Source organism: Bradyrhizobium sp. USDA 4451 (assembly GCF_054822585.1).
Genome location: NZ_JBTRCH010000001.1, coordinates 797,717 through 853,119 on the forward strand (window position 1 = coordinate 797,717; position 55,403 = coordinate 853,119).

Below are 55,403 nucleotides of genomic sequence, written 5' to 3' on the forward strand. Positions count from 1 at the left end.
CGTCCGCGACATCCTGCGCTCGGTCGACGAGCTCGGCGACTTCGCGCGCGCCTCGCGCGACAAGCTCGCAGGCCGCCTGCGTGTCGGCATGATCCCGACGATCGCGCCATATCTGCTGCCGAAGGTGATCGAGACCCTGGCGCGGCTGCATCCCGAGCTCGACATCCACGTCCGCGAGACGCTGACGCCGAAGCTGATCAAAGAAGTCGCCGAGGGCCGGCTCGACACCGCGATCGTGGCGCTGCCGGTGTCGGAACCGTCGCTGACCGAGGTCGCGCTGTTCTCGGAGAATTTCCTGCTGGTGCGGCCGGGCGAGGACGCCAAGACCCCCGTGCCGAGCGCCGAGATGCTGCGCGAGATGCGGCTGTTGCTGCTCGAGGAGGGCCACTGCTTCCGCGACCAGGCGCTGTCGTTCTGCAATATGCAATCCTCGCCGCCGCGCGAGGTGCTGGATGCGAGCTCACTGTCGACGCTGGTGCAGATGGTCGGCGCCGGCATCGGCGTCACCCTGATCCCGGAGATGGCGGTGACGGTGGAGACGCGCTCGGCGCCGGTCACGGTCTCGCGCTTCAAGCACCCGCAGCCCTCGCGCACCATCGGCATGGTCTGGCGCAAGACCTCCCCGCTCGCCGCGCAGCTCCAGCAGATCGCCGAAGTGGTGAGCCTCGCCGCCCGCGAACTGCGCGCGCCGAAGGCGGATGGCGGCAAGGACGCGAAGCGCGCGGGGCGACGGAAGGTCGCGTGATTGGTGCAGTGGCGCGTAGAGGCAGCGTTCTGAGTTTGACGCGGGCCTCGCGCCACATTCACCACCGTCGTCCCTCCGAAAGCAGGGACCCATACGCCGCGGCCCGAGTTGTGTGACCTCGACTCGTCGTTCCAGCATTGTGCAACGACGAACATCGGTGGTTATGGGTCCCTGCTTTCGCAGGGACGCTAAATTTGTTGCACGGGCGGAGAGTCATACAGCCGCATTCTCGCGACAGGATCGCCTGAGCTTTGCTCTCGGTTTCGCCGCGGCAGTGGCCCTACTTCTCCAGATACTTCTTCATCTCGGCGATCAGGCCGTCGCGCAGTTCGGGGCGCTTGAGGCCGAACGCGATGTTGGCGCGGAGGAAGCCGGGCTTGGAGCCGCAATCGTGGCGCTCGCCCTCGAACTCGACGCCGTAGAATTTCTGCGTCTTGGCGAGCCCGATCATCGCGTCGGTGAGCTGGATCTCGCCGCCGGCGCCGCGCTGCTGGGTGGCGAGGATGTCGAAGATCTCCGGCTGCAGGATGTAGCGGCCGGTGATCGACAGATTCGACGGCGCGGTGCCCTGCGGCGGCTTCTCGACCATGCGGTCGACCTCGAAGATGTTGCCGGTGCGCTTCCCCACGCTGCAGATGCCGTATTGATGGGTGAGCTCGTCGGGGACGGCCTCGACCGCGATCACGTTCGACTTGTCGCCGAGCTTGTTGGCCGCGTCGATCATCTGCTTCAGGCACCCCGGCGTGTTCAGCACCAGCTCGTCGGGCAGCACCACCGCGAACGGCTCGTTGCCGACAATGTCGCGCGCGCACCACACCGCATGGCCGAGCCCGAGCGGCGATTGCTGCCGGGTGAAGCTCATCGCGCCGGCTTCGGGCTGATTCTGCGCCAGAATTTCCTGCTCGGTCTTCTTGCCGCGCTGCGCCAGCGTGGTGTCGAGCTCGAACATGCGGTCGAAATGATCCTCGATGACGCCCTTGTTGCGGCCGGTGACGAACACGAAGTGCTCGATGCCGGCTTCCCGCGCCTCGTCGACCACGTACTGGATCAGGGGCTTGTCGACGATCGTCAACATTTCCTTCGGCATCGCCTTGGTGGCGGGCAGCACGCGGGTACCGAGGCCGGCGACGGGAAATACGGCTTTGCGGATCTTCATGGGATTATCGGAAGCCTTGAAACGGGGTGGGACGGCGGCACGAAATCAATCATGCCCTTGGTAACCGTTTTGCAGCCGCCAACAAAGGCGGATGTGTGGTGCGGCTTAATTCCGCCGTTCCCGTCAGCCATGCGTGCGGCAACAAAACCTCGCCTCTGTTAAGTTATTGGAAACCGTCCCGGGTCCTTCTGGAACAGCACGTTTTTGACAGGCATACGACACATGCGCTCGATCGGAACATCAAGGACCAGACTTTGCAGCGCGAGCCTGGTCGCGCTGGCCCTGCTGCTGGCCGGCGGGGCCAAGGCGCAATCGGCGGGCAACGGCCTGACCAACCTGATCGACAGCATCTTTTCCGGGCCGAACGCGACCCCGCCGCAGGCTGCGACCGGACAGGATGGCGCAGCACCGCCCTGGAGCGGCGAAGACGGCGCCTCCGGCCATCCGCTGATGACCGCGGCCGCGATCCGCCAGGCCGCATCCGACTTCCCGAACTGCGTCGCCGGGATGTGGCCAGATGCCGCGCGGCGCAACATCACCCAGCAGAATTTCGAGCGCTTCACCGCGGGCCTGCAACCCGACCTGCGCATCATGGATCTGCTCGACTCGCAGCCGGAATTCACCAAGGCGATCTGGGACTATCTCGATATCCTGGTCAGCGACGCGCGGCTGGCGAAAGGCCGCGAGATCCTCGCGAAGTACAAGCCGCAGTTCGACGCAACCGAGAAGGCCTATGGTGTCGATCGCTACATCATCGCGGCGATCTGGGGCATCGAATCGAACTACTCGACCCAGATGGGCGACCGCAGCGTGGTGCAGTCGACCGCGACGCTCGCCTGCATCGGCCGCCGCCAGGCCTATTTCAAGGACGAGTTCCTGTCGGCGCTGGAAATCCTCAACCGCGGCGATCTCAGGCCCGAACAGCTGCGCGGCTCCTGGGCCGGCGCGTTCGGCCCGACCCAGTTCATGCCGACCGCGTTCAAGCGCTACGCGGTCGACGGCGACGGCGACGGCCGCCGGGACGTCGTCGACAATCCGAGCGACCTGATCGCGTCCACCGCCAACAATCTGAAGAAGGACGGCTGGCAGACCGGCGCGAGCTGGGGCTACGAGGTGGTGCTGCCGCAAGGCCTCAACTACATGCTGGCCGACCGCGCAAAGGTGATGCCGCTGTCGCAATGGGAGCAGCTCGGCGTCAAGCGGCCAAACAACCAGCCGTTCCCGCGGCCATCCGACAAGGCCTATCTGCTGGCGCCGGCTGGCGCCGAAGGTCCGGGCTTCCTGATGCTGCAGAACTTCCGCGTGATCATGAAGTACAACCCGGCCGAGGCCTACGCGCTCGCGATCGGCCATTTCGCCGATCGGCTGCGCGGCGGCCAACCCTTCGTGCAGCCTTGGCCGCGCCAGGAACGGGTGCTGTCGCGCGCCGAGCGGCTGGAGTTGCAGCAACTGCTGGCTCAGCGCGGCTTCTACAAGGGCACGCCCGACGGCCAGTTCGGCGGCCAGACCCGCGAGGCGCTGCGCGGCTTCCAGGTTTCGATCGGCGCGCCGGCCGACGGTTTTGCCACGTCTGAGGTGCTGGAACGGCTGCGGGAGCGGTAGGGCCGCGCCGGCGGCCCTACCGCCCGGATGAAGCGCAGCGCAATCCAGGGTCCTCGCAACGCGGTTGGTTCGGACCCGGATTGCGCTTCGCTCATCCGGGCTACGGCTCTTCACGCCATGCGAGCCGAGTTCCGCCGGCGGTGACGTCAGGCCCCCTCCTCCCCGCAAAAGTAACCGTGAAATCCGATATTTGCCGCCCGCCTTGACGGCGGCTGGGGGCACCCGATTTATGGTGGAAAAGCTGCCCGCTTGCGGCCCGATTCCGCTAATATGCTGACGTACTTCCAGATCATTGCGACGCCCCGATGCGAGAGCCGAAGTCCTTCCTGCGCCTATTCACCGAAGCCGGCCCGCTGGTGGCGCTGGCGGTGGCGCTTGCGCTGTTGATCGGCATTGCCGAGCCCGCCTCGGCGCAGTTCTTCGGTTTCCCCGGCTTCGGCGATGCTCCACGCCGGGCGCCGCCGCCACGCAGCGGCGGTGGTGGCGGCGGCTGGTTCGGCGGCGATTTCTTCGCGCCATTCCAGCAGCAGCACCCGCAGTCGCAGCCCCAGCAGCAGCGGCCGCGCGAGGATTTCTCACGCGCACCGGCGCCGGCCAAGCGCGAAGCCGCCGCCGAGCGCAACGTGCTCGTGATCGGCGATGCAATGGCCGACTGGCTCGCCTATGGCCTCGAGGATGCGTATTCCGACCAACCCGACATGGGCGTGATCCGCAAGGCAAAGACGGTGTCCGGCCTGATCCGCTATCAGCCCAAGGGCGACCCGGCGGATTGGGCGGCCGCCGCCAAGGCCATTCTCGCCACCGAGAACCCGGACGCCATCGTCGTGATGCTCGGCCTCAACGATCGTACATCGCTCCGCGAACCGGTGGTGGAGAAAAAGGCCGACAAGAAAGACGAGAAGAAGGACGCACGCGGCAAGCCGGACGCAAAGCCGGGCGACAAGCCCGATGCCGCCGCCAAGAATGATGCCAAGAGCGATGCCAAGACCGATACCAAACCGGTCGATCCCGAGCTGTCGCCCGACGACGCCGATAATGATGCGCAGGCCGCGCCGGAAAAGACCGCGCGCTCGCCCAATGGCGTCTATGATTTCCGCGAGGACCGCTGGGTCGAGCTCTACGGCAAGAAGATCGAGGAGCTGATCAATGTGCTGAAGAGCAAGGGCGTGCCGGTGCTGTGGGTCGGCCTGCCTGCGATCCGCGGCCAGAAGGGCACGTCGGACATGCTGTTCCTCGACGCGCTGTATCGCGACGGCGCCGGCAAGGCCGGCATCACCTATGTCGACGTCTGGGACGGCTTTGTCGACGAGGCCGGCCGCTTCATGCCGAAGGGCCCTGACTTCGAAGGCCAGCCGCGCAAGCTGCGCACCGATGACGGCGTGTTCTTCACCAAGGCCGGTGCGCGCAAGCTCGCGCATTATGTCGAGCGCGAGGTAACCCGCCTGCTTGCGGTGCGCTCCGGCCCGATCGCGCTGCCGAGCGAGCCGGCAACGCCCGATGCCAGCGCCGAGCCCGGCAAGCCGGCGCCGCGGCCGCTGGCAGGCCCGGTGCTGCCGCTGGTCGCCTCGACGGTCGGCACCGATCAGTTGCTCGGCGGCCCGGGCTCGCGGCCCGCCGCGGTCGATGCGCTCGCCGCCCGCACGCTGGTGAAGGGCGAGGCCCTGGCCCCGCCGGCCGGCCGCGCCGACGATTTCGCCTGGCCGCGCCGCGAGATCGGCCGCGAGCAAGCCAAGGGCGACGTGCCGGTTGCCGCGGTGACGCCAGCCGCGCCCGCGGGTGGGCCGGCAAATCCGCCGCCCTCCACCACGGCGATCGCGCCCGACGGCTCGATCATCACCGCACCGAAGCCACAACGCCGCGCGTTCCGTCCAACCCAGGCCCAACCGCAGCAACAGCAGCAGCCACAGACCCAGCCCTGGCTGCGCGACCTGTTCGGATTCGGCGCGCCGCAGCAGCGCCCGCTGGTCGCCCCGCCACCGCGGCCACCGCGCGGCGTCGGACAGCGCGCCGCAGCGCCGGGGAATCCCTGGCAGTAGACGGCGCGTGACGCGCCTTCAGATCGTGAAAGAATGGTCGGCGGGTTAGGCGAGCCGTAACCCGCCGATATTGCTTGCGCGGAGAGATGGCGGGTTACGCTATCGCTCACCCGCCCTGCGGTCTCAGCCGTAATAGCGCCAGCGTGACGGCGGCGGGCGGCGCGGCTGGCGCGTCATCAACAGCGCGAGCGCAAAGCCGATACCGCCGGCGATCAAGAGCGATCCCAGCGGATTGTCCTGCACCGCATGCGCCATCGCCTTCTGTCCGCTGCGAACGGTTTCGCCGCGATGTTCGTACGCGTCCTTGGCGTAGTTGACGGCCGTGTCAGCGGCGTCGCGCGCGGCGTCCTTGGCCTGGCCGTAGAGATCCTGCACGGTGCCGGCGGCTTGGCGCGCGCCGCCCGAGGCCTGGGTCTGCGCATCGCCGGTGGCCTCGCCGACTGCGCCTTCGGCCTTGCCCGCGAACTCCTTTGCCGTTCCGAAAATCCGATCCTTGTCCATCGTGACGCTCCCTGAATTGTCAGGGAGCTAACCGGGCAAGCGCGCGCAAGTTCCTGGAACTACAGGATCAGCCCGCCGTCGACGACGATGGTCTGGCCGACGACGTAGGAGGCGAGCGGCGAGGCCAGGAACAAGGCGGCGCCGGCCATGTCGGCGGGCGTGCCGAGCCGCTTCAGCGGAATGCGCTCGAGCGCGCCTTCGAGGCGCCTCGGATTCGCCGTCGTCGCCTTGGTCATCTTGGTGTCGACAAGGCCCGGCGCGATGCCGTTGACGCGGATGCCGTCCTCGGCCCAGGCCTCGCCGAGCGTGCGCGTCAGCCCGACCGCGCCGGTTTTCGACGCGTTGTAGGCCGGATTGCCCATGGTGGAATGATAGGCCGCGGTCGAGCTCACGATGATCAGCGAGCCTTTGCTCGCGGTGAGCATCGCGTGGAATTTCGTGGCACAGGCCATCAGGCTCATCAGATTGACCTCGAGCACCTTGCGAAAACCCTCCATCTCGAATTCCCCGCGGCGGTAAATCACCGCGCCCTGCGCCAGCACCAGCACATCGAGCCGATCGAACGACGGCGTGAGGCTTGCGATCGCCTGCGGATCGGAGACGTCGAGCTGCGCATAGGCGAGGCCATCGAGATGCGAGCCTTCCTCCGCGGAATAATCGCTCGCCTTGGCGCGGGTGCCGTACACGGCAACGCGCGCGCCCTTGGCGCGGAAAGCCTGCGCGATGCCGTTGCCGATGCCGCTGGAGCCGCCGACCACCAGTATCTGCTTGCCGCTGAAATCGAGCTCGTTCATTGCGCGTTCCTCTCTGTTGTTGTCTTGATTGATCATGATCCTTTGCGAAAAGCCAACGCAGAACTTGCGTTAACGCGCTGCACGCATGGCGATAAGAGATCGCCGGTTTGACGTCTCTGCCGAGAGGTGCGAGCGTTGCCGTGTCACACGACAAGAAAATCAACGGGAGGTCCGTCATGTCCGAATACAAGCAGCTCAGCCGTTCGGTGAAGGGCCTCACCGTTCTCGTCACCGGCGCGGCCAGCGGCATGGGCCGCGCCACCGCGCGGGTGTTCGCCGATGAAGGCGCCAATGTCGCAGTCACCGACCTCTCCGAGGAAGGCACGCAGACGGTGGCGAAGGAGATTTCGTCAAGCGGCGGCTCGGCCAAAGCCTGGACGCTCGACGTCGGCGATCGCGACGCGATCACAAAGGTCGTCAACGATGTCGCCGCGCATTTCGGCGGGCTCGACATCATCGTCAACAATGCCGGCATCTCGGTGCGGGTGCCGATCGACGATCCCGGTTACGAGGACGCCTGGGCCAAGGGCATCGCGGTCATGCTGACGGCGCATCCGCGCATCATCCGCGCCGCACTGCCCTACCTGCGCAAATCGCGCTCGCCGCGCATTGTCAACATCGCCTCGACCGAGGCTCTCGGTGCGACGGGTCTGCACAGCCCCTACTCCGCGGCCAAGGGCGGGGTCACCAGCCTGACCCGCTCGCTCGCGGTGGAACTTGGACGCGAAGGCATCACGGTGAACTGCATCTGTCCGGGCCCGATCCGCACCGCCATCACCGATCGCATCTCCGAGGAGCACAAGACGATCTACGCCAAGCGCCGCACTGCGCTGGCGCGCTACGGCGATCCGGAAGAGGTCGCGCATATGACGCTGAGCCTGTGCCTGCCCGCCGCATCGTTCCTGACCGGCGCGGTGATTCCGGTCGACGGCGGGTTGATGGCGCGGAATGCCTGACCCGCGTCTTTCCCCGAAGCGTTGACAGCGCGCGGCTCGGGAGTAGCCTTCTCGGCAAACGAAGCGGGACAACCGCCCGCAACAGCACGGGGAGATATCCGCCATGACGGTCCTGATCCGGCAGCTTCACAAGCATTTCGTCGGCGAGGTCTCCGGCGTCGACCTGCGCAAGCCGCTGACGAAGCAGGAAGCCAGCGACATCGAGGCCGGCATGGACAAATACGCCGTGCTCGTCTTCCACGGCCAGGCCATCACGGACGAGCAGCAGATGGCGTTCGCGCTGAATTTCGGCGAGCGCGAAACCTCGCGCGGCGGCACCGTGACGAAGAAGGAGGACTACCGCCTCTCCTCCGGGCTCAATGATGTCGGAAATCTCGGCAAGGACGGCAAGCCGCTGCCGAAGGATCACCGCACCCATCTGTTCAATCTCGGCAACTGCCTGTGGCATTCCGACAGCTCGTTCCGGCCGATCCCGGCGAAATTCTCGCTGCTGTCGGCGCGCGTCGTGAACCCGAAGGGCGGCGACACCGAGTTCGCCGACATGCGCGCGGCCTATGATGCGCTCGACGACGAGACCAAGGCCGAGATCGAGGACATGATCTGCGAACACTCGCTGATGTATTCGCGCGGCTCGCTCGGCTTCCTCGACTACACCGACGAAGAGAAAGAGATGTTCAAGCCGGTGCTGCAACGGCTGGTGCGTACCCATCCGGTGCATGGCCGCAAGTCGCTGTACCTGTCGTCGCATGCCGGCGCCATCCGGGGCATGAGCATGCCGGAGGCGCGGCTGTTGCTGCGCGATCTCACCGAGCACGCCACCCAGCCGGAGTTCGTCTACGTCCACAAATGGACGGTGCATGACCTCGTGATGTGGGACAACCGCCAGACCGTGCACCGCGTCCGCCGCTACGACCAGTCGCAACCCCGCGACATGCGCCGCGCCACGGTGGCCGGTACCCAGCCGACGGTGGCGCAGGAAGCGGCAGAGTAGCGGGACGCGACGACAGCTGTCGTCCCGCGGAAGCGAAGCGCGACCCATAACCACAGGGCGCCGTTGTTGCGTGACGCTGTGGCCCAGCGCCGCGTTACAACTGAATGCGGTGGTTATGGGTCCCCTGAGTTCACAAACGAAGTGCAACACTTCCTTGAGGAGGTGTTGCGATGGGGCGGAGTTACGAGCAGCTATCCCTGGACGAGCGATGCGAGATTGCCCGGCTTTCAGCCAATGGCAGCTCGGTGCGGCAAATCGCGGCAGCTCTGGATCGCTCGCCATCAACGATCTCTCGGGAGCTGAACCGCAATTCTGGCGCCCAGGTCGGCTACAAACCCAGCTATGCCCAGCAACAGATGCGAGCGCGGCGCTGGACGGGCGTACGCCTCGAACGGGAGCCCGGCCTGCGCCGCGCGGTCTTGGAGCGCCTTGGTCGGGGCTGGTCGCCCGAGCAGGTCGCGGGCCGGCTGGCCCGCGAACACGGCCGCAAGGTGATCTCCCACGAGACCATCTACCGCTTCATATACGCCCAGATCCGGCGCACCTCGGACTTCAGCTGGCGGCGTTATCTGCCACGCGGCAAGAGCAAACGCGGCTACCGCGGCAAGAAGGGCGGCAGTCCCGCAAGCTTCATAGAAGGCCGTGTTTCCTTGGACAAACGGCCTATCGAGGCCGCCGATCGCAATGCCCCCGGTCATTGGGAAGCCGACCTGATGATGTTCTCCAAATACGGTCAGGCGATCCTGACCGTGCACGAGCGCACCTCGCGCCTGCTGCTCGGCATCCGCATCGCCAGCAAGCTCGCGCGCGGTATCGCCCGTCATCTCGTCCGCTTGTTTGCTGCCTTGCCGGAAGGCCTGTGCCAGACCGTTACCTTCGACAATGGGACCGAGTTCGCCTGTCACCTGGAGCTGCACCGCCTCGCGATCGAGACCTTCTTCTGCGATCCGCACGCGCCCTGGCAGAAGGGCGGCATCGAGAATGCGATCGGTCGGATGCGCCGCTTCATTCCACGCAAAACCGATCTCGCGACCTTCCCGACGCGCCGCCTCCGCCAGTCGATCAACGCCTACAACAACACCCCGCGCAAATGCCTTGACTTCCAAACCCCTCTCGAGGCCTTCTCTCAAGTGTTGCACTTCGAGTGTGAATCCACCTCCCTGCTTTCGCAGGGACGACACCGTGAATGTGGAAGGGGCGCCGCTACCTACGCGTGGCCGGCGTCGTTGGACAGCATGCCGGCCTCGATGCCGATCTTGCGCAAGGCGCGGGCATATTTCTCGTCGACATCGGTGCCGAAGATCAGCTCGGGATCGGCGTCGCAATGCAGCCAGCCATTGTGCTGGATCTCGTTCTCGAGCTGGCCCGGCGCCCAGCCGGCATAGCCGAGCGCGAGGATGGCGTGCTTGGGGCCGGCGCCCTTGGCGATCGCCTTCAGGATATCGACGGTCGCGGTGAGCGAAATGCCGTCGTCGATGTTGAGCGTCGCATCCTGGATGTAGAAGTCGCTGGAGTGCAGCACAAAGCCGCGGCCGGTGTCGACCGGGCCGCCCTTCATTACCTTCATCATCTCGGCATTCTCGGGCAGCGCGATCTGGTCCGACTTCTGGATGATGTCGAGCTGCACCAGGAGGCCCGGGAAATCGATGCTGCCGGCCGGACGGTTGACGATGATGCCCATCGCGCCCTCGGATGAATGGGCGCACATGTAGATCACCGAGCGCTCGAACCGCGGGTCGTTCATCACAGGCATCGCGATCAGCATCTGGCCATCGAGATAGCCATCGTCGCCGGCATCGGGACCGACGGCCGGGTTTCGGCCGGAGGCGGTCTTGCGAGGCCTGCCTGTTGTCTTGCCTGTTTTGCCTTCAGGGCGCATCCGCAAAGGCCTTTCCTGCTGATTTGGCATCCTGATATTGGGTGGCGGTTCTGTCAATCAACCATCGACCGCAGTGCGGCGATGCATCACAAGCAATTCAATGGTTTGCACCGAAAGTTGCAGGTAAAGACGTCTCATGATCGTCACAGTTCCCTTGCGGGCCGCATTTGGCGTTGCCGCCTTGTTCTCCGTCGCCTTGGTCGCGCCGGAGGTTCGCGCCGACGACGCCTCGCCGTGGCAGCAGGACACCCATTCCGCGGTGCGATTGCTCGCGGGATCGCGCAGCGGCGCGGTGCTGCTGGGCGGCATTGCCTTCCAGCTGCAGGACGGCTGGAAAACCTATTGGCGGACCCCAGGCGATTCCGGCGTGCCGCCGCGGTTCGATTTCTCCAAGTCCGATAATGTCGATGCGGTGACGGTGATGTGGCCGGCGCCGCGCCAGTTCGACGACGGCGCCGGCGGCACCTCGCTCGGCTACAAGCATCAGGTGGTGCTGCCGCTGCGCATCGTCGCGAAGAATCCCGACAAGCCGCTGGTGCTGCGCGCCGACATCAGCTACGCGGTGTGCGAGAAGCTGTGCGTGCCGGTGGAAGCGAAGGCCGAGCTCGCCTTCGCAAGCGTCGCATCGACCGAGGACGCCGCGCTGTCGGAAGCGCTCAACGCGGTGCCGAAGCCCGCCAATATCGGCGACCCCGTCCCGTTCACGATCCGCGACGTCAAGCGCGACGGCAACAACGTGCTGGTCGATGTCACCGCGCCCGAAACAAAGGACCCAAAGGACCTGAGCCTGTTCGTCGAGGGCCCGACGCCCGACTGGGCACTGCCGGTGCCCAAGCTCGTCGAACACGCGCCCCCGGGCGTGAAGCGCTTCTCCTTCGAGCTCGACGGTCTGCCGCCTGGCGCCACGGCAAATGGCGCCGCGCTGAAGCTGACGCTGGTCGGCGGCGACAAAAGCTACGAATTCAATATCAATTTGAACTAGCCACACGGCCTATCTCGGCGTCGTCCCGGCGAAAGCCGGGGATCCATGCTCCGCGGCCGCAGTTTGAGGCCCGCGGGGGATCGAGCTGCGCGCGCGAACTGTTCCCTATGGTTATTGATCCCGGCCTTCGCCGGGATGACGCAGGTGAGGCATCCCTTCACCCAACCCAATCTTAACGTTTCGTTGATAGATCGGAGCCCATTGCCGCCTTGCGGCGCTTTGGGAATTTTCCGCCTTGGCTGTGATGGAGACACAATCCGAATCCTCTGCAGCAAGCTCTGCGCCATCGGGCCCGGCCGCACGCCTGCGCGGACTCGTTGCGCTCCTGCTTGGCGGCACCAAGGAGGCGTCGGTCACCAAGCGCCTGGCCGGCATGATCTTCGTCATCCGCGTCGTGAGCGCCGCCATCGCCTATCTGGCGCAGATCCTGCTGGCGCGCTGGATGAGCGGCTCAGATTACGGCATCTATGTCTATGTCTGGACCTGGGTGCTGCTGCTCGGCAGCACGATGGATTTCGGCATCGCGCCGTCCTCGCAGAAGATCATCCCGGAATATCGCGCGCGCGGCGACTTCGCCGCATTGCGCGGCTTCCTTTCCGGCGGCCGCTGGGTGGTGCTTGCCGCCTCCAGCACGGTGGCGCTGCTGCTCGCGGGCGTGATCCACCTCGCCTCGCCCTGGATCGATCCCAACGCGGTGGTGCCGCTCTATATCGGCTGCCTGACCTTGCCGCCCTTCGTGGTCGCCAACACCCAGGACGGCATCTCGCGCGCGCATGACTGGATGCAACTCGGCCTGATGCCGCAGTTCATCGTGCGGCAGGGACTGATCATCGCGCTGACCGCCGGCGCGCTGGCGCTCGGCCTCAATCTCGGCGCGACGGTGGCGATGCTCGCGAGCGCCGCGGCGGTGTACATCGCGGCGATCGGCCAGATGATCGTGCTGAACCGCCGCCTCGCCGCCCACCACGGGGTGGGCGAGAAGACCTACGACGTCAGGGGCTGGTTTGCGATCTCGCTGCCGATCATGCTGGTCGAGAGCTTCTATCTGCTGCTCGGCTACACCGACGTGCTGATGCTGCAGCAGTTCCGCTCGTCAGAGGAAGTCGGCATCTATTTCGCCGTGGTGAAGACGCTGGCGCTGGTATCGTTCGTGCACTACGCGATGTCGGCGACGACGGCACACCGCTTCGCCGAGTACAACGCGCTCGGCGACAAGGACCGGCTGTCGGCCTATGTCGCGCACGCGATCAGCTGGACGTTCTGGCCGTCGCTGCTCGCCACCGTCGCGCTGCTCGTATTCGGCAAGCCGCTGCTGTGGCTGTTCGGCCCGAAATTCGTCGACGGCTACAGCATCATGTTCGTGGCCGCGATCGGTCTCGTGGTGCGCTCGGCGATCGGCCCGGTGGAGCGGCTGTTGAACATGCTCGGCCATCAGAGCATCTGCGCCACCGCCTACGCCGTCTCGTTCGTCATGAATGTCGGGCTCTGCATCGCGCTGGTGCCGCGCTATGGCGGTATGGGCGCGGCGGCCTCGACCTCGCTGTCGCTGACCTTCGAGACCATCCTGCTGTTCTACGTGGTGCGCTCGCGCCTCGGGCTCCATGTGCTGGCGTTCGGCAAGGCCCGTTCGGCGCCATAGCATTTCTACCGGCTACAGCCTATATTGGGTCACATGACCGCTGCCGAACTGAAAAACCTGCTTGATCGCGTTCAATCCTGGCCCGAGTCGGCACAGGACGAGCTCGTATCGATCGCAAACCAGATCGAAAGCGAACTGCAGGCCCGAGACTACGTCGCGACGCGGGACGAATTACGAGTCATCGACGCCGCAATGGCGTCCATCGACGCCGGCGAGTGCGCAACCGACGAAGAGATCGAAGCCGCGTTTGCCAAATTTCGGCGCAAATGAAGGTCGTCTTCTCGCGGCAAGCGATGACTGATCTGGACGAAATCGCAACTTACTATTCGACCCACGCCAGCCCGGCAATCGCTGCCGCTGTCGAGCGCCGCTTCCGCGATGTTATTGACCGCGTCCGCCGCGCGCCCGGATCAGCGCCGCGCGTCTCACAGCGATCCGCGGTCCGTGCGATTACCGTCTGGCGCTATCCGTTCCGCATCTTCTATCGCGTCCGCAGCGATACGATCGACATCCTGCACATCAGACATGCGTCCCGGGTGCCGCCCTCCCCGTCCGATTTGGATCCAAGCTAGTCCGGCCGGCTTCGCCTCAAAAAAGCTGGCCCCGATCCAATCGGGGCCAGCTCTTTGTCTCTGACAGTCGAGCGATAAATCCCGCCGGAAAACTACTCCGCGGTCCAGCCGCCGTCGATCGAGAGATTGGCGCCGGTGATCTGCGCGGCATCGTCGCCGCACAGGAACAGCGCGAGCGCTGCGACCTGCTCCGAGGTCACGAACTCCTTGGTCGGCTGGGCGGCAAGCAGCACGTCCTTGATGACCTGCTCCTTGGTCATGTTGCGCGCCTTCATGGTCTCCGGGATCTGGTGCTCGACCAGCGGCGTCCAGACATAGCCCGGCGAGATACAGTTGCAGGTGATCTTGAACTGCGCGAGCTCGAGGGCCGCGGTCTTGGTGAGGCCGGCGATGCCGTGCTTGGCCGAGACATAGGCTGACTTGAACGGCGAGGCGACCAGCGAGTGTGCCGAAGCCGTGTTGATGATGCGGCCCCAGCCGCGCTTCTTCATGCCGGGCACCGCGGCGCGGATGCCGTAGAACGCCGACGACAGATTGATCGCGATGATCGCTTCCCACTTCTCCGGCGGGAATTCCTCGATCGGCGACACGAACTGGATGCCGGCATTGTTGACCAGGATGTCGACCGAGCCGAAGGTCTTCTCGCCTAGCGCGATCATGTCGGCGATCTCGGCCGGCTTGGTCATGTCGGCCGGCGAATAGGCCGCCTTGACCTTGAAGTCGGTCTCGATGCCGGAGCGTTCCTTCTCGATGTCGGCCGGAACGCCCATGCCGTTGAGAACGATGTTGGCGCCGGCGCCGGCGAAGGCGCGCGCGTAAGCCAATCCGATGCCGCTGGTCGAGCCGGTCACAACGGCGGTCTTGCCTGTCAACGTACCCATTATCGGTCGCTCCTATTTGCTTGCGGGGGAGTGGGTTCGTCCCCCGTGAGGTCGTAAGTCACCATGGTTTCCCCGGACTGTGGCCGTTCTAGCCATTCTTTGTGACGCATCGACAAATGCACGTCGCGGACGCCCGCGCCCCAGTGCTCGACCATCGCAACATGGGAGAAGTCGTAGTCCTTCGACGAAGACTCGTAGTTCTTGCTCTTGTAGATCAGGTGAACCACCGTGACGGTGTTCTCCTTGGAGGCCTTGCGCAGCAGCTCGACCGACGGATCGTTCTTCAGGTAATCGGGCAGCTTGCCGATCAAGTCGCGCACCGCCATGCGGGCGTTGTGGATCTGCCGGTTCTTGTCGGTGTTCATCCGCGTCCGGCTGGAATAGCGGATGTCCTTTTCGCGCTCGGCGGCCTCCAGCAGCGTCTCCGGCAGCGGGCCGCGGGCGCTGAACAGGTCGACCTGGAAGATCAGCAGATCGCGGCTGGTCTCCTCGTCGAGCACGAAGTCGAGCGGCGTGTTGGAGGCGATGCCGCCGTCCCAGTAATGCTCGCCCTCGATCACGACGGCGGGAAAGCCCGGCGGCAGCGCACCCGAGGCCATGATGTGCTCGGGGCCGATGGTCTTGCCGAGCTTCTTGAACTCGTAATTATCGAAATAGCGGAAATTGCCCGAGGTGACGCCGACCGCGCCGACCGACAGCCGCGTCTTCAGATCGTTGATGCGATCGAAGTCGACGAGCCGCTCCAGTGTCTTCTTCAAGGGCGCGGTGTCGTAATAGCTCAGCGATTGCGAGCTGCCGGGCGGCCACAGCGGCGCCGGCGGAAACCGCGGCGTGAAGAACCCGGGCACGCCGAAGGTCGCGATGATGGCGGCACTGGTCTCGTTGAACAGCGATCGGGCGCGCTCATGGTTCGAGACCGGATTCCACGGCACCGGCGCCGACACCATCTCCCAGAATTCCTTGAGCTTCGGCACGCGCTTGTCCGGCTCGTTGCCGGCGATGATCGCGGCATTGATGGCGCCGATCGAGATGCCGGCGATCCATTCCGGCTCGAAGCCCGCATGGCAGAGCGCCTGAAAGGCGCCGGCCTGGTAGGAGCCGAGCGCGCCGCCGCCCTGAAGAACCAGCACACGCTGCGCTTGCGCGGGCGTCGAGGCCGGCGCGGTATCCGAAGTATCCATTCGTAACCGTTCGGTCAAAAATGACGTGAGCCGCACCGTGGCGGCTGTTCGCAGCCGCGTCAATCAGAGGTTAGATCACGCGGAATTTATCGAAATCAGGTTGCCGCCAAAATGAGCGTCCAGAACACCTTGTATTTGGTGTTGGGAGCATAGACGGCAGCGATGCCCATTTTTGTGACACCGCTCTTGAGCATATTGGCCTTGTGCGGCGGTGAATCGCGCCAGCCCGAAAACGCTTCCGCCAGCGTGTGATAGCCGGCCGAGATGTTCTCGACCGCGACGGTTGCGGGATAGCCGCCGGCCTCCAGCCGCTTGCCGAGCGGGGCCTTGACGTCATGGTCCATCTTGTTGCGGGCCGCCATCGCCTGGGACTGCTGCTCGGCGAGCCTGGTCAGCTCCGGATCCACCACGACGGTGCCAAGGCCGTTGTTCTGGCGGTATTGCGAAAACATGATCGCGGCCGCCTGGCTGTCCAGCACGGCGCCGGGCTGCGCCATGTTGAGATACATGGCCGGTTCTTCCGGGATTTTGGTGTCCGTGCCGCAGCCGGCAAGCACCAGAAGCCCGAACAGGGCGACCGTCGTTCGTTTCACTCTTGAAGACCCCCAAAGTTGGCCCGCCGTTGTTGCATACCAACCGTGGCTGAATGGTGAACAGGGGCTAACTTTTGGCTGCGAAATGCCGTCATTCCGGGGCGCGAAGCGAACCCGGAATCTCGAGATTCCGGGTCTCGTGCTGGCGCACGATCCCGGAATGACAGGGGTTGAAACCGTAACCCGACTACTGCGCGGCAAAGATCCGGTAGCGGCGGGGTTGCAGCGAGACGATTTCGCCGGCCTGGAGCTCGCGGTCACGGGGAGCGTCGATCTCGATCACGGTCTTGCCGTCGCTGCCCGAGAGCGCCACCTCGGCGCGCTGGATCGGGCCGAACGAACGGACATGCCGGATGGCGCCTTCCAGCACGCCGGTTCCGGCCGGGCCGACCGCCATGTCGTGGCGGCGGACGAACAACTTGGCCGCGCCGGACGCGGCGCCCAGCGCCGGAATATTCAGCGGACGGCCGTCGAGCCGCACCGCATCACCGGCCACATCGACCGGCAGCACGATGGATTCGCCGATGAAGCCGTGCACGAAGGCGGTCGCCGGATTGTCGTAGACGTCGCCGGGCGAGCCGATCTGCTCGATCTTGCCCTTGTCCATGACCACGACGCGGTTGGCGACTTCGAGTGCCTCCTCCTGGTCGTGCGTGACGAAGATCGAGGTGACGTGGATCTCGTTGTGCAGCGAGCGCAGCCATTGCCGCAGCTCCTTGCGCACCTTGGCATCGAGCGCGCCGAACGGCTCGTCGAGCAGCAGGATGCGTGGTTCGATGGCAAGCGCGCGCGCCAGCGCAATGCGCTGACGCTGGCCGCCGGACAATTGGCTGGGATAACGGTTGGCGAGCCAGTCGAGCTGCACCAGGTCGAGCAAATTCTTGACGCGGGCGCGGATCGTCGCCTCGTCCTTGCGGATCGCGCGCGGCTGCACGCGCAGACCGAACGCGACGTTCTCGAACACCGTCATGTGGCGGAACAGCGCGTAGTGCTGGAACACGAAGCCGACCTGGCGCTCGCTGGCGCCGCGCGACAGCGCGTTCTCGCCGTCGATCGCGACCTCGCCGGAGTCGGGCCAGTCGAGCCCTGCGATGATCCGCAGCAACGTGGTCTTGCCGGAACCGGACGGACCGAGCAGCGCCAGCAGCTCGCCGTCAGCGACCTTGAGATCGACATTGTCGAGCGCGGCAAAGCTGCCGAACCGCTTTACGATATTCTTGACTTCAATCGCCATCGGGCACCTCTGCCTCGTCGAGTCGCCGCTCGAGAATGGTTTTCGCCACCAGCGTGATCAGCGCCAGCATCGCGAGCAGCGATGCGATCGCGAACGACGCGACGAACTGATATTCGTTGTAGAGAATCTCGACCAAGAGCGGCATCGTGTTGGTCTCGCCGCGGATATGGCCCGACACCACCGACACCGCACCGAACTCGCCCATCGCGCGCGCGTTGCAGAGCAGGACGCCGTAGAGCAGGCCCCATTTGATGTTGGGCAGCGTGACGCGGAAGAAGGTCTGCAGGCCGGACGCGCCGAGCGAGATCGCGGCTTCCTCCTCCTGGGTGCCCTGCTCCTGCATCAGCGGAATCAGCGCCCGCGCCACGAACGGGAAGGTGACGAAGATCGTCGCCAGGGCGATGCCGGGCACCGCGAACAGGATGTGGACGTTGTGGGCCTGCAGCCACGGTCCGAAATAGCCCTGCGCGCCGAACAGCAACACATAGACCAGGCCCGAGATGACAGGCGAGACCGAGAACGGCAGGTCGATCAGCGTGATCAGGAAGGTCTTGCCGGTGAATTCGAATTTCGAGATCGCCCAGGCCGCGACCACGCCGAACACGAGATTGAGCGTGACCGAGATCGCGGCGATCAGGAGCGTCAGCTTGATCGCGGCAAGCGCCTCAGGCTCCGCCAGCGCCGCGACATAGGCGACGACGCCTTTCGAGAAGGCCGAGGCGAACACCACGACCAGCGGCAGCACGACGAAGATGCTGAGGAAGGTGATCGCGAGCGCGATGATGATCAAGCGGATCGGGCCCGGCTCGGTGCGCGGATTGCGGTGGGCCGTGACTGGGGTCGCGCGCGTGATCTCGAGCCGCGGCGCCGGCGCTGCGACGCTGACGTCGGTCGCGGGGGCGTAGGTCCGCAGTTGCGGCGTCGAGGTCACCAATCCCGTCTGCATCGACATCGCTCAAGACCTCAATGCACGGGGATGCGGGCCTGCGCCCAGCGCTGCAGCCGGTTGATCAGGAAGATGATCAGGAACGAGGCCACCAGCATCACGACCGCAATCGCGGTGGCATCGGCGTAGCGGAATTCGGACAACCGGATCACGATCAACAGCGGCGCGATCTCGGAGACGTTCGGGAGATTGCCGGCGATGAAGATCACCGAGCCGTATTCACCGATGGCGCGGGCAAAGGCCAGCGCGAATCCGGTAAGCAGCGCCGGGATCAGGCTCGGCAGGATGACGCGAAACACTGTGTGCCAGCGGCTGGCGCCGAGACTCGCCGCCGCCTCCTCGATCTCGGGATCGAGGTCGATCAGCACCGGCTGCACCGTGCGTACCACGAAGGGAATGCCGATGAAGATCATGGCGATGAAGATGCCGATCGGCGTGAACGCGACCTTGATGCCGAGCTCGGCGAGCGGCGCGCCGAGCCAGCCCTTTTGCGCAAACAGCTGCGTCAGCGCGACGCCGGCGACCGCCGTCGGCAACGCAAAGGGAATATCGACGATGGCATCGAACAGCCGCCGGCCGGGAAAGCGGTAGCGCACCAGCGCCCAGACGATGATGGTGCCCATCACCAGATTGACGCAGGCGGCGGCAAACGACAGCCCGAACGAAATCTTCAGGGCGTTCAGGGTGCGGCGGCTGGTGATGATGGCCCAGAACTGATCGAGGCTGAGCTCGAACGTCTTGAGGAACAGCGCGCCCAGCGGAATCAGGATGATGACGGAGAGCCAGGTCAGGGTCAGTCCCATGGTGAGACCGAACCCCGGCAGGGTACTGCGCCGTGCAACCGCTGTGCTCACTTGTCCCCCTGTTGAACCGGGCAATGGCTCGATCAGTTCTTGTAGATCTGATCGAAGATGCCGCCCTCGGCGAAGTGCTCCTTCTGCGCCTTGGTCCAACCACCGAAAACGTCGTCGATGGTGAAAAGTTCAACCTTGGCGAAGGATTTTTCGTACTCCTTGGCGATCTCGGGATCGCGCGGCCGGTAGGAGTTGCGCGCGGCGATCTCCTGGCCTTCCTTGGTGTACCAGTACTTCAGATAGGCTTCGGCAACCGCGCGGGTGCCCTTCTTGTCGGCAACGCTGTCGACCACCGCAACCGGCGGCTCGGCGAGGATCGACTGCGGCGGCGCCACGATCTCGAACTTGTCCGCGCCGAATTCGCGCAGCGCCAGGAAGGCCTCGTTCTCCCATGCCAGCAGCACGTCGCCGACGCCGCGCTCGACAAAGGTCACGGTCGAGCCGCGCGCGCCGGTGTCGAGCACCGGGACGTTCTGGTAGAGATCGGCGACGAATTTCTTCGCCTTGTCGGCCGAGCCGAACTTCTTCTGCGCATAGCCCCAGGCGGCGAGATAGTTCCAGCGGGCGCCGCCCGAGGTCTTCGGGTTCGGCGTGATCACGGCGACGCCGGGCTTGATCAGATCGTCCCAATCCTTGATGCCCTTCGGATTGCCCTTGCGCACCAGGAACACGATGGTCGAGGTGTAAGGCGAGGCGTTGAGCGGCAGCCGCTTCTGCCAGTCGGCCAGAAGCAGCCCCTTGCCCGCGATCGCGTCGATGTCATAGGCCAGCGCCAGCGTCACGACATCGGCCTGCAATCCGTCGATCACCGAGCGTGCCTGCGAGCCCGAGCCGCCATGCGACTGCTTGATCTCGACGCTCTTGCCGGTGTCCTTCTGATAGGCCGCGGCGAACGCCTTGTTGAAATCGACATAGAGCTCGCGCGTCGGATCGTAGGACACGTTGAGCAGCGAATAGTCGGCCGCAAAGGCCGAGCTCGCCCACAACAATCCCGCAACCAGCGGCAGCATACGACGGATCATTTCGGTCTCCATTCAACCTGAGAATGTCAGGGAACACGTCAGACATAACTCACGGTGAAGTGGCTTTAAGTCAACGAAACCGGTTTTCTTTGTTTTCGGCGGCGCAGCGCGCTTGTGCTACGAAGACGCCGCACCGCGAAGGCTTTGTCGCGTCGCCAAATCGCGATGAGAGTCATCGCGCCTTGGCCGGATCATGCTCTACGACATCTTCGTCGTGTGGATGCCGCACTCGGTCTTCGCCCGGCCACGCCAGCGGCCGTCGCGGGCGTCCTCGCCGGCGGCAGCCCGGCTCGAGCAAGGCATACACCCGACCGATTGATATCCCGATGCGACAAGAGGATGCGGCGGCAACTTGCCGAGCGTGTAGATCGCCTCGATCTCCTCGCGCGAGACGTTGGCGAACGGATTGAATTTCAGCCTGACGCCGTCGTCCTCGACCACGGGAATGTCGGCGCGGGCACCGCCCTGGAAGCGCTTGCGGCCGTTGATCCAGCCCGCGAACGGCTTCAGCGCGCGCGCCAGCGGCTCGACCTTGCGGATGCGGCAGCAGGCGTCGGGATCGCTGAACCACAGCTCGCGGTCCGGATCCTGGCGCACCAGCGCCTGCTCGTCGGGCTTGATCGAGCGCACATCGGTGAGGCCGAGCGTCTTGACCAGCGTGTCGCGGTAGGCCAGCGTCTCCTCGAACAGCCAGCCGGTGTCGAGGAAGACCACCGGGATCGCCGGATCGACATCCGCCATCACCTTGAGCAGCGCGGCGGATTCAGTGCCGAATGACGACACCAGCGCCAGCCGGTCGCGGCCGACCGTCTTGAGCGCGGCCGCGATCACCTCGGCAGGCGATGCGGTGCGCAACGCGCGATCGAGCCCATCGGCCGCCGGCAGGGCCGATGTCGCGGCGAGCTCTGGTGCAAGCGTGCTCACTGGCCGGCGCTCTCCGAGTGACGCAGCTGCATGCGGCGGTTGAGCGCGGTGACGCGGCCGTCGCCGGTCGGCTGATAGAACACCGAATAGCGCTTCATGGTCGCGGCGAACGCGTCCGCGTCGGCATCCTTCTTCACCTCGAAGGCGTCGAAGCCGGCGCGCGTCATGAATACGAACTGGTCGCGCAGGATCTGCCCCGTCGCGCGCAGCTCGCCGTCATAGCCATAGCGCTCGCGCAGCAGCCGGGCCTGGCTGTAGGCGCGGCCGTCGCGGAAGGTCGGAAACACCAGCGCGACCGAGGCGAGGCGATCGAGATGCGGCACGAGATCGTCGAGGTTGCGGTTGTTCGGCCAGATCACGCCGACCTTGCCGGCGCGGCGCAGCAGCGCCTCCGGATCGGCGAGGAAGCGCTCCGCCGTGACCAGCACCGCGCCGTCGCCCGGCAGCTCGGCGCCGTCGGCGACGTGGACGAACAGGTCGGTGATAATTCTTCCCTGCTTAACGAGTGGCATAGACCCGCTCCCTGATAGGCTCGACGCCCAGACGCTTCACCGTATCGACGAACAATTCCTCGGGACGGTCGCGCAGCGCGAGATAGGCTTCGACAATGTCTTCGATCACGTCGGCGACTTCCGCATAGGGAACGGCCGGGCCGATCAAGGTGCCCAATTGCGCGTTCTCGTCGGCGCGGCCGCCGATCGTAATCTGGTAGAATTCCTCGCCGTTCTTCTCGACGCCGAGAATGCCGATGTGGCCGACATGGTGATGGCCGCAGGCGTTGATGCAGCCGGAAATGTTGATGTGCAGCCGACCGATCAGGTCGGCGGTGTCGTGGTTGGCAAACCGGCGCGTCAGCTCCTGCGCGATCGGGATCGAGCGCGCATTGGCCAGCGAGCAGTAGTCCAGCCCCGGGCAGGCGATGATGTCGGTGACCAGATTGACATTCGGCGTCGCAAGCCCGAGCCGGTCGAGCGCCTTGAACAGGGCCGGCAGGTCGCGCTTGGCGACATGCGGCAGAGCCAGGTTCTGCTCGTGGCCGACACGGATCTCGCCGAACGAATATTTGTCGGCGAGGTCGGCGACCGCATCCATCTGCTCGGCGGTGGCATCGCCGGGCGGGCCGCCGACCGGCTTCAGCGACAGCGTCACGATCGAATAGCCCTGCACCTTGTGCGCAGCGACCGAGTTCTTGCGCCAGCGCTCGAACAGCGGATCATGCGCGGCCTGCTTCAGCTCATCCGGCATGTGCGGCAACTTTTCGTAAGGAGGGTAGGAGAAGCGCGAGCGGACCTCCTCGATGGCGGCATGATCGAGCGTCAGCCCGACATCGCCCATCGCCTTCCACTCCTCGTCGACCTCCTTGGCGAACTTCTCGATGCCGAGCTCGTGCACCAGGATCTTGATGCGCGCCTTGTAGATGTTGTCGCGGCGGCCGTACTGGTTGTAGACCCGCAGGATCGCCTCGATGTAGCTCAGGATGTCGCGGCCGGGAACGAACGGCTTGATGGTCTTGGCGATGAACGGGGTGCGGCCGAGGCCGCCGCCGACCAGCACCTCGAAGCCGGTCTCGCCGTCGGCGTTCTTGTGCAGCCTAAGCCCAATGTCGTGGATCTTGATCGCGGCGCGGTCATGTTCGGACGCCGTGATCGCGATCTTGAACTTGCGCGGCAGGAACGAGAATTCCGGATGCAGCGTGGTGTGCTGGCGGATCAATTCCGACCAGATCCGCGGGTCTTCGATCTCGCCCGGCGCGACGCCGGCCCACTGGTCCGAGGTGACGTTGCGCATGTTGTTGCCGGAGGTCTGCATCGCGTGGATGCCGACTTCGGCGAGGTCGGCCAGCGCGTCCGGCAGCTCGGCGAGCTTGATCCAGTTGAACTGGATGTTCTGCCGGGTGGTGAAATGGCCATAGCCGCGGTCGTAGCGGCGCGCGACATGGGCGAAGCGGCGCAGCTGCTTCGACGACAGCGTGCCGTAGGGGATCGCGACGCGGAACATGTAGGCGTGCAGCTGCAAATACACGCCGTTCTGCAAGCGCAGGATCTTGAATTCGTCCTCGGTGAGCTCGCCGGAGAGGCGGCGCTTCACCTGGTCGCGGAATTCCGAAACACGCTCGTTGATCAGCGTGCGGTCGAGTTCGTCATAAGCATACATGTTCGATGAGCCTTACGCGGGCGCGTCTTACGCGGGGACCTGGAGATCGATGGTGACGCCCTTGGCGCGGATCTGTTCGCGGAGGTTGCCGGGCCTGACCTTGCCGCCGTCCTTGAGCTCGACCGGCGCGATATAGGGGCCGACCGCGCCGACGTCGTCGGCGGTGGCCTCGGCGAGCAGCGCGCGGGCATCGTCGGAGGTGCTGACGATCGCGGAGTCCGAGAGTTCGGTGGACCAGCCTTGCTTGGCGGTTCGGTACACGACGGCGCCATCCCAGGTGCGGTTGGCGGTCACCACCGAGGGGCCCGTGATCCTGATTTTCTTCTGTTCGAGCGGAGAGGTCATTCGGCAGCTTTCAACAGTTCGGAGAACATCTGGTTGGAGAACAGTTGGGTGACGTTGGATCGGCTCCACGGCGCGGAGTGCGCGACCACGTCGCCGATGATGAGCACGGCGGGACCGCCATCAACCTGTTTGACGAGCTCGGGCAATCGCGCCAGCGTGCCGACCGCGGCCTTGGCGTCCGCCCGGGTCACGCGCGCGAACACGCCGACCGGCGTCTCCGGCGAGCGGCCCGCGGCCAGCATGCCTTCGCGGATCGCGGGCGCCGCGGTCATGCCCATGTAAACGACGACAGTCATCTTCTTGTCGGTCAGCACCGACCAGTCGACGACTTCGGCATCGCGCGCCTTGTGCGCGGTCAGGAAGGTGATGCGCAGCGCCTCGTGCCGGAAGGTCAGCGGCACCTCGAACTGCGCGGCCGCGCCGAGACCGGCGGAGACACCGGGAATAATGGCGTAAGCGACGCCGGCCTCACGCAGCGACTCGATCTCCTCGCCGCCGCGGCCGAAGATAAAGGGATCGCCGCCCTTCAGCCGCACCGCGCGCTGGCCGGACTGCGCGGCCTCGATCATCAGGCGGTTGATGGCATCCTGGCCGATGCCGGGCTTGCCGACGCGGCGGCCGACCGGGACCCGCGCTGCATCGCGGCGGATGCGGTCGAGAATTTCAGGCGACACCAGTTCGTCATAGAACACCACGTCGGCGTCCTGCAGCGCGCGCAACGCCTTCACCGTGAGCAGGTCCGGATCGCCGGGGCCGGCACCAACCAGCGTCACATGACCGACGGCTTTGCCTTGTGTATCGGCGCCGGCGAACGCGGCGGGATCGGTGATGGCGTTCAGCGCCTGCTCGGCCTCGTCGTTGCGGCCGGCCAGCACCAGCGCGCCGATCGGGCCGTCGATAATGCGCTCCCAGAAACGGCGACGCAGCGGAAACTCCTCGATGCGCGCGTGCATCGCCTTACGGAAGCGGCCGATGAAGCCGGCGAGATCGCCGATCCGCGCCGGCAGCACCGCCTCGATCTTCTCGCGGATGCGGCGCGCCACCACCGGCGACGTGCCGCCGGTGCCGACCGCGACCACGACATCGCCGCGATCGACGATCGCCGGCATGATGAAGGTGGAATGCACGAGGTCGTCCATCACATTGACCGGCAGGCCAATCGCCTTGGCGCGCACCGACATCGCAATACCGATGTCACCGGCGCCGGCGCAGAGCACGGCGATGATATCGGACAGATCGGCTGCGAGCGGATCGCCCTCGGCGCACTCGATGCGCGCGGCGTCCTCGGCCGAGATGCCGGCAAGCTCGTGATCGCCGTCGGTCGCGTACCAACGCATGGCGGCGCCGGCAGCCGCGAGCAGCCGCAACTTGGCGCGCACCAGCTCGCCCGCTCCAACGAGCAGCACCTTGCCGCTTTGCAGATCCAGAAACACCGGCAGATATCGCATCAGACACTCGCTTCCCCAATTTGGGGGTTGACTGAAATTATTTTCTATTTATCTCTCGATCAAGCCCAGCAAAGAGAAAATTATTTCTTCTCTATTGCAGCGCAACTTTAGAATTTTCAACTCCACAGGCCAAGGCCAAGAGATGCATCTTCTCGACAACGAATCCGCCGCTGCCGGAACGCGTTCCGCAGCTCTTGGTCAAGCATCTTCCGTGCCGGGAATTTCGGCCGATCCGGCGCCCCCGACAATGGATCATCTCGATGAGCTCGAGGCCCAGAGCATCTACATCCTGCGCGAGGCGTTCGCCCGGCTGAAAAAGCTCGCGCTGCTGTGGTCGCTCGGCAAGGATTCCAACGTGATGATCTGGCTGGCGCGCAAGGCGTTCTTCGGCCGCGTCCCGTTCCCCGCGCTGCATGTTGATACCGGCAAGAAGTTTCCGGAGATGTATGCGTTCCGCGACCGCTTCGGAAAGGAATGGGACCTCGATTTGCGCGTCGAGCCCTGCCCGCCGATCGACAGTGTCGACCCGACCCTGCCGCCGGCCGCGCGTTCCGCCGCACGCAAGACCGAGGGCCTGAAGCTCGCACTCAATAAGTACGGCTTCGACGGACTGATCGCCGGCATCCGCCGCGACGAAGAGGCAACGCGCGCCAAGGAGCGCGTGTTCTCGCCGCGCGGCACCGAAGGCGGATGGGACGTCCGCGACCAGCCGCCGGAATTCTGGGACCAGTTCAACGCCTCGCCGCCGCAGGGCGCGCACCTACGTATCCATCCGATCCTGCATTGGACCGAGGCCGACATCTGGGCCTACACCAAGCGCGAAGGCATTCCGATCATCCCGCTCTATCTCGCCAAGGACGGCAAGCGTTACCGCTCGCTGGGGGATCAGGACATCACCAACCCGGTCGCCTCCACCGCCTCCAACATCGACGAGATCCTCGCCGAACTCGACGCCACCAGGATCCCGGAGCGCGCCGGCCGTGCGCTCGACCACGAGACCGAGGATGCGTTCGAGCGGCTGCGTGTCGCCGGCTATCTCTGATCAACACTCACCGCAACTGTTGGCTTCCCACTTCGTGCGAGCGTTCCGATGAACATGATCCTTCCTACCGCCTCGATCTCGGCAACGCCCAACGGCACGACGCGGCCGCAAGTGCGCATCGTCATCGTCGGCCATGTCGATCACGGCAAGTCGACGCTGGTCGGGCGCCTGCTGCATGAGACCGGCAGCCTGCCGGACGGCAAGCTGGAAATGCTGAAGGCGGTCAGCGCGCGGCGCGGCATGCCGTTCGAATGGTCGTTCCTGCTCGACGCGTTGCAGACCGAGCGCGACCAGGGCATCACCATCGACACCACCCAGATCCGCTTCCGCACCCGCTCGCGCGACGTCGTGCTGATCGACGCACCCGGCCACGCCGAGTTCCTGCGCAACATGATCACCGGCGCCTCGCAGGCCGACGGCGCGGTGCTGATTATCGACGCGCTGGAAGGCGTGCGCGACCAGACCCGCCGCCACGGCTATCTCTTGCATCTGCTCGGCGTGAAGCAGGTCGCGATCGTCGTCAACAAGATGGACCGCGTCGATTTCTCTGCCGACCGCTTCAAGGAGATCAGCGACGAGATTTCGGCGCATCTGATCGGCCTCGGCGTGACGCCGACCGCGGTGATCCCGATCTCGGCGCGCGACGGCGATGGCGTCGCCGAGCGCACGGCGCGGATCGACTGGTACAAGGGCGCGACGGTGGTCGAGGCGCTCGACGCGCTGGAGCCGGCGCGCCCGCTGGTGGAGTTGCCGCTGCGGCTGCCGGTGCAGGCGATCTACAAGTTCGATGACCGCCGCATCGTGGCCGGCCGCATCGAGTCCGGCAGCCTGAAGGCTGGCGACGAGATCGTCATCATGCCTGCGGGCAAGATCGCCAGCATCAAGACGGTCGAGAGCTGGCCGGTGACGCCGCTGCACGGCCCGCACGGCGCCGGGCGCTCGGTCGGCATCACGCTCGACCGCGAATTGTTCCTCGAACGCGGCGACATCATCGGACATGCCGGGCAGAGCCCGCGCGACACCCGCCGCATCCGCGCCCGGATCTTCTGGCTGCACGACAAGCCGCTGACCAAGGGCGAGCAGATCCTGATCCGGCTCGGCACCAAGGAAAGCCGCGCCACCGTGGTCGCGATCGAGAAGGCGGTCGACCCCGGCGCGCTGTCCAACGAAGAGAACACCGCGATCGCGCGCAACCATGTCGGCGAGATCGACATCTCACTGGCACAGCCGGTCGCGACCGATCCCTACACCGACAATCCCCGCACCGGCCGCCTGGTGATCGAGGTCAATGGCCGGATCGCCGGTGGCGGCCTGGTGCTGTCGGTCGACGCCGGCCGGCCCGCGGTGCCGGTCGATATCGTGCCGGTGGAATCTGCGCTGCGGCCGGACGAGCGCTCGGCGCGCTACCACCACAACGGCGCGGTGGTCTGGCTGACCGGCCTGCCCGGCTCGGGCAAGTCGACCCTGGCGCGCGCGCTCGAACGCCGCCTGTTCGGCAATGGCGGCTCGCCGATCCTGCTCGATGGCGACACCGTCCGCGCCGGGCTGAACAGCGATCTCGGCTTCTCGCCGCAGGATCGCGCCGAAAATATCCGCCGCCTCGCCGAGGTCGCGACCCATCTGGCACGCAACGGCCATATCGCGATCGTCGCCGCGGTGTCGCCGTCGGCTGCCGACCGCGCGGTTGCGCGCCGCATCGCCGACAGCGCGTTCCGCGAAGTCTATGTCGCGACACCTGCCGAGGTCTGCGAGACCCGCGATCCCAAGGGCCATTATGCCAAGGCCCGCTCCGGCGGATTGCCGTCCTTTACCGGCATCACCAATGACTATCAGCCTCCGACCGGCAACGAACTGACGATCGACACCTCGAACCGCTCGGTCAGTGACGCCACCGACGAGATCGAGCGGATGCTGGCCACCACCGGCATCCTGTTCGATGAGCTGACCGACCTGGCGGCGAATATCTGACTCGCTGTTGCAGCGACGGCAATTCCTGAGCCGATGAGCCGCGGCGTACTGGATGCCCCGCTTGAAGCGGGGCATGACGGCGGTGTCAAAAAACCGATCCGGTTGATGCCTATTCCGCCGCGCGTTGGCTTCCAACCGCGTGCCGCAGCATCCCCGGCGATCGCCCGGTGACACGCTTGAACGCGCGGCTGAAGGCTGCCTGCGACGCATAGCCGAGCCGTTGTGCGATCAGATCGATCGGCTGCCGCTCATGCTCGATCCACTGCGTCGCAAGGCGCATGCGCAGTTCGGCAAGGTAGCGCAGCGGCGATTGCCCGGTCATCGATTGGAAGCGCTCGGCGAACAGCGAGCGTGAGCAGCCTGCCTCCGCCGCCAGTTCGGCCACCGTCCAGTTGCGGCCGGGCGCCCGGTGCAGCGCGCCGAGGGCGCGGCCGAGACGCGGATCACGCAATGCCTCGAACCAGCCGACGGCGTTGTCGCCGCCGCATTCGACCCAGCCTCGCACGATCGACGCGGCGAGCACATCGGCCAGCCGCGCGGTGACACCGACGGAGCCGGCGCGCGGCGTGCAGGTCTCCCGCTCCATCGCCTTCAGCATCGGTTCGATCTCCGGCTGGCGCACAAGCAACGTGTCGGCCCGCATCACCTCCGGCATCAGCGCGATGAGCGGGCGCATGCCGCCAAGGTCGAAATTCATGCAGGCGCTGAAGATCAGGACCGATTCGTCTTGAGAACATCCTTCGGGACAGGCCGACGTCACATCGACGTTGCCGCACAGCGTCTCGGTCTTGAAACGCTCGACGTCGCAACTCGGCTCGTCCGCTGCCGAGACGAGATCATGCGCGCCGCCGCGCGGCAGGAAAATCGCGTCACCGCATCCAAGCGGCAGCAGCGTCGCATCGGCGTAGCGCAGCAGCGCCGTGCCATGCGCGACGAAATGGAATTGTGCGCGTCCGTATGGCGTTTCAAAGCGCAGACCGAAAGGCGCCCTCGTCTGGATCCGGCGGTAGTAAACGCCCTCAAGCCGCATGCCGAGCAGCAATTCGCTGACCAGATCGATGGCGGCGCTAGTCGTATCGGCGACACGTGATTTGGACGATCGATCAAACATTGGAGCGTTTATGGCATAGATTGTCCAAAACCTCCAGACTATGTCTGCGGCAACGCAGCATAAAATGGAAGTTTTGGTCGATGGATCAAGAACTGGACCCGGCTCTGGCGCACACCGATGTGGTTGCGCCAGTGCCGCGCGACGTCGCGCTTGAGACGCTCCCCTCGGAAGCGCCCGCCTGGGGCGCGGTCGCCGCCATGATGCTGGGCGTCACCGCGCTTCTGACGGCGGAGTTCCTGCCGTCCGGATTGCTGACGCCGATGGCCAGGGATCTCGGCGTGAGCCCAGGGCTGGCCGGTCAGGCGGTGACGACGACCTCGCTCGCCGGCCTGGTCGGCGCGTTGTTCACGCCGACACTGACACGCAACTTCAATCGAAAGCCGGTGCTGCTCAGTTTCGCTGTTCTTCTGGCCGTCTCCAATTTGCTGGTGGCACTGGCGCCGAACATCACCTTCCTGCTCACGGCGCGGATCGTGCTCGGTCTTGCCCTCGGCGGCTTTTGGGCGATGGCGGCCGCGACGACGATCCGACTGGTGCCAACCCCGCTGGTGCCACGCGCCCTGTCGATCGTGATGAGCGGCGTTCCCGCCGCGATGATCATCGCCGTGCCGCTTGGCAGCTATCTCGGCGAGGTGATGAGCTGGCGTGCCGTGTTCCTGCTGGCGACGGCATTTGCCGGACTGGTGTTCGTCGTGCAGGCAGTGGTCCTGCCGCGTCTGGCGCCAAGGGGAGAAGCCGGGCTCGGCACCTTGATCGAGATTCTGTCGCGGCCGGGGATCGGCGCCGGCATCCTGGCGGCCACCTTGGTCTTCACCGGACATTTCGCTTATTTCGGCTACATCCGTCCCTTCCTCGAAAACGTGACCGGGCTCAGCGCCGCCGGCGTCGCCGCGACGTTGCTCGCCTTCGGCGTCGCCAACTACCTCGGCTCCTTCGTGAGCGGCCTGCTGGCTGAGCGCAAACTCAAGCTCACGCTGATCGCGATGCCGCTCGCCATCAGCCTGGTCGGTCTGTTGCTCGCAGCCTACGGCAAGGACGTGGTGCCGGCTCTGGTGCTGGTCGCGCTCTGGGGCCTCGCCTTCAGCGGCGTGCCGGTCGCGACGACGACCTGGATCACCCGGATGGTGCCCGACGAGACCGAAAGCGGGACCGGAATGACCGTGGCCTCGATCTTCCTCGGCATCACCACCGGTGCGGCGGGCGGCGGGCTGGTCCTTGACCTGATGGGCGCGCCGGCGGTGTTCATGGCGGGCGCAATTCCCCTGTTGCTCGCCGTGTTGCTGATCGCCGCCAGGGTGCGGACCAGGCTGCCCTGACCTCCGCGCCTGAAGGTACTGGCAGGGGCCTTCTCAGAGCCGTGGCTTTAAGGCTAAAAGGGCCGTGAACGCGGCCCTTTGGCGCGTTTTTTGCTGATTTCTTTCGAAAACAGCGCCTAAACGCCCCATTTCTTTGAGAAAGCCCATCATGACTCGTGTCGATGCCCATGGATTGAAGATCGCCCCTGTCCTGTTCGATTTCATCGCCAAGGAGGCGACGCCGAAAACCGGGATCGCGCCCGACGCGTTCTGGGCAGGACTGGCCGCCATCCTCCAGAAGCTCGGCCCGAAGAACCGCGAGCTGCTCGCGGTCCGCGACACGCTGCAGGCCAAGATCGACGAGTGGCATCGCGCCAACAAGGGCAAGGCGTTCGACATCAACGCCTACACCGCGTTCCTCAAGGAGATCGGCTATCTGCTGCCGGAGCCCGCGACGCACAAGGTCGAGACCGCCAATGTCGACGAGGAAATCGGCAAGATCTGCGGTCCGCAGCTGGTGGTGCCGCTGACCAACGCCCGTTACGCGCTGAACGCCGCCAACGCGCGCTGGGGTTCGCTGTACGACGCCTTCTACGGCACCGACGCGATCCCGCATGATCCGAGCGACAGCGGCAAGGGTTACAACAAGGCGCGCGGCGACAAGGTGATCGCGAAGGCCAAGGCGTTCCTCGATGCGGCCGTGCCGCTTGCGACCGGAAGCCACACCGACGTGACCTCCTACGCCGTGATCGCAGGCCAGCTCTCGGTCAAGCTGAAGAGCGGCAACTCGACCGCGCTGAAGGACGGCGCCCAGTTCGCCGGCTATCTGGGCGATGCCGCCCAGCCCACCGCGATCCTGCTCGTCAACAACGGCATGCATGTCGAGGTCAAGATCGACCGCAACAACGTCATCGGCAAGGACGACCCGGCCGGCGTTGCCGACATGATCCTGGAATCGGCGGTCTCCACCATTCTCGACATGGAAGACTCGGTCGCCGCGGTCGACGCCGAAGACAAGGTGCTGGTCTATCGCAACACGCTCGGCCTGATGAACGGCACGCTGTCGGCCGATTTCGACAAGGGCGGCAAGACGCTGACGCGTTCGCTCAATGCCGACCGCGTTTACAAGAAGCCCGACGGCAGCGAGCTGAAGCTGCACGGCCGCAGCCTGCTGTTGATGCGCAATGTCGGCCACCACATGTTCACCGACGCCGTGCTCGACGCCAAGGGCGAGGAGATTCCGGAAGGCATCCTGGACGCCGCCGTGGCCGGCCTGCTCGCGATCCACGACCTCAAGGGCAATTCCAAGGTCAAGAACAGCCGCACCGGCTCGGCCTATATCGTCAAGCCGAAGATGCACGGCCCCGACGAGGTGACGCTGACCTGCGACCTGTTCGCAGAGGTCGAGAAGATGCTCTCTCTGCCGGAAAACACGCTGAAGGTCGGCATCATGGACGAGGAGCGCCGCACCACGGTCAACCTCAAGGCCTGCATCCAGCGCGCTTCCAAGCGCATCATGTTCATCAACACCGGCTTCCTCGACCGCACCGGCGACGAGATCCACACCTCGATGGAAGCGGGTCCGATGATCCGCAAGAACGACATGAAGGCGCAGCCGTGGATCAAGGCGTATGAGGACTGGAACGTCGACAACGGCCTGATCGATGGCCTGCCCGGCCACGCCCAGATCGGCAAGGGCATGTGGGCTGCGCCCGACAAGATGGCCGACATGCTGGCCCAGAAGATCGGCCATCCGCAGGCCGGCGCCACCACCGCCTGGGTGCCGTCGCCGACCGCAGCCACGCTGCACGCGCTGCACTATCACCAGGTCAACGTGATCGCGCGGCAGCAGGAGCTCGCCAAGGGCGGGCCGCGCGCCAAGCTCTCCGACATCCTCACCATTCCGGTGTCGCAGTCGAACTGGGCGCCCGACGACGTCAAGCAGGAGATCGACAACAATTGCCAGGGCATCCTCGGCTATGTCGTGCGCTGGATCGACCAGGGCGTCGGCTGCTCCAAGGTGCCGGACATCCACGATGTCGGCCTGATGGAAGACCGCGCCACGCTTCGCATCTCGAGCCAGCATCTGGCCAACTGGCTGCATCAGGGCGTCATCACCAAAGATCAGGTGATGGAATCGCTGAAGCGCATGGCCGTCGTGGTCGACAAGCAGAACGCCGGCGATGCCCTCTACAAGCCGATGGCGCCGTCATTCGATGGCGTCGCCTTCAAGGCGGCCTGCGACCTGATCTTCGAAGGCCGCACCCAGCCGAACGGCTACACCGAATACATCCTCACCGCGCGCCGCCGCGAGGCCAAGGCCGCGGGTTGATCGCGACGACAAGCAAAAGCCCCGGCGACGAGCCGGGGCTTTTTTTGTTGGCGATGCACCGCCATCTCCACGTCATTGCGAGCGAAGCGAAGCAATCCATGCTTCAGCATAACGGATAGATGGATCGCTTCGTCGCTTCGCTCCTCGCGATGACGAAGCTAGAACACCGCGAGGTATTTCAACAGCGAGACGATGCCGATGATGATGACGACGACGCGCGCGATCTGCTTGGCGCGACCGTCGAGCGGCAGCATGTTGATGAGATAAAGAACGAGAATAATAACAAGGAAAGTGACGAGTACGCCGACGAGCATGCGGGGCCCCCTGATGGCATCGGTGAATGTGCTGTTCGCGTGTTGCTAACGTTCAGGAGGAAGGTCGGTTCCGCGCCAGGAACCGAAAGTGACCCCGCTTCGTGCAAGCGGCGCTACTCGCGCGCCACCACTGCTGGCTGGCCATATTTGGCGCGGATACGCTCCGGCGCCGGCGTGAAGTTGAGAGAGGCGCCACGCCGGTCCGGACGGTTGACCGACATCAAGCCATCCTTGCCGGCGACGATATCGCCCTTGCGCAAGGTTGGGTCGTCCTCGATCTTCACGGCGGCGAGTCCGACCGGATCCTTGCCGTTGCAGGTGCAGCCCGCGACGATCGCGTCGCGATAGCGGTATGCGTTCGGCAGCTCGGAATACGGCTTGCCGTCTTCGGTCGTGGCATTGTCGATATTGCCGCCGTAAACCACTTCGGTGGCGCTGGCCGGGCAGAAGCTGTTGCAGCTTTCCGCTTTGCTCTGGCTGCCGGTCGTGGCCAGCGGGAAATAACGGCCGTCGCAGGTCCGCACGCAATAGGCCTGGCCGCCATCATAGCGCGCGCGACGCTCCGTCCGCGGCACCATCGGTGCGGGGCCGTCGTCGAACGGCATGCGGATCATCGGCGGGCGGCCTTGCATCAGGCCGCCGAACAGGTGCGAGAAGAAATCCTGGGCCTGCGCCGCGGGCGCAAGGGACAGGCCGAGCAATGCCGCCGTCCCAAACGCCCACCGCCTCGCATCTCGCTTTGCCATCACCGACCCTCTGTACGACGCCGATCGTCAATACAACGAGGAAGTCGCCGGGATGTTCATCGCCTGACGGCCGGACGGCAGCGTCATGACAGCGGGCCGCGGCTGCCCCGGCGCCGCGCGGACCGAGATCTGCGTCGTGGCCGGGCCGAGCTCGCGCGCGGCGAGGTGCGGCGCGTTCTTCGGCAGCACCACGACCTTGGTGCCGACATCGACCCGGCTGAACAGGTCGGAAACGTCCTCATTGGTCAGGCGGATACAGCCCGACGAGACGAACTTGCCGATCGTCGTGGGATCGTTGGTGCCGTGGATGCGGTACTCGCTCGAACCGAGATACATCGCGCGCGCGCCGAGCGGGTTGCCCGGGCCGCCGGCCATGAAGCGCGGCAGATAGGGCTGGCGCTTGATCATCTCGGCCGGCGGATGCCAGTCCGGCCACTCGGCCTTGCGGCTGATCGTCTGGGTGCCGGCCCAGGTGAAGCCCTCGCGGCCGACGCCGACGCCGTAGCGGATCGCCCGGCCGCCGCCGAGCACGTAATAGAGCGCGGTGTTGCCGGTATCGATGATGACGGTGCCGGGCGCCTCCGACGTGTTGAGCGCCACGATGGTGCGGCGCAGCCGCTCCGGCAGTGCGCCGTCCTCGGGGGCTTCAGTCGAGGGATTGGTCATCGCCTCGTCGGACGGGAAAGCGCCCGGCTGCGTCGAGGCATAGCCGAGCGCAGACGAGCTGACTTGGGCATTCGCCGTGGTGGTGACAACGAACGGCGTCACGAACAGTGCGCCGGCGAAAGCAAGAGTGCGAGCATGGGTGCGCGGAACGCGCGACGCAAGCCGGCGGCTGGAGAGAGACGGATGTGTCATGTGCTGCCCCTGGACGGGATCCGCATCGTGGTGATGCGATGCCAGGCCAACGCGCATGGCCGCCAGAGAGTTCCGCCGCGAATCGTCGCGAAGTCGCGATTGTCAACCCACCACGTCTCACGAACCCGCGATGGAACCTTCGCCGGGACAACGTCGTTGTCACGCGCAATTTGATAGGAAATTCATTCGTCCTCGTGCGGGAGGGAATCGGGTGCGCGCCTTTCCGGGTGAAAGTCTGCTTGGCCATGCGCCCGAAGGCACGCCCCTCCCCGACAGCAAAGCCGAGTTGCCACCGGTCGTCAGCCGCGCCGAGGTCGTCGCCTTTGCGCTGGTCGCATTGCTGGTCATTGTCATCGTCGGCGTGCTCTATCTGGCGCGCGCCTTCTTCCTCCCGATCACCATGGCTTTCATCGTCGGCACCATGCTGTCGCCGGCGGCGAGCCTGCTCGAGCGTTACCGGATTCCGCGCGCGCTCGGTGCGGTGCTGCTTGTGATCGCGGTCGGCACCGCGGTCGCCTTCATGGTCGGACTGATCGCCTCTCCCGTGATGGAATGGAGTTCGCGGCTGCCCGAGCTCGGCGCAATCCTGAGGCAGAAGCTGCACGTGTTCGACCGGCCGCTTGCGCTGTGGCAGGAATTGCAGAGCATGGTCGGCGGCTCCGATACGCTCGCCAGCTTCCAGTTGCCGAAATTCGAATGGGTGCAACCGACGCTGGAATTCCTGTCGCCGACGTTCGCCGAATTCCTGCTGTTCATCGCCACCCTGATCCTGTTCATCGCGGGCTGGAAGGATCTGCGCCGCGCACTGGTGATGACTTTCAGCGAACGCGAGGCACGGCTGCGCGCGCTGCGGATCCTCAACGAGGTCGAGGTCCATCTCGGAAATTACCTGCTGACGGTGACCATGATCAATATCGGCGTCGGCATCGTCACCGGCGCGATCTGCGCGGTGACCGGCATGCCCAATCCGGCGGGGCTCGGCGCACTCGCGGCGACGCTGAACTTCATTCCGATCATCGGCCCGGTCGCGATGTTCCTCGTGCTGGTGGTGGTCGGCATCATCTCCTCGCCGACGATCGGCGCGGGACTGATCGCACCAGCCTGTTTTACCGTCGTGACCTTCATGGAAGGACATTTCGTGACGCCGACGATCGTCGGTCGCAGGCTGTCGCTGAACGCGCTCGCGGTCTTCCTCGCGCTTGCATTCTGGACCTGGCTGTGGGGGCCGATGGGCGCCTTCCTGTCGTCGCCGCTCTTGATCGTCGCGTTGATCGTCAAAGAGCATTTGATGCCGGTCAATTCGCCGCAGCTGCCTGAAGGGTAACCACGGTTTCGCGCCTGGAACTTTGTGAGATGCGGGGCGTTTTTCCCGCAACACGCGAATGATGCGGGAGCTCTGATGTCGAGCACGGACAGCGTATTTGGGATCAAGAACATGACCGACAAAGCGACCTATGAACGCCTGGAAAAGGATGTCACCGCCGTGAAGAACGACATAGCAGCCCTGACCGAGCAGATCACCGACGCGCTCAACTCATTTGCCAACAACGCCGGCAAGCAGGCCCGCCGCCGCTACAAGGAAGCGCGCGCCAATGCGGAGGATGCGCTCGACGACGTGTCGGAGCGCGGCAGCGCGATGATGGGCGCGGCGCAGGACGCGGCGTCCTCGATCGAGGAGACGCTGGAAGATGTGATCACGCAGCGGCCGCTGGCGACCGTCGGCCTCGCGGTCGGCCTCGGCTTCCTGATCGGCCTCACCTGGCGGCGCTAGAGCATGATCCGGAAAAGTGGAAACCGGTTTTCCCTCGCGACAGACGCCAAAGGCGTTTGCGCGGAGATGCTCAAAACAAAGCGATGAGATCATGATGCGATTCCGTGGAAACGGATCATGATTTAGCTAGAGCGCAAGGTTGAAGGCGAGGCTGGTCGATGCTTCAGCGGCTGATCGATGACGTCAAGGAGTCCACCGGCAGCGCGCTGCGGCTGATGTCGCTTGCCGCGGCGGCTGCGATCGCGCTGTTCATCACGCTCGCCTTCCTGTGCGCGGCCGGCTTCGTCTACGTGTTGCAGCACTACGGACCGATGGAAGCGTGCCTGTCTGGCGCAGCGCTATTCCTGGTCGTCACCTTGATCGCCGTCGCCGTGTACATGTCGCGCAAGCGCGAGATGCAGCGCCGCGCGGAGAAAGCCGCCAAGGCGACGAAATCGGCCGCGGCGACCATGTTCGCCGATCCGGCCTTGATCGCCACCGGCTTGCAGATCGCACGCGCCGTCGGCGTGAAGCGGCTGGTTCCGATCCTCGCGGTCGCCGGCCTCGCGCTCGGCCTGATGGCCAGCCGCGGCGCTGCCAGCAGCAGCGAGCCGGAGGAGGAGTAAAGCCCTCCACCGTCATTCCGGGGCTCGCGAACGAGCCCCGGAACCCACTAGGCCACACGTCTCATGGTGAAATGGATCACGGGCTCGCGCCAAGTGGCGCGCCCCGGAATGACGTCAGGAGGATGCCCTGCTCAGGTCACGCAGCGGCCGGGCTGCAGCAGCTTGGCCACTTCGGTCAGGACGCTCACCACGGGCTCACAGGCCACCTTGCGGGTATCGCCGGGTCGAGCCCGGGCGGGCGCTGCGGGATGATTGCGGGCCTCTTCCCGCGCCACGGGGACGCGGACCAGGACCGACGTGTCGGGCAGCCGATCGAGCTTCAGAGCGACGGTCCGGCTCGGCAGGGCGGCCGCCGGAACCGCGGCACGATCGGCCTTGGCGGCACGGTTGACGGCAAGCTCGGGCGCCAATGCGGTCGTAACCTGCTGGCCGCCAATGAGATCGTGGCCGGATGCCAGCTGGACCGCGCCAAGCGTCAAGCCAACCGCCAACGCAGCGAAAATTCCCTTTTGCTTCTTTGACATGGTGGTGTCCCTCGCCCCATGGAAATTCCCGTTGGCGATCCTGGACACAACGCGAACGAAACCTGTGGGGTTCTCGCGTGCGGCCATCACTTAACCGTGTACGAAATATTTTTACCGGCACGGAACGAGTCCGGGGGCCTGCGAGTCATTGCAACAGCCGGTTATTCCCCCTGCCCCATTGACCGGCGACGTAGGGCGCGGCCGTGGTGATGCCGGTCGCGCCCTGCTCTTTTTCAGCAGTGCTTTGCGCGGGCTGCCGCGGGCGATGCGTCAGCCGGGCTGTCGCGTAGCTGGCGCACGGGAAATCACGCGAAGCAGCAGCCCGCTCGAGAGGAGCGCCTGCGTCAGGCATCGTCGCTTGTCGGGGCGTCCTGGGATCGCACAACCGTCACCTCGCGACATGACGGGCAGCGACCGACGTGAAACTTGATTCCGGTCGTCTGGTCGTCAACGAGCATCAGTTCGCTCAAGGGCTCGCCGCATTTGCAAGTGACGGTTTTCTTATCGGCAAAATACATCAGACGTCCTCCATAAGCCTGGAGATCTCATCTCGTCATCGGGGTGAGCCTGCCCGCCGTGCTCGCCCGCTCGCATCCGCTCCTTCTCGGTTTGTCAGGTCCAGGCAATCCGGACGATGGCCATGGCTCCCGGCGCTTATTTCGCGGCGGGCTTGCGGGACTCGGCTGCTTCGCGCGCCTGCCGCTCGGCCTTGAGGCGTTGGAAATTGTCGTAGAACGCCTTCTCGTTGGCGCGATGCTCCTTCATCGCCTGCGACGCGTCTTGCTGACGCTGCGCATCACGGTCCTTGCGCTGCTGGGGAGTCAAATTCATACGACACTCCGATAAAGTATTGAATCGCCGATGAATTCAACGCACGAGCTGACAAGAGGTTGCATCGGGAGCGAGGCTTCCGGCAGCGGGCAAGCTTGCCCGGCCTATTTGCGCAGGCTGGCCCAGACGCCGCCGAGGATCAAAAGACCGCCGATCAGATGGATCAGCTTCGGCGGCTCGCCGAGGATCAGCCAGGACAGCAAGGCGCTCGCGATCGGCGCGACATAGAGCACCAGCGACGTCCGCACCGAACCGAACCGTGCCCCGAGCCAGGCGAAGCCGGCATAGGCGGCGAGACCCGGCACCAGGCCGGCGAAGACATAGGCCTCGAATGCCCGGGCGTTGAACACCGCCGCCGGTGTCGCCCACATCTCCTGCAGCGCCGGCGGCAGCGAGCACAGCGCGCCGGCCGCCGAGAACAGGCTGACCCGCGCCAGCAGCGAGGCGCGCGGCGCGACGCGCGATTGCACCAGCGTGTAGCCGGACCAGCCGAGCATCGCGCCCACCACCAGGAGATCGCCCCAGGCCGCGCTCGACTGCGTCAGCGTTTCCAGATGGCCGCCGGAGACGATCAGCAGCGCGCCGGCGAGCGCCAGCGCCGTGCCGAGCCATTGCAGCGGACCGATATGCTCGATGCCGAGCGCCGCCGAGATCAGCAGCACCATGATCGGCGACAGCGCGAAGATCAGCGCGATGTGGATCGCAGTCGTCGTGATGCCGGCGATGTAGACCGGGCCGCCGCACAGGAACATGCCGAGGAAGCCGGCGGCGAGGATCGGCCAGAAATTCGGCGCCAGCGGGATCTTGCCGTCGCGGATCGCCGCGATCGCAAACGGCGCCAGGCCGATGGCGATGATGCTCCAGCGGAAGAAGGCCAGCGAGAACGGCGGCACCGAGCCGGCAAGGCCGCGCGCCAGCACCTGGTTCGACGCCTGGCCGACGGCGACCAGGATGAAGCCGGTCAGCGCGACCGTGTCCTCCCAGCCCGTCGCCGGGCGGCTGACCTGCGCCTTCGGCCGCTCCGCATCCATGACACCGCCCCCTCAAGCCGGTGCGCCGCGGCGTGCGCTACTGCTCCGCCGCTTCCCGCTCCATGTCGCGGCCGGCCATGTCCTCGCCCTGCATGTTGGCATATTCGCGCGCCATCTCGCGCATCAGGAATTTGGCGGGGACGTCGTGATAGGTGCCGTGGTCGTTGACATACTGCATGTAGGCGCGGCCTTCGCCGTCGAAGGGATGCAGCAGCGCATCCGCATGGCCGTCGAAATCGAGCGGCGCAACACCGAGCTTGGCACACAGCGTGTCGTTGAAGGTCGGGGTCGCCTTGCGCCAGGCGCCGTCGACGAACACTTCGGTGAAGCCGTGCCAGGTGAACAGGTCCGAGCCCATGCTCTGGCGCAGCTTCTCGGTGGTGAGGTGATTGCGGACGTCGGCGAAGCCGACCCGGGCCGGGATGCCGTGCACGCGGCAGGCCGCCGCATAGAGCGCCGCCTTGCCGACGCAATAGCCGTTGCCGGCGGCGAGCACGCTGGAGGCGCGATAACTCTCCGGCGAGCGCATGCTGACATAGGGGTTATAGCGGATGCCGTCGCGGACCGCGGTGTAGAGCCGGCTCGCAATCTCGCGCGCGCTGGCGCCGGGTGGAACGGCGGCGCGGGCGAACGCCTCGACGGCGGGATGGTCGCTGTCGATATACTCGCCGGGGTCGGTGTAGAGGCGGCTGATCGTGTCAGGGAGATGCTCGGTCATGCCGCAAGCTTAGCAAGCAACGGGACCAGATCAATGCAGCTCGTACAACCCTTGTCGCAGCCCTGCCCCGCCGGCTTGAGGTTTACGCGTTTTCTTGACGCGAACCGGTGCCACTTCGCGTGAAAGCGCGTCTAGTTCTTGAAGCGTTCGTCCAACTGCGGCGGCCGGTAGCTGCGCCGCTTCGCCTTGAAATATTCGCGTGCGAAATGGATGCCGATCCCGATCAGGAACGGCGGGGCAAGCGCGGCAGCGATCATCAGCGCCGTGATCGACTTCGGCGTCAGGATGTCCAGCACCATCGACGCCAGCAGCCACAGCGTGGCAGCAATCACCGCGACGTCGACATGCTTCATTCCCCGATCTTTCCCTGGCCACCATCCGGGTTCCATCCTACCGACTGGCCCCGCGCGCGCCAAGGATTCCGGCGGCAAACGATACCTGTGGCCCTTCACTTTTTGGAACGACGCTCGCGCAGCCCACGTTGATCCGCAGCAACCAGATGCGGAGACTACGATGGGGAACTCCAGTGACATCCACAGCGGCGTAGACCATCCCGCCAGCCGGAACGGCGTCAACGACCCGGTCGGCGGGGTCGACGTGAAGCGGACATTCGATGACAACCAGACGCCGCACGAACGCGCGCAATGGGCCGCCGATGTGCGTGCCGACGCCTCGCCCCGGAGCGAGGAAGCATTCCTTCCCGAAGCGCTGCGGCGGCCGCCGACCGCACCGCTCAACCCGCGCACCGGCCGCCGTCCCACCGATTAGAGCCTTCCCGCTCCGATGGAATCATCGGAGCGGGCTCCGTGACCCGTTTGCTTCACGCGAACCGGTATCCGCTTCGCTCGAAAACGCTCCAGCCGGAGCGTCGCAGGGGCCGAATCCAAAATACCGGAAAACAACCCCATGCAAAGGAGCCGGCGGCGGCAAGGGTCGACGGCCAGCAGCCGGGCCGCGTCCTTCGAGACGGGCCAAAAGGCCGCTCCTCAGAGGGTGTGATTTTTTTGGGGTTTCAGCGAGCATTATAGCCGAAAGCCGGCGCGGTGTGATTCTCTGGCGATGATGGATTCGCGGGAGGTGATGTTGGCTGCCGATGAGTTGTTTGGGGACCTGCCGGAGCAGGCGAAGCCACCAGCCGAAGCGGGCTTGCCCGGCGCTCCGCGGCTGCGTGAGCCCCAGCGCGACCAGATTGCGCTGCGAGCGGTTGATATTGAGAGCCTGATCGGGGAAGACCATCCGGTGCGGCTGATTTGGTCTTATGTCGAAGAGCTTGATCTGAGTGAGTTGGAGGACCGGATCAAGGCTCGCGGCGATCGTCCCGGTCACCCCGCGACCTCGCCCCGGCTTTTGCTGGCGCTGTGGCTCTATGCCGCCAGCGAAGGCGTTGGCAGCGCGCGGGCGTTGGAGCGGCTGTGCGAGAGCCACGATGCCTATCGCTGGCTGTGCGGCGGGGTGTCGGTGAACTATCACCTGCTGGCAGACTTCCGGGTCGGCAACGCCGATCTGCTTGACCGACTGCTCAGTGAGCATCTGGCAGCGTTGGCAAAGGCCGGTCTCGTCGATCTGGAGACCTTGGCGCAGGATGGCATGCGGGTCCGGGCCAGCGCCGGGGCCGCCTCGTTCCGGCGCGAGGCGACGTTGGATAAGCATTTGGCGCAGGCTGAGGCCGTGGTGGAAGACCTCAAGCGCGAGGTCGACACACGCTCGGACGCCAGCAATAAGCGTGCCCGGGCAGCCAAGGAGCGGGCCGCGCGGGAACGCAGCGCGCGGGTGAAGGCGGCGCAGACGGCGCTCGCCGAGATCAAGCAGCAGCGCAAGGAGCGCGAAGAAAGTCGCGGCAACGGCAAGACGCCGAAGGAGCCGCGGGCCTCCACGACGGACGCCTATGCACGGGTCATGAAGATGGCGAACGGCGGCTTCCGCCCCGCCTACAACGTGCAGGTGACGAGCGTGGCCGGGGAGCAGATCGTCGTCGACACCAGAATTTGCAACATCGGATCCGATCGCGGCCTGATGCGCCCCATGCTGGAGCGGCAGCGTGCGCGGCCCGGAGGGTTGCCCAAGGACCATCTCGTCGATGGCGGCTTTGGCAGTGCCGAGGACATCGAATGGGCCTATGCCGAGGGCATCGATATCTTTTGTCCGCCCACTCAATCCAAGCACGGTACCGATCCCTATCTACCGCGGCGCGGCGACGGTCCGGGGGTGTTGGCCTGGCGTGCGCGAATGGCGAGCGAAGAGGGCAAGGCCCGATACAGGTCCCGGTCGATCTGCGAGTGCATCCATGCCCGCTGGCGCAATTGGGACCTGCGGCAATTGACCGTGCGCGGCATCGAAAAGGTCCGTGCCGTCGTGCTCTGGTACGCCCTCGTCAACAACATCCTGCAAGGCAACCGCCTCTCCAGAGCCTAAACAACGGGTCATCGCCGAACTCGAACTCAAACCTGCCAATTGCTGCGACGAACAGCCGCCAAAAACTCCGCAGGAGCCGAATCCGTCACAAGCTCTCAGGATGACGGTTGACCATTAGGTCGTGAACAGCCGTAGGCCGCCGAACCGTGCGAGGATCGAAGGCGCGATGTAGGCGCCGGCCGGCCATAACTCACCCCGCTGCATCAGCACGACCGCATTCGGGGGAGAAGGTGGAGAAGGCGCGTCAGGGCGACAGAAGGTGGGCGGAGCGGCGGGAGCAAGGTGGCGCGCCACCGCTCCGGTGTTGGCTCATGCGGTCGTCGACAGCATCGCGTTGAGCTCGACCGCTGTCTTCAGCTGTTCGATGCGTGCCATGATCTGCTCGCGCTCGACGCCACGCGGCAGCTGCGCGAGTTGGGTCTCAAGCCGCACCCGATGCTCCTCAAGCCGCTGCTCGAAGGTGTGGGGCTCAGACCGTTTCCGCCTTCGAATCGTTCTCTCCATCGTCCACCTCAGGTGGTTGCAGACCGGGACTATTGGCCCAGCGGTCCAGTTCATCGATGACGCGCGCGTGGCTCGGGCGCCGCGGTTCCGGAGCGCTCGGCTCCTCGGATAGCTTGCGGGGCAGCTTGACGTGGTTAGTCATGGCATCTCTCCCGCGATGTAACGAAAGAGGTGGCCTGACGTTCCTTTATTTTTTTATAACGCATTGATTTTGCTTGATTATTTTACTCATTCGGCGTTTTTGTCTCAAGTATTGGAACTCGCGGAGAGTTTGCTGGTTTAGCGAGTTACTCAACTCGCTAAGTCTGGGTAATTAACGATGAACGAACTGCGGGCCGAGCGATTGCAAGTCATGCTATCGCCAGAGGAACTGGCTGCCCTCGACGATTTCCGATTCAAGCACCGCATGCCGACGCGGGCCGCGGCGGTTCGCGAGCTGCTGAAGCTCGGCATGGCTGGCGGCGGGACCGATGGGGCCGCTGGAGTAAAATCCAGCGAATACGGGGTGTTCGATCGGGGGCCCGACGGGCACACCCCAGTCGACGCGCAAGGCACGACGCCGCAACAAGACGCTGCGCCGCAAGAGGAGTGATGGCGCATTGACCTGGCAAGCCTATTCAGCCGGAGACAAAGAGGTCCACGACGGCCTTCAGGAGACAGACCACGAGCGCCGACGTGAACATCGCTGTGCCAAGATCCGCAAGATAAAGCAGCTGCGCCTTCTGCTCCGCATCGAGCCGCGCGATCGCTTTGCGCATGGCCAAGCTCCCTTTTCGGGAGAACGCGTCTCGCGAACCTCCGTTCCTGCGGCCATCGCACAGGCGCCGCACCGCCAGGGCCATGCCGCCGAGCTTCAGCGCCATCGCGCCGATCTCAGAGCTTGTCGGCGGCACCCGCCGGGTGAAGCAAATCGAGATTGCAGGCTGCACGGCCGCGAAAGCTCGAGGCCGAGCGCGATGCCGGTCCGCGCGACAAGGACGTAGATTCGAGCGAGCACCGGATCACCCGCTAGAATCCGTCCAAGACCTCGCGGACCTTGGTCGCCAATTCGTCGATCGAAAACGGCTTCGGCAGCAGATTGGTGCCGGGATCGAGGATGCCATTGTGAACGATGGCGTTGCGGGTGTAGCCGGTGGTGTAGAGTACCCTGAGGCCCGGAATGCGCTCGCGCGCTCGTACGGCAAGATCGTGGCCCGACATGCTGGGCATGACCACATCCGTGAACAGCAACGCCACCGATAGGCCGCCATCGAGCAGTTGCAGGGCGTCCTGGGGATTGGCAGCACTGACCACGGTGTAGCCGAGCTCCCGGAGCGCCTCGACCGAAACGCCACGCACGCGATCCTCATCCTCGACCACCAGGATGACCTCGCTCGTCTGCCCGCGGTATGAGGCGATCGCCGCACGCCTGATAGGGTCCGGATCTGCTTCGCCACGGTACCGCGGCAGATAGATCTTGACGGTCGTACCGACCCCAATCTCCGAATAGATCTTCACATGGCCGCCGGACTGGCGCACGAAGCCATAGACCTGGCTGAGGCCGAGGCCAGTACCTTTGCCGACCCCTTTGGTGGTGAAGAAGGGATCGAACGCCTTGGCAATGACCCCTTCGGCCATGCCGCTGCCGTTGTCCGCCACAGCGATCATGACGTATTGACCGGATGGAATCGAATATGCCCTCGCCGCGACCTCGTCGACATAGCAGTTGGCGGTTTCGAGCGTGAGCTTGCCGCCACCCGGCATAGCATCGCGGGCGTTGACGCATAGGTTGAGGACGGCGTTTTCGAGCTGGCCGGAATCGGCGCGCACGCGCCACAGGCCCGCGGCCAGCACGGTTTCAAGCCCGATGGTCTCGCCAAGCGTCCGCGCCAGCAACTCGGCCATGCCCGATATCATCTTGTTGACGTCAAGCGTAACCGGCGCAAGCGGTTGCTGACGCGAGAAGGCAAGCAGGCGTTGGGTGAGGCCCGCGGCGCGCTGTGCGCCATCAACGGCGGCCGCGACGAAACGCTCGACGTCGTTTTCGCCCTTCGCAAGCTTGCGCTGGATCAGATTGAGGCCGGCGATGATCACCGCCAGCATGTTATTGAAGTCGTGAGCGATGCCGCCCGTCAACTGGCCGACGGCCTCCATCTTCTGGATCTGTCGCAGCTGCTCCTCGGCCTTGGTCCGTTCCTGGACTTCCTCCACAACCCTTTGCTCCAGAGTCGTGTTGAGGGCCTGCAACGCGGCCTCGGCGCGGCGCCGCTCGGCGACTTCACGCTCGGCGGCTTGAAACAGCCGCGCGGTGTCGATCGCGGTCGCGGCCTGCGCGGCGATACCGGCGATCAGTCGCTCTGCTCGCTCGCCGAAGACGCCCGGCTCGGGGTGGCCGAAGAACAGGCCACCCAGCACCTGGCCGGAGCGCGACACAACCGGTGCCGCCAGATAGCTGCGCACCGGCAGATGCCCTTTCGGCATCCCGTAGTGCGGATCGTTCTTGCCGTAGCGGGGATCTTTCAGGATGTCGTCAGACCGCACGATCGCATCGCCATTGAAGGTCGGTGCGAACACCGCGGTGTTGCGCGGCATCGGGAATCGCGAGAACGCCTCGCGCGGCGCGCCCGATAGGGTGTAGAGCATGTAGCTCTCGCCCTTGTCGTTGATAACGTTGTAGAAGAACGACCCGAAGGATGCGCCGGTCAACTCGGTCGCCGCATCGGTGACGATCTGGACAGCACGATCGAGATTGAGTTCGCCTGCAACCGCACTGCCGACCTTGTTCAAGAGCTCGAGGACATGCGCCTCCTCTTCAAGCCGCGTCGCGCGCTCCGACCGCGAGGCAGACAGTTCGAGATTCGCGGCGACGCGCGCAAGCAGCTCCCTCGCGCTGAACGGCTTGACGAGATAATCGTCGGCGCCGATCTGCAGGCCCTCGACCTTCGCCTCCTCACCGGCGCGTGCCGAAAGGAAGATGACCGGCAGGCCTTTCAGGTCCCGATCGGAGCGCAACGCGTTAAGGAGGCTGATGCCATCCAGGCGCGGCATCATAATGTCGCTCAGGACGAGATCGGGCCGCTGCCGCCAAGCCGCCTCCAGCGCAGCCTGCCCATCTTCGACCGCCTCGACGTCGTAGAGCGGAGCGAGCAGGCGGCGCACGTATTCGCGCATGTCCGAATTGTCGTCAGCGAGCAGGATGCGTTGCCGCCGTCCGGCAATCGCTGACGCTGCAAGACCGAGATCCTCCGATGACGAGGGATCGGGTCGATCGTCGGGATCACCGCCGTCCAGCCATCCCATTGCCTCATCGAGATAGGCCTGTGCACGAACACTGCTCGAAGCGACCGCGTTGCCCGCACTGATCTGCTCGGCCGGAAGATGTCCGCTTCCGAACGGAAGCGCGATGGTGAAGGTGGTCCCGCGATCGATCTCGCTGTCGACGCGGATCTGCCCACCATGCTGCTTCACCAGTTCGCGTACCAGCGCAAGGCCGATACCGCTTCCTTCGAAGGAGCGGCCGCGCGCCCCCTCGACGCGCTGAAACCGATCGAATATGTGCGGCACCGCCGACGCAGGAATGCCGGTCCCCGTGTCACCCACGACGATCTCGGCCGCAGTACCGTCGGGCGAGGCCTTGATGGAGACCGCGATCTCTCCATCGAATGTGAACTTGAATGCGTTCGAGAGCAGGTTGAGGACGATCTTTTCCCACATGTCGCGGTCGACATAGACGGGCTCCGGCAGCGGCTCGGTCTCGATCACGAGACCCAAACCGGCCTTCTCGACAGTCGAACGAAAACTCGAGGCAAGGTCGGACGTCAGCGCAACAAGGTCGACCGGCTCGTATGTGGCGGTAATCCGGCCCGCCTCGATACGCGCGAAATCCAGCAGCGTGTTGACCAGCTTCAGCAGGCGCTGACCGTTGCGGTGTGCGATGTCAAGCAGCGAACGCTGCTCTTGCGGTAGATGCTTATCCGCCTTGCTCATCAGTTCTTCGAGCGGACTCAGCATCAAGGTCAGCGGCGTGCGGAATTCGTGGCTGACATTGGAGAAGAAGGTCGTCTTGGCGCGATCGATCTCGGCCAGTGCCTCGGCGCGGCGGCGTTCCTCCTCGTAGGCCTGGGCATTGTTGATTGCGGCGGCGATCTGCGCCGATACCAGCCCGAGGAAGCTCGTGTAGCGTTCGTCATAGAGGCGGAATGGATTGAGGCCGGCAATCAGGAGGCCGGCGACCGCGTCACCGGCGGCAAGCACCGGCAGGACGACAGCCTGCTCCGGCGCCTGCCGCCAGCCGCCGGATGGAAAATCGAGACCGAACAGATCTTTCAGGTTCCGCACCAGCACGCCGTCACGGCCGGTCTGCGCCTCGGCGACCGGCCACGGCTCGCTGCCGTCAAGCGAGAGCTGCGGCTTCACCCCGCTATGATGCCGATCGATGCCGCTAGTCGCCGCCAGGCGCGCCACCTGCTCCTGCGGGTCGATCAAATAGATCATCGCAAAGGGCAGATCCCGGGGATCGGTCGCAAGCGCGGCGGCGCTGCGTTCGCAGGTCTCCTCGACGCTCCGCGCCTCGGCCGCGCGGCTGGCAAGCTCGCGCAGGAGCGAGAGCTGGCGCTCGCTGATGACGCGCTGCGTATCGTCGGTATTGGCGCAGAAGATTCCGGCTGGCACGCCGTCGGCATCGGGAATCGGGCTGTAGGAGAACGTGTAGTAGGTCTCTTCCGGAAACCCATTGCGCTCCATGATCAGCAGCTGGGCCTCGACATAAGTGCCTTCACTCCCTCCCATGGGCTTGTTTAGAAGCGGAGCAATGTCATCCCAGATCTCGCGCCAGACCACGCGCGTCGGCTGTCCCAGTGCCCAGGGATGCTTACCGCCGATGATCGACTTGTAGGGATCGTTGTAGAGGAACGTCAGATCGTCACCCCACCCAATCCAGATCGGCTGCTGCGAGGTGAGCATGATGCGCACGGCAGTCTTCAGGCTCTCCGGCCAGCTCTCGGGCGGACCTAACGAAGTACTCGCCCAATCCAAATTCTTGATGAGTGCCGCAAGCTCGCTGCGGCCGATGAAGAGACGCTCGGTGAGTTCATCACCAGCAGCTATCGGGGTTTGCAATATCGACACAATCAGCCCGCCAGGCCCAAACAATAAGGAGCAAACTCGTGTCGATGATCTCTGTTCCGCAATAGGTAGACGCACCCGTCGGGTTGAACGACCCAAACAAAAAACCGGCGTACCTTTCGGTACGCCGGTCGCATTTGCCCTCTTGCGTAAACTCAGCTCATGCCGACGCGGCGCGCGGCGTGCGGTTGCGCGAGTTGCGCTGGAAGAACAGCGCCTGGCTCGCCACCGCCGACACCATCGCCGGCTGGAACGGCTTCGAGATCAGGAACGCCGGCTCCGGCCGCTCGCCGGTCAGGAAGCGCTCCGGATAGGCGGTGATGAACACCACCGGCACCTCGAAGGTCCGCAGCAGCTCGTTCACGGCATCGAGGCCCGACGAGCCGTCGGCGAGCTGGATGTCGGCGAGGATCAGGCCGGGCTTCTTGTTCTTGGCGAGCGCCACCGCATCGGAATGCGTGCGCGCGACGCCGATCACGTTGTGGCCGAGATTCTTCACCAGGCTCTCGAGGTCCATGGCGATGAAGGTCTCGTCCTCGATGATCAGGACGTCGGTGGCGATCTCGGCGGCCATCTCACGGCCGGCGGCATCGGTCAGCTTGCGCGTCTCGGCGATATCGGTGCCGAGGATGTAGCCGACCTCCTCCTCCGAAAAGCCTTCCAGCGACAGCAGCAGGAAGGCCTGCCGCGGCAGCGGCGTGATGTTGGAGAGCCGGCGCTCGGGTGGCAGCGACAGCGTCGCCACGTCTTCGTTGTCGTTGTTGTTCACCGACACCGAATTCCAGATCTGGGTGAACAGCCGAAACAGGCCGGCGCGGGGGCCATGCGTCTGGTCCAGCAATGAGCCATCCTGCAACAAGGCCTCGAGCATGGCCCCGACATAGGCGTCCCCCGACGCCTGGTTTCCGGTCAGCGCGCGAGCGTAACGGCGCAACAACGGAAGGTGCTCGGCAACGATCTGCGATCGGGACATTCCCACTCCATCCTTGTTCGTGAGGCCTACCGGCCTGAAACCCGTTGTCTGGGGACGACAGTATCCAGTTTACAGAATCCAGCTCCGGGGGACCCCGTCTCCCCTGCTTGGCCGATTACGCGCGAAAGCCGGAAAAGTTCCACGAAATAGTTCCAGCCTTCCGGAACTTTATGCGCAACTTCGCATTAGCTCCTGACCGACGAGGTAACGCGGCCAGCCTCTCTTTTCGAGGAAACGACTTGAAAATCAGAGACTTAACTCCCGGGGAAGCGTGGATCAGATCATGAAGGAAGTAAAGAAGCAGGGCGGTCTCAACGCCGAGATTCAATCGAGAATCGGCCACCAGCTTCGCGCCATGTACGACGACGTGGTGCGGCAAGGGGTGCCCGACCGCTTTGCGGAGCTGATCCGCAAACTCGACGGACCCGAGGCCGCCGCGGCGGCCGTGGCCGGGGGCGATACCGACAAGAACAATGGAGGGGACTAATGCCTCTCACAAATGAACTCCGCGACGACATCTTAGCGTCGGTGCCGAGCTTGCGCGCCTTCGCGATCTCGCTGTCCGGCAATGGCGACCGCGCCGACGATCTCGTACAGGAGACCCTGCTGCGTGCGATCGCCAATATCGACTCGTTCCAGCCTGGCTCGAACCTGCCCGCGTGGCTGTTCACTATCCTGCGCAACCTGTTTCGCTCCGACTACCGGAAGCGGCGGCGCGAGGTGGAGGACGCCGAGGGTAACTATGCCAAGACGCTGAAGAGCCAGCCGTCGCAGGCCGCGCATCTGGAGTTCGAGGAATTCCGGGCGGCGCTCGAAAAGCTGCCGCAGGACCAGCGCGAAGCGTTGATCCTGGTCGGCGCTTCCGGCTTCTCTTACGAGGATGCCGCGGCGATCTGCGGTTGCGCGGTCGGCACCATCAAGAGCCGCGTCAACCGTGCGCGATCGAAGCTCTCCGCGCTGCTCTATGTCGACAGTGCCGAGGATTTCGGCCCCGACAACACCGTGCGCGCCGTGATCGGCGGCAATGGCGGCTAAGCGAGACGCGCGATCAGTCAACGAAAAGGCGGCCGATCGGGCCGCCTTTTTGATTGAGAGCAGATCACGTCGACGCGATCGCCGGGCGCGCCGTCTTCGCGCAGTTAGTCTGTGCGTCACAGACGCTTTTTCCGCGGATCTGTGACGACTACAGCCGTCATTGCGAGCGAAGCGAAGCAATCCATCTACCCGCAAATGCGGTTGGATGGATTTCTTGGTCGCTATCGTCCCTCGCAATGACGACGGGGAGAACCGTGACGCAGTCAGATTAGAGCATGACGAGAGATTGATCTGCAGCGGCGTCGAAACTTCACCTCCCCTCGGGAGAGGTGAACCGACAGCGCGCAAAGCCGGGTCAACCCAATCTCGTCGCGCTTCAGCTCGCCATCGCCTTCTCGACCGCAGCCGGCTTGAAGCCGTTTCTCAATTCGAGGATCTTGGCCGCGATTTCGGTCACCGGGACCGGATGACTGAACAGGAAGCCCTGCGCCTCGTTGCAGCCCTCGGCCCGCATGTGATCGAGCTGCTCGACGGTCTCGATGCCCTCGGCGATCGTGGTCATGCCAAGGCTTCTGCCGAGGCTGATGACGGCGCGGACGATCGATTTCGATCCATGCGTCGCGGTCGCGTCGCGCACGAACGACTTGTCGATCTTGAGCTTGTCGAACGGGAAACTTCGCAGATAGCTCAGCGAGGAATAGCCGGTACCGAAGTCGTCGAGCGCGATGCGCAGCCCCTGCGCCTTCAGCTTGTGGAGCGTCGCCAGCGTCTCGTTGCTGTTCGCGAGGAAGACGGATTCGGTGATTTCGAGCTCCAGCCGGCGCGCCGACAGTTTCGACGCCGCGAGCGCGTTGACGACGACGTCGATGAAGTCGGGATCGCGGAACTGGACCGCGGAGACGTTGACCGCGAGCTTCATCTCGCCGGGCCAGGTGACGGCCTGCTCGCAGGCCCGGTTGAGCACCCATTCGCCCAGCGGGCCGATCAGGCCGATCTCTTCCGCAATCGGGATGAACTGGTCCGGCGGCACCAGCCCGCGCTTGGGATGATGCCAGCGCAGCAGCGCCTCGAAGCCGCAGATGCGGTCGAGATGGAGATCGTACAGCGGCTGGTAGAACAACGAGAACTCGTCCTTGGACATCGCCTCGCGAAGGTCGAGCTCGATCGCCCGGCGCCGTTGCAGGCTGGCGTCCATCGCAGGCTCGAAGAAACGCCAGGTGCCCCGCCCTTCCATCTTGGCGCGGTACAGAGCGACGTCGGCGTTCTTCAACAGCTTCTCGCCGGTGGCGCCGTCGCCCGGCGACATCGAGATGCCGACGCTGCATCCGACCACGACGCGATGCCCGTTCAGCTCGTACGGCGCGCCGACGCATTCCACGACGCGGCGGGCGAGGCGTTCGGCCTCGTCTCCGCTCTGGACGCCGCACTGGATCACCGCGAACTCGTCGCCGCCCAGACGTGCGACGGTGTCGACCTCACGGACGCAGGCGTTGAGCCGATCCGCGACCGCGCACAGCAATTCGTCGCCGACCGGATGCCCGAGCGTATCGTTGACCTGCTTGAAATTGTCGAGGTCGAGGCAGAACACCGCAAAGCCAAGTCCGCGGCCGACTTGGGCGACCGCGAGCTCGATCCGTTCGGCCAGCAGGGTCCGGTTCGGCAGCTTGGTCAAGGCATCGTGCCGGGCCATGAACGCGATCTGCGACTCGGCGCGCTGCTGCTCGGTGACGTCCTCGCAGGTGACGAGCCAGCCGCCATCGGTTGTCGGCCGTTGCGCGATGGCAATGATCCGCCCGTCGCTGAGATGCTGCAGATAGTTGCCGTCGTGCTGGGCCATCGACCACTCGCGCTCGGCGAGCAGGTCGGCGACGGTCCGGTCGCCATGGTTGCCGGCGGCGATGCTCAGCTCGAGCACGTCATCCATGGTCATTCCGGGAACGACGAGCTCCGGCGAAATATCGAAGATTTCGCAGAACCGGCGGTTGGCGACCTGCAGCCGCGCCTCGCTGTTGTAGAGGCACAGGCCCTGCGACATGTGGGTGAGCGCCGCATCGAGCCGCAGATTGGTCTCATGCAGCTCCGCCTTCTGCTGCTTCAGCGCGGAGATGTCGCTGTAGACCAGGACGACACCGCCCTCCTGGGTCTCGCTGCGGCTGACGCGCAGCCAGCGTCCGTCCGACAGCCGGGCTTCGCTGGCAAAGCCGTCGACCTCGCCATCGGCCGGCGCCAGCCGTGGCGCTTCGACCGACTGCAAGAGCTGCGGCGAGAGGCGGATGAACTCGCTGGCGCGCGAATTGGCCAGCGCGATCTGGCCGTCGGCATCGAGCAGCACGACGCCTTCGCGCGACGTCTCGAGCGCATCCGACAACCGCGCCTGCGCCGAGCGGCGTTGCGAGACTTCCTGATCGACCATCCGGCGGATGTTGTCGCGCATGGTTTCCATGGCGGTCAGCAGCGTGCCCAATTCGTCGGTGCCGCCCTTGGGGACGGTCGCATCGAGGTCGCCGGCGGCGATGCTGCGCGCGGCCCTGGAGGCGATGGCGACGGGGCCGATGATCCGGCGCGCCAGCAGCCATGAGAACAGCGCCGACAGGAACAGCGCGACGGTCAGCCCGGCGACATTGAGCTGCAGGTCGCGCTTGATCGTCGAGAGCGCCTTTTGCCGGAAGAGAAAGCCGTCGCCGGCGGTATAATTGACCAAGAGCTCGACCTGCTGGCTGACGATCTTGGAGTAGCGATCGAGGTCGTCGACCGTGGTACCCGGTCCATGCGGATCGGCCGCCGGCTGTCCGTCGACCGACGACCCGACTGCCCGGCGATGCAGCGCCATCCAGGCGTCGGCAGCCTCCTGGACCTTGGCGGCGGCTTGCGCGGCCCGCGCGGACTGCGAGCGGTCGGCTGCGATCGTCAAATCCTCCGAGAGGGTCTTGGCGAGCGTTTCAATCTGGCCGTCCAGGCTGGCGCGGACCTCCGGATCCGTGGTCAGCAGGCGCTGCGACGAGGCGACCCGCATCGAGGCGAAGTCTGCACCGGCGGCGCGGGCGTAATTGATCGACATCAGGGATTCGTCGAACGTCTTCGCCACCAGATCGCCGGCGTGACGGATGCCAAGGATGGAGTATCCGCCGAGCGCGACCGCAACCGCACTCATCGCAAGGCAAAAAATCAGGATCTGGGTCCGGATCGAACCCTTGGTCAGGGCAAGACGCGAGAGCCGCCCGGTTGCGAACCGGAAGGCCGCAGCGCTCTTCACTTTGAGATTGCCCAATAGGCTATCCATGCCCGCGTTTCGCCGTGTGCTCGATACTCAAGCTACGCAGAAACGCGCAGCGCTGCGGAAAAATGACTGTCTGCTCAAAATTGCTTTAGTAGTGACTGCAACTCATGCTGAAATCGTTAAGATCGGCTGGCGATAATCGGCCTTACAGGTAATCCGGGACGCACCAATTGCAGCCTAGAGTAGCCGGTATTGGAGTTCCAAACGGGGGTCTCATGCAGTCAGGCTTGTCGCGCGCCCTGCGCCTCGGCCAGATCGGCGGCGTGCCGATGGTGATCGCGATCGTCACGGGGGCGCTTGCCGGAGCCGCTTTGGGGGCGGCTCCCCAGGTCATTTCGCAGAAGGATCGTGAATTCAAGCCCGCGGAGATCTCGATCAAGCGCGGCGAGGCTTTACGGTTCATTAACGATGACGGCGAGCTGCTCCATCACGCTTATTTGAGCACCGATGCCTTCAGTTTCGACTCCGGCGACCAGCAGCCCGGCAGCAAGTTCGACGTCGCCTTCACGGTGCCCGGCGACTACACCGTGCTGTGCGGCATCCATCCGAAGATGAAGCTCGCCGTCCACGTCGCCAAATAGCTGTGGTCTACAAGACCGACGTCTTGAACAGCGCGGCGTGGCCGAAATAGTAGACGAATAATGTCAGCGACAGCGCGGCACAGAGCGCGACCGGGGCAAGCCACGGCGCGCGGCGATCGCGCGGCAACACCTTGTTGTCGGCGGCAATCGCAATCAGCACGGCGATGATCGCCGAGTGTCCGATCGTGTCGATCTTGCCGAACTCGAAGCACGCGCTGATGAACATTCCCGTCAGCACGGCGGCAGCGCAGCGGCGGATCAACGGCGTCCAGATCAGGGCAAAGGCGAGCGTGAACTCCACCATGCCCGCGGCGCGCATATAGAACTCATTGTCGAAGCCCAACGTCATCGAGGCGTGCTCGATCAGGAGCGGGAAGCTCCATTCCGGATAAGCCCATTTCTCGATCGAGGCCCACATCAAGGTCACCGCCGCGGCGTACCGCATCACGTCGATCGGCCGGATCCCGAACAGATCCTTGTTCAGTCCGATCAGCGCAAAATAGGCGGCAACGCCGAGAAAAATCGGGTAGTCGGCGAGATGAAAAATGCCGTAGCCGCGGACGCCGATCCCGAACAGGATCACCATGCCGACGGCCGACAGCGGCAGCGTGCGCCGCGACAGCATCCCGGCGGCGATCGCAAGTTGCAATGCGCCCACATACGGCGACGTCGTCTTCAACTCGGGCGTCAGCAGGATCCCGCCCACAGCCCAGATCGAGATGAAGAAGAACGCGGCCACCGCGCGCATCATCAGCTCGGTGCGCAGCCGCAGCGGCTCGGTGATGCGGTCGAGCACCCGGATCGTCGCATCACCCAGCGACGTCGGCTCGATCAGGCAGCCTGCGAACAGCCAGAACACGGCGACGCCGAGCAGCAGTTCAAAATCGAGGCAAAGGACGTTCTCGAGTCCGCGGGGCTGGCCGGCGACATCGTAAGC

The 55,403-nt window shown here is 65.1% G+C and carries 54 protein-coding genes and 1 pseudogene (2 of these 55 running past the window's edge); 23 read left to right on the forward strand and 32 right to left on the reverse strand.

All coding sequences use genetic code 11. The features are described 5' to 3' along the window. Positions 1 to 745: the 3' portion of a LysR substrate-binding domain-containing protein gene (locus ACVMB0_RS03625; RefSeq protein ID WP_461345337.1), read on the forward strand. The gene continues 209 nt to the left of window position 1, outside the view; only the last 745 of its 954 coding nucleotides appear in the window; its start codon lies off the left edge, out of view; the stop codon is at positions 743 to 745. A 280-nt stretch (positions 746 to 1,025) separates the two neighbouring features. Here ACVMB0_RS03625 and galU read toward each other — a convergent pair whose 3' ends face one another. Then, entirely contained in the window at positions 1,026 to 1,901 is an 876-nt protein-coding gene (gene galU, locus ACVMB0_RS03630) for a UTP--glucose-1-phosphate uridylyltransferase GalU (RefSeq protein WP_456752125.1), read from the reverse strand. 222 nt (positions 1,902 to 2,123) lie between these two features. Here galU and ACVMB0_RS03635 point away from each other — a divergent pair, with 222 nt between their 5' ends. Further along, positions 2,124 to 3,503, forward strand: coding sequence for a lytic murein transglycosylase (locus ACVMB0_RS03635; RefSeq protein WP_461345338.1), 1,380 nt, complete (start codon positions 2,124 to 2,126; stop codon positions 3,501 to 3,503). Between the two features lie 305 nt (positions 3,504 to 3,808). After that, a complete protein-coding gene (locus ACVMB0_RS03640) occupies positions 3,809 to 5,539 on the forward strand; it encodes a DUF459 domain-containing protein (protein WP_461345339.1) in 1,731 nt (576 codons plus the stop codon). A gap of 123 nt (positions 5,540 to 5,662) precedes the next feature. Here the strand turns inward: ACVMB0_RS03640 and ACVMB0_RS03645 are convergent, their stop codons facing one another. Further along, positions 5,663 to 6,040: a CsbD family protein gene (locus ACVMB0_RS03645; protein ID WP_456752122.1), complete on the reverse strand. Its 378-nt coding sequence runs from the start codon at positions 6,038 to 6,040 to the stop codon at positions 5,663 to 5,665. Positions 6,041 to 6,099: 59 nt separating this feature from the next. Continuing rightward, positions 6,100 to 6,834, reverse strand: coding sequence for an SDR family NAD(P)-dependent oxidoreductase (locus ACVMB0_RS03650; RefSeq protein WP_461345340.1), 735 nt, complete (start codon positions 6,832 to 6,834; stop codon positions 6,100 to 6,102). A gap of 176 nt (positions 6,835 to 7,010) precedes the next feature. Between ACVMB0_RS03650 and ACVMB0_RS03655 the strand changes: the two genes are divergently transcribed. The 3 genes and pseudogenes from ACVMB0_RS03655 to ACVMB0_RS03665 all read left to right on the forward strand — a co-directional run. Beyond that, positions 7,011 to 7,790 carry an SDR family NAD(P)-dependent oxidoreductase gene (locus ACVMB0_RS03655; RefSeq protein ID WP_461345341.1) on the forward strand — a complete coding sequence of 260 codons (780 nt, stop codon included), beginning with the start codon at positions 7,011 to 7,013 and terminating at the stop codon, positions 7,788 to 7,790. 103 nt (positions 7,791 to 7,893) lie between these two features. Next, the gene (locus ACVMB0_RS03660) at positions 7,894 to 8,781 is read left to right on the forward strand and encodes a TauD/TfdA dioxygenase family protein (RefSeq protein ID WP_461345342.1); all 888 of its coding nucleotides are present in this window, start codon (positions 7,894 to 7,896) and stop codon (positions 8,779 to 8,781) included. 170 nt (positions 8,782 to 8,951) lie between these two features. Continuing rightward, positions 8,952 to 9,938 (forward strand): annotated as a pseudogene (locus ACVMB0_RS03665) (IS30 family transposase); the annotation flags it as partial. A gap of 50 nt (positions 9,939 to 9,988) precedes the next feature. Here the strand turns inward: ACVMB0_RS03665 and ACVMB0_RS03670 are convergent. Continuing rightward, positions 9,989 to 10,660, reverse strand: a complete 672-nt coding sequence (locus ACVMB0_RS03670; protein WP_461345343.1) for a YqgE/AlgH family protein — start codon at positions 10,658 to 10,660, stop codon at positions 9,989 to 9,991. Positions 10,661 to 10,796: 136 nt separating this feature from the next. On the opposite strand from ACVMB0_RS03670, the gene ACVMB0_RS03675 reads away from it, so the two are divergent. The 4 genes from ACVMB0_RS03675 to ACVMB0_RS03690 all read left to right on the forward strand — a co-directional run bounded on the left by ACVMB0_RS03675 (position 10,797) and on the right by ACVMB0_RS03690 (position 13,853). Beyond that, a complete protein-coding gene (locus ACVMB0_RS03675) occupies positions 10,797 to 11,642 on the forward strand; it encodes a protein-disulfide reductase DsbD domain-containing protein (RefSeq protein WP_461345344.1) in 846 nt (281 codons plus the stop codon). Positions 11,643 to 11,886: 244 nt separating this feature from the next. Beyond that, positions 11,887 to 13,281 (forward strand): oligosaccharide flippase family protein, encoded by a 1,395-nt coding sequence (locus tag ACVMB0_RS03680; RefSeq protein WP_461349584.1) that lies wholly within the window; start codon positions 11,887 to 11,889, stop codon positions 13,279 to 13,281. A 33-nt stretch (positions 13,282 to 13,314) separates the two neighbouring features. Beyond that, positions 13,315 to 13,551 (forward strand): hypothetical protein, encoded by a 237-nt coding sequence (locus ACVMB0_RS03685; protein ID WP_461345345.1) that lies wholly within the window; start codon positions 13,315 to 13,317, stop codon positions 13,549 to 13,551. Further along, entirely contained in the window at positions 13,548 to 13,853 is a 306-nt protein-coding gene (locus ACVMB0_RS03690; protein ID WP_461345346.1) for a type II toxin-antitoxin system RelE/ParE family toxin, read from the forward strand. The genes ACVMB0_RS03685 and ACVMB0_RS03690 overlap by 4 nt, the downstream gene beginning before the upstream one ends. A 92-nt stretch (positions 13,854 to 13,945) precedes the next feature. Here ACVMB0_RS03690 and ACVMB0_RS03695 read toward each other — a convergent pair whose 3' ends face one another. From ACVMB0_RS03695 to cysG, 12 genes are all read right to left on the reverse strand, one after another. Then, positions 13,946 to 14,734: a 3-hydroxybutyrate dehydrogenase gene (locus ACVMB0_RS03695; protein WP_092118875.1), complete on the reverse strand. Its 789-nt coding sequence runs from the start codon at positions 14,732 to 14,734 to the stop codon at positions 13,946 to 13,948. Beyond that, a complete protein-coding gene (locus ACVMB0_RS03700; protein ID WP_461345347.1) occupies positions 14,734 to 15,915 on the reverse strand; it encodes a DUF3734 domain-containing protein in 1,182 nt (393 codons plus the stop codon). Before ACVMB0_RS03700 ends, ACVMB0_RS03695 begins: the two co-directional genes overlap by 1 nt. A 95-nt stretch (positions 15,916 to 16,010) precedes the next feature. Continuing rightward, positions 16,011 to 16,508: a CAP domain-containing protein gene (locus ACVMB0_RS03705; protein ID WP_456752114.1), complete on the reverse strand. Its 498-nt coding sequence runs from the start codon at positions 16,506 to 16,508 to the stop codon at positions 16,011 to 16,013. A gap of 187 nt (positions 16,509 to 16,695) precedes the next feature. Next, positions 16,696 to 17,742: a sulfate/molybdate ABC transporter ATP-binding protein gene (locus tag ACVMB0_RS03710; protein ID WP_461345348.1), complete on the reverse strand. Its 1,047-nt coding sequence runs from the start codon at positions 17,740 to 17,742 to the stop codon at positions 16,696 to 16,698. After that, entirely contained in the window at positions 17,732 to 18,694 is a 963-nt protein-coding gene (gene cysW / locus ACVMB0_RS03715) for a sulfate ABC transporter permease subunit CysW (RefSeq protein WP_456797160.1), read from the reverse strand. Before cysW ends, ACVMB0_RS03710 begins: the two co-directional genes overlap by 11 nt. A gap of 11 nt (positions 18,695 to 18,705) precedes the next feature. Next, positions 18,706 to 19,512, reverse strand: a complete 807-nt coding sequence (gene cysT / locus ACVMB0_RS03720) for a sulfate ABC transporter permease subunit CysT (RefSeq protein WP_456756404.1) — start codon at positions 19,510 to 19,512, stop codon at positions 18,706 to 18,708. A gap of 62 nt (positions 19,513 to 19,574) precedes the next feature. Beyond that, positions 19,575 to 20,564 (reverse strand): sulfate ABC transporter substrate-binding protein, encoded by a 990-nt coding sequence (locus ACVMB0_RS03725; protein ID WP_461345349.1) that lies wholly within the window; start codon positions 20,562 to 20,564, stop codon positions 19,575 to 19,577. 198 nt (positions 20,565 to 20,762) lie between these two features. Beyond that, a complete protein-coding gene (locus ACVMB0_RS03730; RefSeq protein WP_461345350.1) occupies positions 20,763 to 21,488 on the reverse strand; it encodes a phosphoadenylyl-sulfate reductase in 726 nt (241 codons plus the stop codon). Continuing rightward, complete coding sequence (locus ACVMB0_RS03735) at positions 21,485 to 22,000, reverse strand: DUF934 domain-containing protein (protein ID WP_456752109.1); 516 nt, start codon at positions 21,998 to 22,000, stop codon at positions 21,485 to 21,487. The genes ACVMB0_RS03730 and ACVMB0_RS03735 overlap by 4 nt, the downstream gene beginning before the upstream one ends. Continuing rightward, entirely contained in the window at positions 21,987 to 23,642 is a 1,656-nt protein-coding gene (locus tag ACVMB0_RS03740) for a nitrite/sulfite reductase (protein ID WP_456752108.1), read from the reverse strand. The genes ACVMB0_RS03735 and ACVMB0_RS03740 overlap by 14 nt, the downstream gene beginning before the upstream one ends. 27 nt (positions 23,643 to 23,669) lie before the next feature. Next, positions 23,670 to 23,987 carry a DUF2849 domain-containing protein gene (locus tag ACVMB0_RS03745; protein ID WP_461345351.1) on the reverse strand — a complete coding sequence of 106 codons (318 nt, stop codon included), beginning with the start codon at positions 23,985 to 23,987 and terminating at the stop codon, positions 23,670 to 23,672. Beyond that, the gene (gene cysG, locus ACVMB0_RS03750) at positions 23,984 to 25,435 is read right to left on the reverse strand and encodes a siroheme synthase CysG (RefSeq protein ID WP_461345352.1); all 1,452 of its coding nucleotides are present in this window, start codon (positions 25,433 to 25,435) and stop codon (positions 23,984 to 23,986) included. The genes ACVMB0_RS03745 and cysG overlap by 4 nt, the downstream gene beginning before the upstream one ends. Positions 25,436 to 25,682: 247 nt before the next feature. On the opposite strand from cysG, the gene cysD reads away from it, so the two are divergent. Beyond that, a complete protein-coding gene (gene cysD, locus ACVMB0_RS03755) occupies positions 25,683 to 26,477 on the forward strand; it encodes a sulfate adenylyltransferase subunit CysD (protein ID WP_456752105.1) in 795 nt (264 codons plus the stop codon). 48 nt (positions 26,478 to 26,525) lie between these two features. Next, entirely contained in the window at positions 26,526 to 28,445 is a 1,920-nt protein-coding gene (gene cysC / locus ACVMB0_RS03760) for an adenylyl-sulfate kinase (protein WP_461345353.1), read from the forward strand. A 109-nt stretch (positions 28,446 to 28,554) separates the two neighbouring features. Here the strand turns inward: cysC and ACVMB0_RS03765 are convergent, their stop codons facing one another. Next, positions 28,555 to 29,556: an AraC family transcriptional regulator gene (locus tag ACVMB0_RS03765; protein ID WP_461345354.1), complete on the reverse strand. Its 1,002-nt coding sequence runs from the start codon at positions 29,554 to 29,556 to the stop codon at positions 28,555 to 28,557. Between the two features lie 80 nt (positions 29,557 to 29,636). Here ACVMB0_RS03765 and ACVMB0_RS03770 point away from each other — a divergent pair, with 80 nt between their 5' ends. Together ACVMB0_RS03770 and ACVMB0_RS03775 are read left to right on the forward strand one after the other, a co-directional pair. Then, on the forward strand, positions 29,637 to 30,872 hold the full coding sequence (locus tag ACVMB0_RS03770; protein WP_461345355.1) for an MFS transporter: 1,236 nt from the start codon (positions 29,637 to 29,639) through the stop codon (positions 30,870 to 30,872). Between the two features lie 148 nt (positions 30,873 to 31,020). After that, complete coding sequence (locus ACVMB0_RS03775; RefSeq protein ID WP_461345356.1) at positions 31,021 to 33,183, forward strand: malate synthase G; 2,163 nt, start codon at positions 31,021 to 31,023, stop codon at positions 33,181 to 33,183. 158 nt (positions 33,184 to 33,341) lie between these two features. On the opposite strand, the gene ACVMB0_RS03780 is transcribed toward ACVMB0_RS03775, so the two are convergent. The 3 genes from ACVMB0_RS03780 to ACVMB0_RS03790 all read right to left on the reverse strand — a co-directional run bounded on the left by ACVMB0_RS03780 (position 33,342) and on the right by ACVMB0_RS03790 (position 35,101). After that, the gene (locus ACVMB0_RS03780; RefSeq protein WP_021076357.1) at positions 33,342 to 33,497 is read right to left on the reverse strand and encodes a Thivi_2564 family membrane protein; all 156 of its coding nucleotides are present in this window, start codon (positions 33,495 to 33,497) and stop codon (positions 33,342 to 33,344) included. A gap of 113 nt (positions 33,498 to 33,610) precedes the next feature. Then, positions 33,611 to 34,243 (reverse strand): DUF2865 domain-containing protein, encoded by a 633-nt coding sequence (locus tag ACVMB0_RS03785; protein WP_461345357.1) that lies wholly within the window; start codon positions 34,241 to 34,243, stop codon positions 33,611 to 33,613. A gap of 27 nt (positions 34,244 to 34,270) precedes the next feature. Further along, positions 34,271 to 35,101, reverse strand: a complete 831-nt coding sequence (locus ACVMB0_RS03790; RefSeq protein WP_461345358.1) for a L,D-transpeptidase — start codon at positions 35,099 to 35,101, stop codon at positions 34,271 to 34,273. Positions 35,102 to 35,312: 211 nt separating this feature from the next. Between ACVMB0_RS03790 and ACVMB0_RS03795 the strand changes: the two genes are divergently transcribed. From ACVMB0_RS03795 to ACVMB0_RS03805, 3 genes are all read left to right on the forward strand, one after another. After that, the gene (locus ACVMB0_RS03795; RefSeq protein ID WP_456752098.1) at positions 35,313 to 36,425 is read left to right on the forward strand and encodes an AI-2E family transporter; all 1,113 of its coding nucleotides are present in this window, start codon (positions 35,313 to 35,315) and stop codon (positions 36,423 to 36,425) included. A 75-nt stretch (positions 36,426 to 36,500) separates the two neighbouring features. Further along, the gene (locus tag ACVMB0_RS03800) at positions 36,501 to 36,872 is read left to right on the forward strand and encodes an ElaB/YgaM/YqjD family protein (protein ID WP_461345359.1); all 372 of its coding nucleotides are present in this window, start codon (positions 36,501 to 36,503) and stop codon (positions 36,870 to 36,872) included. 158 nt (positions 36,873 to 37,030) lie between these two features. Further along, positions 37,031 to 37,477: a hypothetical protein gene (locus ACVMB0_RS03805; protein WP_461345360.1), complete on the forward strand. Its 447-nt coding sequence runs from the start codon at positions 37,031 to 37,033 to the stop codon at positions 37,475 to 37,477. Between the two features lie 131 nt (positions 37,478 to 37,608). Here ACVMB0_RS03805 and ACVMB0_RS03810 read toward each other — a convergent pair whose 3' ends face one another. The 5 genes from ACVMB0_RS03810 to ACVMB0_RS03830 form a co-directional block, all read right to left on the reverse strand. Next, on the reverse strand, positions 37,609 to 38,001 hold the full coding sequence (locus tag ACVMB0_RS03810; protein ID WP_461345361.1) for a hypothetical protein: 393 nt from the start codon (positions 37,999 to 38,001) through the stop codon (positions 37,609 to 37,611). A 654-nt stretch (positions 38,002 to 38,655) separates the two neighbouring features. After that, positions 38,656 to 38,832, reverse strand: coding sequence for a hypothetical protein (locus tag ACVMB0_RS03815; RefSeq protein ID WP_456752094.1), 177 nt, complete (start codon positions 38,830 to 38,832; stop codon positions 38,656 to 38,658). 104 nt (positions 38,833 to 38,936) lie between these two features. Continuing rightward, positions 38,937 to 39,863 carry a DMT family transporter gene (locus ACVMB0_RS03820; protein WP_456752093.1) on the reverse strand — a complete coding sequence of 309 codons (927 nt, stop codon included), beginning with the start codon at positions 39,861 to 39,863 and terminating at the stop codon, positions 38,937 to 38,939. Positions 39,864 to 39,900: 37 nt separating this feature from the next. Further along, the gene (locus ACVMB0_RS03825; RefSeq protein WP_456752092.1) at positions 39,901 to 40,581 is read right to left on the reverse strand and encodes a transglutaminase-like domain-containing protein; all 681 of its coding nucleotides are present in this window, start codon (positions 40,579 to 40,581) and stop codon (positions 39,901 to 39,903) included. A 131-nt stretch (positions 40,582 to 40,712) separates the two neighbouring features. Next, complete coding sequence (locus ACVMB0_RS03830) at positions 40,713 to 40,934, reverse strand: hypothetical protein (protein WP_456752091.1); 222 nt, start codon at positions 40,932 to 40,934, stop codon at positions 40,713 to 40,715. Between the two features lie 160 nt (positions 40,935 to 41,094). Here ACVMB0_RS03830 and ACVMB0_RS03835 point away from each other — a divergent pair, with 160 nt between their 5' ends. After that, a complete protein-coding gene (locus ACVMB0_RS03835; protein WP_456752090.1) occupies positions 41,095 to 41,349 on the forward strand; it encodes a hypothetical protein in 255 nt (84 codons plus the stop codon). Positions 41,350 to 41,661: 312 nt separating this feature from the next. Then, positions 41,662 to 42,993, forward strand: coding sequence for an IS1182 family transposase (locus ACVMB0_RS03840; protein WP_456756372.1), 1,332 nt, complete (start codon positions 41,662 to 41,664; stop codon positions 42,991 to 42,993). A 309-nt stretch (positions 42,994 to 43,302) separates the two neighbouring features. On the opposite strand, the gene ACVMB0_RS03845 is transcribed toward ACVMB0_RS03840, so the two are convergent. Continuing rightward, a complete protein-coding gene (locus ACVMB0_RS03845) occupies positions 43,303 to 43,425 on the reverse strand; it encodes a hypothetical protein (RefSeq protein WP_456752089.1) in 123 nt (40 codons plus the stop codon). Between the two features lie 37 nt (positions 43,426 to 43,462). After that, the gene (locus tag ACVMB0_RS03850) at positions 43,463 to 43,639 is read right to left on the reverse strand and encodes a hypothetical protein (protein ID WP_456752088.1); all 177 of its coding nucleotides are present in this window, start codon (positions 43,637 to 43,639) and stop codon (positions 43,463 to 43,465) included. Between the two features lie 177 nt (positions 43,640 to 43,816). Here ACVMB0_RS03850 and ACVMB0_RS03855 point away from each other — a divergent pair, with 177 nt between their 5' ends. Continuing rightward, positions 43,817 to 44,089: a hypothetical protein gene (locus tag ACVMB0_RS03855; protein ID WP_461345362.1), complete on the forward strand. Its 273-nt coding sequence runs from the start codon at positions 43,817 to 43,819 to the stop codon at positions 44,087 to 44,089. Positions 44,090 to 44,114: 25 nt separating this feature from the next. Here ACVMB0_RS03855 and ACVMB0_RS03860 read toward each other — a convergent pair whose 3' ends face one another. From ACVMB0_RS03860 to ACVMB0_RS03870, 3 genes are all read right to left on the reverse strand, one after another. After that, a complete protein-coding gene (locus ACVMB0_RS03860; protein ID WP_456752086.1) occupies positions 44,115 to 44,360 on the reverse strand; it encodes a hypothetical protein in 246 nt (81 codons plus the stop codon). 145 nt (positions 44,361 to 44,505) lie between these two features. Continuing rightward, positions 44,506 to 48,609, reverse strand: coding sequence for an ATP-binding protein (locus ACVMB0_RS03865; RefSeq protein WP_461349585.1), 4,104 nt, complete (start codon positions 48,607 to 48,609; stop codon positions 44,506 to 44,508). A 151-nt stretch (positions 48,610 to 48,760) separates the two neighbouring features. Continuing rightward, positions 48,761 to 49,573 (reverse strand): response regulator, encoded by an 813-nt coding sequence (locus tag ACVMB0_RS03870; protein WP_212012335.1) that lies wholly within the window; start codon positions 49,571 to 49,573, stop codon positions 48,761 to 48,763. Between the two features lie 283 nt (positions 49,574 to 49,856). On the opposite strand from ACVMB0_RS03870, the gene ACVMB0_RS03875 reads away from it, so the two are divergent. Together ACVMB0_RS03875 and ACVMB0_RS03880 are read left to right on the forward strand one after the other, a co-directional pair. Further along, positions 49,857 to 50,060, forward strand: a complete 204-nt coding sequence (locus ACVMB0_RS03875; RefSeq protein ID WP_018269610.1) for a NepR family anti-sigma factor — start codon at positions 49,857 to 49,859, stop codon at positions 50,058 to 50,060. Next, positions 50,060 to 50,608, forward strand: a complete 549-nt coding sequence (locus tag ACVMB0_RS03880) for a sigma-70 family RNA polymerase sigma factor (protein ID WP_016847265.1) — start codon at positions 50,060 to 50,062, stop codon at positions 50,606 to 50,608. Before ACVMB0_RS03875 ends, ACVMB0_RS03880 begins: the two co-directional genes overlap by 1 nt. 376 nt (positions 50,609 to 50,984) lie before the next feature. Here ACVMB0_RS03880 and ACVMB0_RS03885 read toward each other — a convergent pair whose 3' ends face one another. Next, the gene (locus tag ACVMB0_RS03885; protein ID WP_461345363.1) at positions 50,985 to 53,888 is read right to left on the reverse strand and encodes an EAL domain-containing protein; all 2,904 of its coding nucleotides are present in this window, start codon (positions 53,886 to 53,888) and stop codon (positions 50,985 to 50,987) included. Positions 53,889 to 54,100: 212 nt separating this feature from the next. Between ACVMB0_RS03885 and ACVMB0_RS03890 the strand changes: the two genes are divergently transcribed. Further along, positions 54,101 to 54,466 carry a methylamine utilization protein gene (locus tag ACVMB0_RS03890; protein WP_461345364.1) on the forward strand — a complete coding sequence of 122 codons (366 nt, stop codon included), beginning with the start codon at positions 54,101 to 54,103 and terminating at the stop codon, positions 54,464 to 54,466. Positions 54,467 to 54,473: 7 nt separating this feature from the next. Here ACVMB0_RS03890 and ACVMB0_RS03895 read toward each other — a convergent pair whose 3' ends face one another. Further along, positions 54,474 to 55,403: the 3' portion of a hypothetical protein gene (locus ACVMB0_RS03895; protein WP_456752082.1), read on the reverse strand. Its footprint extends 54 nt past the window's final position; only the last 930 of its 984 coding nucleotides appear in the window; the start codon falls outside the window, past its right edge — the gene reads right to left on this strand; the stop codon is at positions 54,474 to 54,476.

Coding starts and splice junctions, on each gene's coding strand:
- ACVMB0_RS03640 (WP_461345339.1), top strand. CDS start 3,809: ATGCGAGAGCCGAAGTCCTTCCTGCGCCTATTCACCGAAGCCGGCCCG.
- ACVMB0_RS03815 (WP_456752094.1), bottom strand. CDS start 38,832: ATGAATTTGACTCCCCAGCAGCGCAAGGACCGTGATGCGCAGCGTCAG.
- ACVMB0_RS03885 (WP_461345363.1), bottom strand. CDS start 53,888: ATGGATAGCCTATTGGGCAATCTCAAAGTGAAGAGCGCTGCGGCCTTC.
- ACVMB0_RS03775 (WP_461345356.1), top strand. CDS start 31,021: ATGACTCGTGTCGATGCCCATGGATTGAAGATCGCCCCTGTCCTGTTC.
- ACVMB0_RS03670 (WP_461345343.1), bottom strand. CDS start 10,660: ATGCGCCCTGAAGGCAAAACAGGCAAGACAACAGGCAGGCCTCGCAAG.
- ACVMB0_RS03710 (WP_461345348.1), bottom strand. CDS start 17,742: ATGGCGATTGAAGTCAAGAATATCGTAAAGCGGTTCGGCAGCTTTGCC.
- galU (WP_456752125.1), bottom strand. CDS start 1,901: ATGAAGATCCGCAAAGCCGTATTTCCCGTCGCCGGCCTCGGTACCCGC.
- ACVMB0_RS03880 (WP_016847265.1), top strand. CDS start 50,060: ATGCCTCTCACAAATGAACTCCGCGACGACATCTTAGCGTCGGTGCCG.
- ACVMB0_RS03805 (WP_461345360.1), top strand. CDS start 37,031: ATGCTTCAGCGGCTGATCGATGACGTCAAGGAGTCCACCGGCAGCGCG.
- ACVMB0_RS03825 (WP_456752092.1), bottom strand. CDS start 40,581: ATGACCGAGCATCTCCCTGACACGATCAGCCGCCTCTACACCGACCCC.
- ACVMB0_RS03860 (WP_456752086.1), bottom strand. CDS start 44,360: ATGGCGCTGAAGCTCGGCGGCATGGCCCTGGCGGTGCGGCGCCTGTGC.
- cysD (WP_456752105.1), top strand. CDS start 25,683: ATGGATCATCTCGATGAGCTCGAGGCCCAGAGCATCTACATCCTGCGC.
- ACVMB0_RS03890 (WP_461345364.1), top strand. CDS start 54,101: ATGCAGTCAGGCTTGTCGCGCGCCCTGCGCCTCGGCCAGATCGGCGGC.
- ACVMB0_RS03765 (WP_461345354.1), bottom strand. CDS start 29,556: ATGTTTGATCGATCGTCCAAATCACGTGTCGCCGATACGACTAGCGCC.
- cysG (WP_461345352.1), bottom strand. CDS start 25,435: ATGCGATATCTGCCGGTGTTTCTGGATCTGCAAAGCGGCAAGGTGCTG.
- cysW (WP_456797160.1), bottom strand. CDS start 18,694: ATGTCGATGCAGACGGGATTGGTGACCTCGACGCCGCAACTGCGGACC.
- ACVMB0_RS03685 (WP_461345345.1), top strand. CDS start 13,315: ATGACCGCTGCCGAACTGAAAAACCTGCTTGATCGCGTTCAATCCTGG.
- ACVMB0_RS03790 (WP_461345358.1), bottom strand. CDS start 35,101: ATGACACATCCGTCTCTCTCCAGCCGCCGGCTTGCGTCGCGCGTTCCG.
- ACVMB0_RS03835 (WP_456752090.1), top strand. CDS start 41,095: ATGGGGAACTCCAGTGACATCCACAGCGGCGTAGACCATCCCGCCAGC.
- ACVMB0_RS03870 (WP_212012335.1), bottom strand. CDS start 49,573: ATGTCCCGATCGCAGATCGTTGCCGAGCACCTTCCGTTGTTGCGCCGT.
- ACVMB0_RS03745 (WP_461345351.1), bottom strand. CDS start 23,987: ATGACCTCTCCGCTCGAACAGAAGAAAATCAGGATCACGGGCCCCTCG.
- ACVMB0_RS03830 (WP_456752091.1), bottom strand. CDS start 40,934: ATGAAGCATGTCGACGTCGCGGTGATTGCTGCCACGCTGTGGCTGCTG.
- ACVMB0_RS03850 (WP_456752088.1), bottom strand. CDS start 43,639: ATGACTAACCACGTCAAGCTGCCCCGCAAGCTATCCGAGGAGCCGAGC.
- ACVMB0_RS03780 (WP_021076357.1), bottom strand. CDS start 33,497: ATGCTCGTCGGCGTACTCGTCACTTTCCTTGTTATTATTCTCGTTCTT.
- ACVMB0_RS03695 (WP_092118875.1), bottom strand. CDS start 14,734: ATGGGTACGTTGACAGGCAAGACCGCCGTTGTGACCGGCTCGACCAGC.
- ACVMB0_RS03690 (WP_461345346.1), top strand. CDS start 13,548: ATGAAGGTCGTCTTCTCGCGGCAAGCGATGACTGATCTGGACGAAATC.
- ACVMB0_RS03800 (WP_461345359.1), top strand. CDS start 36,501: ATGTCGAGCACGGACAGCGTATTTGGGATCAAGAACATGACCGACAAA.
- ACVMB0_RS03740 (WP_456752108.1), bottom strand. CDS start 23,642: ATGTATGCTTATGACGAACTCGACCGCACGCTGATCAACGAGCGTGTT.
- ACVMB0_RS03770 (WP_461345355.1), top strand. CDS start 29,637: ATGGATCAAGAACTGGACCCGGCTCTGGCGCACACCGATGTGGTTGCG.
- ACVMB0_RS03700 (WP_461345347.1), bottom strand. CDS start 15,915: ATGGATACTTCGGATACCGCGCCGGCCTCGACGCCCGCGCAAGCGCAG.
- ACVMB0_RS03735 (WP_456752109.1), bottom strand. CDS start 22,000: ATGCCACTCGTTAAGCAGGGAAGAATTATCACCGACCTGTTCGTCCAC.
- cysC (WP_461345353.1), top strand. CDS start 26,526: ATGAACATGATCCTTCCTACCGCCTCGATCTCGGCAACGCCCAACGGC.
- ACVMB0_RS03875 (WP_018269610.1), top strand. CDS start 49,857: ATGAAGGAAGTAAAGAAGCAGGGCGGTCTCAACGCCGAGATTCAATCG.
- ACVMB0_RS03680 (WP_461349584.1), top strand. CDS start 11,887: ATGGAGACACAATCCGAATCCTCTGCAGCAAGCTCTGCGCCATCGGGC.
- ACVMB0_RS03810 (WP_461345361.1), bottom strand. CDS start 38,001: ATGTCAAAGAAGCAAAAGGGAATTTTCGCTGCGTTGGCGGTTGGCTTG.
- ACVMB0_RS03675 (WP_461345344.1), top strand. CDS start 10,797: ATGATCGTCACAGTTCCCTTGCGGGCCGCATTTGGCGTTGCCGCCTTG.
- ACVMB0_RS03650 (WP_461345340.1), bottom strand. CDS start 6,834: ATGAACGAGCTCGATTTCAGCGGCAAGCAGATACTGGTGGTCGGCGGC.
- ACVMB0_RS03655 (WP_461345341.1), top strand. CDS start 7,011: ATGTCCGAATACAAGCAGCTCAGCCGTTCGGTGAAGGGCCTCACCGTT.
- ACVMB0_RS03660 (WP_461345342.1), top strand. CDS start 7,894: ATGACGGTCCTGATCCGGCAGCTTCACAAGCATTTCGTCGGCGAGGTC.
- ACVMB0_RS03820 (WP_456752093.1), bottom strand. CDS start 39,863: ATGGATGCGGAGCGGCCGAAGGCGCAGGTCAGCCGCCCGGCGACGGGC.
- ACVMB0_RS03785 (WP_461345357.1), bottom strand. CDS start 34,243: ATGGCAAAGCGAGATGCGAGGCGGTGGGCGTTTGGGACGGCGGCATTG.
- ACVMB0_RS03840 (WP_456756372.1), top strand. CDS start 41,662: ATGTTGGCTGCCGATGAGTTGTTTGGGGACCTGCCGGAGCAGGCGAAG.
- ACVMB0_RS03855 (WP_461345362.1), top strand. CDS start 43,817: ATGAACGAACTGCGGGCCGAGCGATTGCAAGTCATGCTATCGCCAGAG.
- ACVMB0_RS03635 (WP_461345338.1), top strand. CDS start 2,124: ATGCGCTCGATCGGAACATCAAGGACCAGACTTTGCAGCGCGAGCCTG.
- ACVMB0_RS03725 (WP_461345349.1), bottom strand. CDS start 20,564: ATGATCCGTCGTATGCTGCCGCTGGTTGCGGGATTGTTGTGGGCGAGC.
- ACVMB0_RS03645 (WP_456752122.1), bottom strand. CDS start 6,040: ATGGACAAGGATCGGATTTTCGGAACGGCAAAGGAGTTCGCGGGCAAG.